This is a genomic window from Psychrobacter sp. APC 3426, from assembly GCF_030408035.1.
In the GTDB taxonomy this organism is placed as follows: Bacteria; Pseudomonadota; Gammaproteobacteria; order Pseudomonadales; family Moraxellaceae; genus Psychrobacter.
Genome location: NZ_JASDCF010000029.1, coordinates 1 through 40,984 on the forward strand (window position 1 = coordinate 1; position 40,984 = coordinate 40,984).

The following is a 40,984-nucleotide window of genomic DNA, read 5'->3' on the forward strand; positions in this document are numbered from 1 at the left end:
CTGACAGCCGCAACTATCAAAAGCAAAAAGTTAAAGTCGCTAAGGTATATGAAAAAATAACCAATATCCGAAAAGACTTTCTACACAAACTCTCATTCACTCTCATCAAAAACCACGATGTGATTGCCATTGAGGACTTGAACGTCAAAGGCATGGTTAAGAATAAAAAGTTAGCTAAAGCCATATCAGACAGCTCATGGTCAGCGTTTACCACCATGCTGGCTTATAAAGCGGACTGGTACGGCAAAACGCTGGTGAAAATAGACCGATGGTATCCATCTTCTAAAACCTGCTCAGGGTGCGCTCATGTGCTGACTAAGGCTGAGCTACCATTACAGGTGAGGACATGGAATTGCCCAAGTTGCTTGCAGGACAATGATAGAGACATCAACGCCAGTATCAATATCCTAAACGAAGGATTGAAGTTGGCAACAATCAAAACCGTCGGTGCGACGGGGTTAGCTTAGTCCATTTGCCTAACCGCTGATACAAAACATCGTATCAAGTATGGGTATTACCTAAGAAACCGCCACCTCTTTAGGTGGTCGGTAGTTCATATAATTACAGTTCGTAGTACTTCCTGTATAGAAAATTTCGCTAAACTGAAAATTGGCATTAACAGAGAGACTGCACAATGCTCGTTTTTTTAACAGAAAGCCGTTATATGCTCACAGCGGGATATGGCACTATGGTTCACTTATAAACAAGCCCATAGCTTTTATCGTTCATGCGATTTTTAGCAGTGAGAATCAGGTCAATAATTTAGCAACAAGAATGTGCCTAAAATTGGGTTATTAGGGCGCGATTGAATGATCGAGCATAGATCGATCAGCACACGTTTTGTGAGTGATAAAGTTTTTAGATAAAAATACCAATTATAAGAATTTAACGATAACTATATTAGGAGCGTTACATGTTTCAATTAACGAAAATCAGCAAAGCAGTCGCTGCCATTGGTCTGTCTACGGCTGTTTTTATGAGCCAAAGCATTGCTGCAACTAATGATGGTGCAAATATTGCAAGCAACGCCACGACCAACGCTGTCAATAAAGATAACGCTAGCAATGCCAAAGATACTAGCCCAGTAACTAATGGTGTCAGCCAAAAAATTGCAGGTAATAGTAAAGCTGCCACATCCTTGAATAAGTTTTTACCGACTATTAAATATACCACCGACAATTTGCCAACAGTGGCACAAAAGATAAATACTGCCACTTGGCAAGAAGGTACTAACATCGACCGCAACATCGGCACTAAACTGCAAGCGCTACTAAACTGGCATCACAGTGGCGTCGGTGCCGTTGATGGCTATTGGGGCAAAAATACCCGTAAAGCAATGCAAGCCTTTCAAAAAGCAAATGGTCTGAGTGTTACTGATAACCTAAACAATGAAACATGGCAGGCGCTGACCAAAAATGAGAAGTTGATGGCGCAGCCAGTACTGGTCAGCTATCAACTGACTGATGCTGATATCGATGTAAAAACCATCAACATCCCCGCTGGCGCAGAAGCGAAAGCTGAACTGGATGGCATGTACTATGAGAGCCTAACCGAAGCACTGGCAGAAAAGTTCCACATCAGTGAAAAATATCTCAAAGCGCTAAATCCCAACGCCAGTTTTAGTGCTGGCGAGACAATCACGGTCTATAATCCTGGCAACCCTAATACCAAACCTGTCAGCCGCGTGGTTGCAGATAAAAGCACGCAAACGTTGTACGCTTATGATAGTAACAATAACTTGATTGCCAGTTATCCGACGACAGTGGGCAGTACAGCAACACCATCCCCAACAGGCACGCATACCGTAGAGGTAAAGGTACATGAGCCCAACTATACCTACAGCGGCAGTGATGGTAGTAAGTCTATTATCCCACCAGGTCCTAATAATCCAGTTGGTTCTGTATGGATAGGTCTAAGCAAGCCGTCTTATGGCATTCATGGTTCACCTGATCCTGAACGTATCAGTCGTCAGGCATCAGCAGGTTGCGTGCGTCTCACTAACTGGGATGCACTGGCACTGTTAGGTGTTATCGAAAATGGTGCCACCGTCGAGTTCAAATAGATTGTTGGGTTAAATGGCTAATTGACATATTGTCACTTGAGGTATTGTTAGTTGAAATAGAAGGCTTAGTTTTACCAAAGTGGTTATAAAAGAAAGCTAAAAAGCTAGAAGTTACAATTGCAAAAAACAAAACCTGAAAGCCAAACAAAAAAACACCGCTAATATTAGCGGTGTTTTTTCTGGTAGCTGTTTTATAGGATAAATACGTCTAAAAACAACCACTGTATAGGAGTGATAAACTAACGTGGAATAAGCAGTTCACGATATGCAACTGAAACATTGATAGGCAATAATGAGCAGGTTAGCATTTTCATTATTATTATCAGTTAAACCACCCAAGCATTCATATAAATGCTTTTATAACCATCTCAGCGAATAACGGCTTATTAATAAGTCATCGCTTAGGTTTTACCACGGTAAGTGATGCGACCTTTTGACAGGTCATAAGGCGTCATCTCAACCTTAACTTTATCACCCGTTAGGATACGGATGTAATGCTTACGCATCTTACCAGAGATGTGCGCAATGATTTCATGTCCGTTTTCTAAACGAACTTTGAACAAAGTATTAGGAAGGGTATCAATGACTTCGCCTTCAAATTCAATAATATCGTCTTTTGCCATAATTTATATCAATCAATTAAAAATAAGCCCATATTATACGTAACTTAGGGGATTAAAGCAATACAGAACCCCGTTTTTGCTTGACAGTCTGTAACTGATATGTATGCCAGAATATATTGACTTAATCAGGCAGATTTAGCCAAATAGGGGTTAACGGCGCCTTTGGCAGTAATTGTTGAAAGTGCTGAGGATAGTAGGCATTGATGAAGTATAGGCCATCGCCAGAAGCCGTTGGCGGTGCAATGGTACGGTCTTTTTTGGCTAAGATATTCAAAAAATCACTTGGCTGTAACTCATGCCGACCAATGGCATATAAAGTGCCCATCAAATTGCGCACCATATGATGCAAAAAGCCATCCGCTTGAATATCAAAAACAATAAACTGACCATGAGCAAAAAGCCTAGCATGACTGACTGAGCGTATAGGTTGGTTGGACTGACAGGCTGCGGCACGGTAGCTACTAAAATCATGGGTACCAACAATGTCAGCCGCCGCCAGTTGCATCTCGGCTAAGTCAAGCGGCTCATAGATGTGAGTCACTTGGTGATTTAAGATAGCAGGGCGCTGTGCTTGGTTGAGCGTGATATACCGATAACGACGGGCAATAGCACCAAAACGTGCGTGGAAATCAGCTGGCATCGGTTGAATCCAGCGTAGGGCAATATCATCAGGCAAGAGACTATTGACACCGCGCAGCCAATTATGAGTAGGGCGATAGGCGTGGGTGGTGAAATGAGCAATCATATTGCTGGCATGGACGCTGGCATCCGTACGCCCAGCTGCGACAACCTCAACCGTCTCATTAGCAACCTTACCAATAGCGGTCTCTAAGGCTTCTTGTACACCCAGTACTTCTCGCTGTCGCTGCCAGCCATGATAATGCGTACCCAAAAACTCAATCGCAATGGCTAAGGTGTAGGTTGGGGGAGTTCCAACTTCAATATTATTGATCTCGGACTTGGACATGTTAATCTCAGACATGGGTGGTATTCGGCATTCTCGTATTGGGTATTTTACTATTGGCGCTGATAGCGTAGATATATTGAAGAATAGTCTAACGTTTTTTGATGGTCGTACCAGCCTGACTGACATTATTGAGCCAACGCTGACGGCGTCTTGCTGGACTGTCATAACGAAGCAGTAACCATAACAGCCGTGCGTAGATAGCTGGAATCGTCAAACGTCCGCCACTGATTACGTGATGGTCGTATTGCCAACTACCCGCAGCATAGCTATCGCTGACACCACCAAATGGAGACTGGCTAGCACAGACCACTATATGACCTTTTTGATAGGCAAGCTCTAATGACTCTGCTAGCGTTTCTGAATAAGGGACATTCCCTGCGCCAAATCCCAACAATATAATGCCGCACGGTGGTTGCGATAATAATGCCAGTAGCTGGTTGCTCATCACCTCAGTGTCATTTGGTAAGCAGTATAGTGCATGAATACGTGCCTGTTCAGCAAGAACAGTAATATTGCCAACCACTTCTTGTTGGTCATCTAGCCAATGTTGACGACGAATATCTGGTAGGTCTCTTACATAACTATTGGCAGGATAAGCCGCTCGCGAATGACCTGTAAAGGCCATAAGGTCATGACTGTGAATTTTTTGCACCGTTTGCGCAGGCCAAGATTCACCGCCAAAACCAATTTTTACGCCTGATTCACCAGCTGCCGCCAGTTTTAATGAATCGGTGAGGTTATCCCATGCGTCGCTGTGTGCGTCAATGTTATAGGCGTGCAGCATTTCACTGTCTAACAAGGGACGCATACTGCCGGTGACGACCACACAGATATCACTCCCAGCAAATGCTTCTGCTAAAAATGCACCCAAATAACTTAACGTGTCAGTACCAGTGATGAGCACAAAACGCCTGTTGCCTTGTGCGTAAGCTGCGAGCAAGAGCTGATAAAAATGTACAAAGTCTAGAGGAGTAAGCTGGCTGCTGTCTTTAATCAATGTGTTATCATGCCACGCTATCTTGGGCAAATGATCAGCATTGTCTTGCTCAGTGAGTAGCTGCTGTAAGGTCGGTAAAAAAACGTCTGCCGATAATGGTGCCAATGGTCGCCCGTAGCTACCAAAAGTACCTCCAGCGTAAATGAGTGTTATAGGGTCGTTTGATGTATTTTTCATAGCGGAGGCAGGCATAATATCAGCACAATAAAAGAGTAATAAGAAAGGAGAGGATAATTAATGATAGATAGTATAAAGGGTAAATGCAAAAAAAATCAGCAAGTATTCAGAGGATTATAGAATACTTGCTGATTAGAAAAGGAGATGCCTTTTATGCAGTGCGATCTAGCAGGATTTGTGCTTGGCTTTGTTGTTCGCTAGTACCCTGAGTCATCACCTCATTTAATAAGCGTTTGGCGCTGTCATATTCGCCCAATTGCAAATATTGACCTGCCAAATCCAGTGTGACCTGATTGCTATCTAACGATTTTACAAAGTCAAAGTCTGCTGCAAAACGCGATGAAAAGTCTTCTGCTGATTCAGTACTTTCGTCAGTGATATCCTTAGTCTCAGTGTCCACTGGCGCAGCGGTGTTAACTGGTTCAGAAGCATCAGATAAAGAGTCAAAATCAAAATCATCGTCGATAAGAGTGTTATCATCGAACAGTAACGGGCTGGCAGGTGCTGTACTAGATGCGACTGTTGGCGCCTCCTCGATAGTGCTATCAGCAATGGATTGTTCTTCAAAGTCGATATCTTCAAGGACAAAGTTATCAATATCGTTATTCGTGTCAGAAGCAGTTTCTTCAACAGCAAGCTCTTCGAGAGCAGGTTCTTCACTTTCCAATACCATCTCTAGATCATTTGCTTCATCTAGGCTGTCTGCTTTAACTAGGTTGTCTGATTCTTCAAGGCTATCTAAAGATAAAGTAAAGTCATCATCGTTGTTATCAACATCGACTGCCTGTTCGGTATAGATACTCTCGCTAGTAGTGCTGGCTACATCTGCATCTACATCAGTTGCTAAGTCGTCAAAATCTAAAACAAAACCTTCGTCTTCTAATGTTATCTCTGCATTAGCATTGTGAGCGGTATCTGCAGCGACAGGAGATTCGACTGGATTGGTGTCTTCTGTCGTTGCATCAAAGTCAAAATCGAAATCGCTTAAATCGGTATCTTCAACGGTTGCTGGATTGTCATTGGTCGTTATAGATAGACTTTCATCATCAGCGATATCCAGTGTCGTGACGGGTGTCGCACTAGATAAGGTAATATCATCAGACTCATTTAGATCATCTTCTAAATCGCTTAGCGTCAAGTCAAAGTCGTTATTACTGTTGTCCGCAGTGGTATCCGCTTGCGCATAATCATCTGAGAAGGTTGCGTTTTCGGTAGGTGTACTCAAAGGGGCATGGTTGCTAATAACATCACTGTCAGACAAATTATTTGTGCCGTTGGCTTTATTAACAGGTAAGTCGAAATCTATGCTTTCAAAGTTGGTTTTTTCATGTATAGATGCTTCTGGCTCAACTAACTGGTTTTGTTCCTCAAAAAACAATGTCTTTAACTCATCAGCCAATGCGATGCTTTTTGGGTCGTTTTGAGTTTTGATAGAATCATAAACCTTATTGAAGTTCTCTGACTCATTGATGGTCGCGTATATGCTTAGCAACTTAAGGGATAACGGACCATCATTAGGTTTTTCACGTAGACCACGGTTAATTGTTTCAATCGCTTTGTCATATCGTTGTTGGTCCATAAAACGCTGAGCGATGGTAATAGGGTCAAACTTAGTTTCGCCCGTCACGCTGTCTTGGAGGGAGCCACCAGTTCTTGGCATTGGTGTTGGCGTCGTTGCATTTCTACCTGACTTCACATAAGGTTGAGCCGAAGGTTTCTGCGCTTTATTCTTACGCATAACCAAAACGGCGATTAGTAATACAATCACCAAGCCGGCGACGATGTATAGCATATTATTCATTGTAACTCCCACGCCTACGATCACAGCACACTGCACTGATCTGTCAGGCAATTATTGATTGCGTAGTTTTTTGAGACGAGCTTGCAGCTCTGCCAATTTTTGATTTTGTAATTGAAGCTTTCTAGTATAGCTGTCGAGTGCACTGCTTGTCTTGGATAGGCGCTTAGCTTGTGACGCTGTTCCTTGTCTTGATGCCTTTAAGGTGGCTAGTATATCTGTGCTGAGACCATTACCTGTTTTTGCTGCTGATTTCGCCTGAGTGCCATCTGCACTGCCATCACTGCCAGGTGCCAGTACTGAAAACTGTGCTTTTGGTAGCGTTTGAGTTTTTGTGATGACTGGCTTTTCGATGCGTTGAGCTGCTTTTGCTACCTCGGATTTCTGCTTAGGTGTTTTAGACTCTGCCTTTCTGGGTGCAGTCTTTTCTATGATAGGGGTATTCGCTCTGCGGCTTCTTTGTTTTTGTGCGCTGATAGCTGTCTCTAGGTTTTTCTGTGAAGGTAGGACGTCATAATTAGGCAAGTTAAGCTTGGCATCAGCTTTTAAGTGATTGGCATCTTTATTAATAAAAGCGTCAGGGTTCTGAGCTTGAATCTGCTTCATCACCGTCGGAACGTCTAAATTGTTTTCTTGTGCGATTTGCTGCGCAATAACCCATAAACTATCGTTACGTTGTACCTGATATTGAGACACCGTTGTGCGACTCGTGTTGGTGCTTGTTGTAGGAGAGGTAGCAGGTGCAACTGTATTCGCTGGTATGTTACTGCCTACCGCTTGCGTGACGATACTGCTATCGTTAGTGTTCTTTGTATCGCCTGCTATGTCGCTATCTGTTGTTTGTTGCGTTTTTTGTACAATGGGAGCAGCAGCAACCAAACCATTTGCGTCAGTATTTTTCTTATTACTTGGCTGTATTTGACGAGTGACTTGGATATTTAAGATATCAAGCTGTTGGTCGGTGATTGCTGCAGGCGCCTTACTGCTATCCGCTACAAGTGTTTTATTATAGGCAGCAGATTTATCACTGGCAGTATTCGCTTCAACAAGGTCAGCCGCGCTCAAAGTGTTGTCAGTTGTAGTGTCAAGTGAAGTGCTATTGCTACTTGCACCTAAGCGACCAGTGTCTAAGCGGCTTGCTGTACTAAGGGTGCTTTTATTGTTTGAGCCATCGTTAGCATTTTCGATAGTGTTTTTTATATCAAAGCTATTGCCCAAACGCCCATTATCTAGGCGACTAGGGGTATACACCAGATTGTTATTTGAGGATACAGGGGCAGGAGCGACCGTTACTGGCAAGTTTGCGGACGTACTAGGCGCCTGAATCTTTGCTTGCATGCTAGGCGCTGGCTGTTTAACTGCTAATAAAGTACTCGTTGGCTCAGAGCCTGAGTGTTTTGGTGCTGATATCAGTGGTGGCGGTGCCCCTTTTCTGACAGTTAGCGGTTTGGCATTACTGGTGGACACAGTTGGTAAGTTGGGCTTTTTGGCGCCAGTGACGATGTTTTTGGTCGTATCAATAGGCTGACTGGCATCGAGTGGCATCAATAATGTTTTAGGGACTACATTTTGTTGACCATTATCATTGATGTTTAAAACCAAGTCTGCAAAAGGCTTGGAAACAGGCTTTGAGGTGGTGATATATACCTGACCGCTGGTCGCTGATGTCGGCTTAAAACGCACGGTCATCGAGTCAGTTGGTGTCAATCCCATTTGCTGATAGATAATCGGGTTTGCCAAACTGGCTGAAAAATCAGCGGCTCTAATATCAGTCACAGCAATACTGGCAGCTAATGGCTCATGCTGGGCAGATGTCACCACCGTCTTGCCAATCGTGACAGCTTGTGCAGAAGAGACTAGGGCTGCGTAGCTGATAGAACAAAGCAATGCCACCGATACCGCGCGATGTACGTGGCTCAAACGATGAGATAAATGACAAGACATATGCAGCCCTTAGAATATAAGTTATCTTTGCTGTTATAACAAAATCTGCTTTAGTTTACCAGTTTATTTCACAACTGTTATGACCAATGCATAGAATGTTTGTCTAATGTTTAATTGGCTTGCTTATCCAGCAACATTGCATCGCCGTAGCTGAAGAAACGATACTGCTCATTGATGGCATGGTGGTAAGCACTCTCTATACACGCTTTCCCAGAAAAAGCCGACACTAGCATTAATAGTGTTGATTTAGGCAAATGAAAATTGGTCAATAATTTATCGATGACACCAAATTTAAATCCTGGGTAGATGAATATATCAGTATCGCCTGACCAGCTTGATAAAGTTTGCCCATTAACGGCTGTCTTTTGATAAGCGGTTTCTAGGACGCGGGTAACGGTTGTGCCAATAGCGATGACCTGCTTACCATTTGCATGAGTCTCATTAATAAGGTCTGCCGTTGTTTGCGGTAAATGCGCATATTCGCTGTGCATGGTGTGATTTAGCAAGTTGTCGGTCTTGACAGGGGCAAAGGTACCAGCGCCCACATGCAAAGTCACAAAAGCTGTATTAATGCCTTTTTCTGCAAGCTTATTAAGCACTGAATCATCGAAGTGTAAGCTTGCGGTAGGTGCTGCCACACTAGCGAGTTTGCTTGGGTCATGAAAGACAGTTTGATAACGGGTGTTGTCGGTCTCATCTGCATGACGTTCAAAATAGGGCGGAATGGGCAGTTCACCATACAGCTCTAAATGAGGGAGAATGGGTGCATCAAAGGATAAGATAAACAGGTTATCTTGACGACCAATCATCACAGCATTCATATGACCATCAGCGAGCGACAAACGTTGCCCCAACTTAAGCGCTTTGCTCGCCTTAACATGACAGAGGGCAATATGCTCTTGGTTCACTGTTTGATTATCTGTCGTTTGTAACTGTAGAGCCTCTACATCCAAGTCTGCGATACCCACCAAACGCTCAATCAGGACTTCAATCTTACCGCCCGTATCTTTTTGCCCAAACAGGCGCGCTTTCATAACCTTGGTGTCATTAAAGACAATCAAATCTCCTGCATTTAGTAAGTCTGGCAATTCAGAGAACAAGCGGTCTTCTATCAGAGGGCTATTACTTTGAGTATTACTCTGATTATGACTTTGCTCATTAGCTGGTAAATAAAGTAGCTTTGATGCAGAGCGCTGCGCCAATGGATAGCGTGCTATTAGGCTGTCAGGTAAATCGTAGTCATAATCATCAACACTCAGATAGTCTGCGCTATTTTTTTTATTAATGTCAATCATAGAACTATCTATAGGATTTGCAGCTTGAGAGTGGGTCATAATCAGTCTTTAAATAGGGATGGGTTTTGAGGTAATTGTAGCAGAAATGACACGATGAGCGCATGGCTTAATAGATGACCGTAGTGCATAAAGTTTAATAATGTTAGGTAAAAAGTGATACTAGAAATAGCCTAAGCATTATTTTGCGAATGCCATTATATATAGTAAGTGAAAAGTAATATCGATACATCACGTGCTGCTGATATCAATTTTTCTTGCTTGCTGTGCCTGCGCAGACAGAGGCTACAAAAAATTGATATCAGCAATACCGTAGCGTTTTTAGGATATTTTGACTATAGGCAAGTTTTCGAAAAAATATCATTCATGGCAGTGAGAGATGCTAAACACTCAACCATGGCACTAATAGAGAATGTTTGTGCATTTTCAAAACGTACTGCATTACCACTCAAACAAATTTAACTGAGGCAGTTGTTGAGTAGCAGGGGTTAATGAAGAGAATGTGACGCCGACTAGGCGAATAGGCAGAGTGCGAGGAATGTCCATAAATAGCCTGTCTAACCAGTAATGTGCAGATTCAGCACTATCAAAAGCAGTCGATAACGTATGCGAGCGAGTAATTTGGGTAAAGTCTGCATACTTCACTTTTAAGGTAATGGTATAGGCAATGAGCTGTTTTTTTTGCAATTGATTGAATGCATCCTCATTTTGCTCATAGATTTGTAGCTTTAGCATATTGTCATCACTTAGATTGTCCCTAAAAGTGGTCTCCGAGCCGACAGATTTATGGGTGCGCTCAGATTTGACGGCACGCTCATCACGACCATGTGCAATATCATGATAAAACTGTCCGCGCTTGCCAAATTCCTGTACCAATGTCGCAGCGGGCATGCGACGCAGGTCAGCGCCATTACTGACACCCATGGCATGCAGACGCTTAGCAGTTGCCTTACCAATGCCATGAAAACGCTCAATTGGTAGCGTGCTGATGAATGCATCGGCATCAGCAGGCGTGATAATCGCTGTGCCATTGGGTTTGTTAATATCAGAGGCAATCTTGGCCAGCATTTTATTAAATGAGACGCCAGCCGAAGCGGTGAGCCCGGTGTGTTCCAAAATCTGTGCCCGTAGCCAGTTAGCCATTAATGTCGCTGAGCCTTTATGATTTTTTAGACCAGTGACATCAAGATATGCTTCATCTAACGATAAAGGCTCAACATGGGGTGTTAAACGATACATAAGCTGGCGGATATCGCCGCTTACCGCGCGATACACCTCAAAACGTGGTCGTACGAATATCACTTCTGGACAACGTTTGCGTGCTTCATAGCAAGACATTGCTGAACGTACACCAAATTTTCGCACTTCATAACTTGCTGCGGCAACCACACCACGACCACTGGGATCACCGCCGACAACTAGGGGTTTGCCACGCAGCTCAGGGAAGTCACGCTGTTCAACACTGGCGTAAAAAGCATCCATATCTATATGAATGATTTTACGAGGAGAGGGATTAATAGAGGCTGTCATGATGTTTATTTTACCTCAGTTATTCAAGTCGTTTCAGTACCAGTTCTATGCTTATTATTTGAGGCTTAAATCATGATATTTAACGAACTTAATTCTCATTATCAGCCTAAAGTTTTTTACTATGACGTACATTTAAGCAATAAAAAACAAGTATTATTTATTTAAACTGTGTTATTTATTAAGGATAACTAATTTATATAGCCGTTTATCCTAAAAAAATTACCGTTAGTCATGAATGTTATTTTTTCATGTTACTGTTTTCATTCTAACGTCTTACACTAGAGTATTGACAGAAATAAACGACTGTTGAAGGGATAAGCAACGTCTTAAGAGCCTGTTTTTCAAACAAAAAAAGACGTTGTTTATAGCTCAAGCCATGCTTGGATGTAGAGCGTTGGTAAAATTCGCCATTTAAAAGAAGTTGTTGCAATGGTGTATGAAGACTAAGGAGCTAATGATGAATAACGGTTTAAAAGGGAGTGATTTAACACGAGCGATGCTAGCCCGAGGTGATAAAAAAGTCTGGTGTGCAGTTTGTGATGAAAGTGATGAGCATGCAATGATGGATCATTGTGGTAATGATTTTACCGCGTATATTGTGGCATATCGAAAGGGGTACTTTTACTGTAGTGCTGGCACGCCATGGGCGTATGCTGTACCAATAAAGATATCGGCAGTCATGCCCTATGAGATAGAGATGTAAGCAAAAAGAGCGACATTAAAGATATAATTAAGCGCACAAAAAAACCTCCAAATTAGGAGGCTTGATTGTTACTAAATAATGGTACCGGTGGTCGGACTTGAACCGACACGCTTTTAAAGGCAACGGATTTTGAATCCGTCATGTCTACCAATTCCATCACACCGGCGTGTTAGGTGATAAAGTTTGTTCAAGAGAAGTTGAACTTTATCGAATTGGGCTACAGGGTTAACTCTGTATAGGCTGCGTATTATAGCAGCCTATTCTTAGCCGTCAAGAATTATTTAATATAAATTTTCTGTTTTATGAGTAAATACTAAAATGTTGTGATTTACTCTAATGCCACCTATCCCACGAAAGCACGTTCAACCGCATAATCCGCTTGCACACCCATACGTGGTGACACAGTAAGACCAAAGCCGTCTAATATCTCTGAAACCTCTGCGTTAAATGGCATGCTACCACACAGCATCACACGATCGTCGTCTTTGTTCATCGGTGGTAACCCGATATCTTCAAACAGTTTACCTGATTTCATTAAGTCGGTGACGCGTCCCGTGTTTCTAAACTCTTCACGCGTGACCGTTGGATAGTAAATGAACTTTTCGCGGTACCATTCACCAAATATTTCATCATTTGGTAGCTCGTTTTCGAACATATCACGATACGCCAAATCATCTACATGACGGACCCCATGTACCAAAATAATTTTGTCAAAGCGCTCATACACTTCAGGGTCACGTGACAAGGCTAAGAACGGCGCAAGTCCAGTACCAGTCGATAGCATGTATAGATGTTTACCTGGCAGTAAATCGTCTAATACCAACGTACCTGTTGGTTTTTTACTAACCAATAGCTCGTCACCAACTTTGATATGCTGTAAGCGTGAGGTCAATGGGCCGTCTTGTACTTTGATAGAAAAGAATTCTAAATGCTCTTCGTAATTGGGACTAGCAATTGAGTAAGCACGTAACAGCGGTCTGCCATCGACAGCGAGACCAATCATCGCAAACTCACCATTACGGAAGCGTAAGCCATCGTCACGAGTGGTTTTGATGCTAAATAGAGAATCATTCCAATGATGAACCTCTGTGACCGTTTCGGTGCGAAGTTTTGACATAAAGTCCTCGTTAATAAGTTGTTTTTAGTACGTGTCTTGTTACGTTAATCGGTTTGAAACTATTTAAATAGGTATGGAATAAAAGTTTTCAATGATATAAACGATGAGTTTGGTTTTATCAAACCATAAAGTTGTTATAGTTATAGAGCATGCTTAAATTCTGCCGCTTGATTCAAAACTTCGTAAATAATGCCTACCTACTCACAGAATTAAGGGATGATATTCTAACACTGTATGCCATATTATAAATGAGCAGTGATGCCTGCAGCGTCTAAATGGAGTATGAAAAGGCACGAAATCTAAAGGCTCTCATCAAATTTCTCGCTCATAATACCAAACTTTAAAATAAAAATCAGTCTGGCAGCGATTATGTGGCATGATAAAATAGAATATCGTTAGTAAATAATTTCGTATCTTAACGTATGCCTTTTTATCAAAGCTGATTTATCGCTCTCTCAATGATATTTTAAGCTGTTCTATAGTCCTCTTGGAGAAGTTGTATGTCGGGTGTCAATGTGTCAGAAGACGATTCTATAAAGGACTGTGCGTCAGGAGACTATCACCATGCGCCAATTATTGGCTATCATCGCGCGCCGCTGTCACAGAAATTTGGAGCGCCAAGACAACCAAACCTGGTGGCACTGACTAGCGTGATTGAAATGCTAGCGCCTTACGATACACCAGCGGCATTTGTAGGATTAGAAGCGTTTAGTCATATTTGGCTTAGCTGGCAGTTTCATCATAACTATATAAATAAAAACGGCCATGCAAATAAAGCCAGTCATGCAAGTAAAAACGGCCATATCAATAAAGTGGATAGCAGTTTTCGCGCGCAAGTACGACCACCACGGCTAGGCGGTAATGAGAAGATAGGGGTGTTTGCCAGTCGCAGTATGTATCGACCTTCAGGTTTAGGGCTGTCTGTGGTTAAACTTGAACGGGTCGAGGTAGTAGAAGGTCGCGTATTACTTATCATTAGCGGTGCTGATATGATTGATGGTACGCCAATTATCGATATCAAACCCTATGTGGCTTATAGCGATGCTGTTGATGATGCAGAGAGTGGCTTTGCGCCAACTGCACCAACACTGTTGGATGTGACAATGACTGAATCTGCTCATGAGCAGTTTATGACTTTGATTAATGTAGAGCAGGTTAATATAAAGCAATCTGATAACGCTAATAATAAAAATAATGACACAAATAGTGGTACGGAAAATGCTGCATTACTTTTTATAGATTCAATGAATTCAATGAATTCAGTGAGTTCAACAAATTCAATAAATCCGCTAAACTCAAGAGATGGCCTAGTCCACAAGGTGCAAAAGCAATTGCTGGAATCTGATATCGACTCTATAAAAGCCTTAATCGCGCAAGATCCACGTCCAGCCTATCGCCGTACGGAGATAAGTACACTTTTTGTCATGCGCTATAAGTCTGTGGATGTGAGTTTTCAGTTGATAGAATCAGGGCAGCTACAAATAATGGCAGTTGTAGAAGTGAATGAGACCTTGTAGGGTGCTTTTTAAGCACCACTTACCGATAATAAAAGAAGAAAAATATGTCCGCTCAGCAGTATTCGATAGTAATTGATTTACGTTGGTGTCTTGATGAATTATTGGCAGATAGGGTGATTGACCAGCGTGGCTATAATTTGGTGATTACCAGTCGCCGTGATAAGGCGCAGCATCCGCTACTGACGATTAGTGAATTTGGTTTGCCAAATGGTCATGCGCTTGATAATAAGCCTGAGAATAAATTAACGCTTGCATGGCTCAATCAATGGCTGGCAGCCAAAGCAGATATGCCAATCGTGCGTATTGATCCGTTAAAGGTTGATGTGCCGGCAGTGACGCAGCTGATGTCTTTTGAGTATGCGCGCTCGCAGCATATTTTGCCGATTGAGGTCACGTTAGATGAGGTGGTCATCGGTACCGATCAGCCGTTTTATACGGATTGGCACTCAAATATCGAAAAAATCATCAAATCTAAAAGCTATCGTACGGTTTATATTAATCCTGAGCAGATTAATCGCTATCGGCAAGAGTTCTATCAAGTCACGCAAGCGATTGCCGGGGCAAATAGTATCCATAAGCGTGCGGCAGCTGATGTGACCAATGTCGAAGCCTTATTACAACTGGGCGACAATACCAATCCAGATGCCAACGATCAACATATCGTCAAAGTCGTCGATTGGTTACTGCAGTATGCCTTTGAGCAGCGCGCGAGTGATATTCATTTAGAGCCACGCCGTGAGACGGGCAAAGTACGCTTTCGAATTGATGGCGTGCTGCATACTGTTTATGAGATGCCACTGGCAATTATAGTAGCGGTGACCGCACGTATTAAAATTTTAGGACGTCTTAACGTCGCAGAAAAGCGCAAACCGCAAGATGGTCGCTTAAAAACACGTACCCATAATGGGATGGAAACCGAGCTACGTCTTTCTACCATGCCGACTGCTTTTGGCGAAAAGCTGGTCATGCGCGTATTTGACCCAGAAGTACTGGTGCGCTCGTTTGCTCAGCTTGGTTTGTCGGGTAAGCAGCTTGAGACTTGGCATGAGCTGACAGCACATCCAAACGGCATTATTTTGGTCACCGGTCCGACGGGCTCTGGTAAAACCACCACCTTATACAGTACGCTCAAGCAGCTAGCGACGGAGCAGGTCAACGTCTGTACTATCGAAGATCCTATCGAGATGATTGAGCCAGCTTTTAACCAAATGCAGGTCAATGCAGGGGTGGATTTGCACTTCGCTGATGGTATTCGCTCTTTGATGCGTCAAGACCCAGACATCATTATGGTTGGTGAGATTCGTGATGCTGAAACCGCCAATATGGCTGTGCAGGCATCCCTGACCGGACACTTGGTACTCTCGACGTTGCATACCAATGATGCACCCAGTTCAATCACTCGCTTACATGATTTAGGAATTCAGCCGTTTTTGACTTCGGCAACTATATTGGGCGTGATGGCACAGCGCTTGTTACGTACATTATGCCCACATTGCAAGCAAGCAGTTGATGTCACGTCAGATAGCGAGATAGCTATCCAGTGGCAGGAGTTGGTACAGCCTTGGCGCGCTGCGGTGCCAGCACAAATTTATACGGCGCAGGGCTGTGAGCACTGTCGCCATACAGGTTATCAAGGCCGTGTCGGTCTGTACGAGATCATGCCATTGTCGAATGAGCTCAAAAAGCTGGTCGCCGCTGATGCCAATTTGGATACGCTAAAACAACAAGCGTACCGCGAAGGCGTGCAACCACTGCGCCTATCTGGGGCAAAGCGTATCAGTGAAGGGGTAACGACTATAGAAGAGGTGATGCGCGTGGTGCCACTTAATTAGCTACCTTGGTTTGAGCTATCTTTAGCGCTCCCAGCGTACATTTTGGCGAATGATTTTTGCAGGTGTACCCGCAACCATACAGTTTGGCGTCTCAATGGGTTTGTTGACAAAAGCGCCTGCTGCAATGATACAACCGCTAGCGATAGTGACGTTTTTAGAAACGGTTACATTGGCGGCAATCCAGATGTGATCTCCTAAGACAACATCAGCATGAGCATTATTCAGTCTTACATTAGAGTCTATATCGTAGACCTTGTGGACGTCAGTCGCCCGAATTTCGATGCCGCGCGATATCATGCAAGCTTTACCGATGGTCACGCTCTTATCGCGTGCTAAAATATAGCAATCTATGGCAGTGGTACGCTCACCGATATGAATGTGCAAATGATTGCCAACGATTAATAATTGACCAGAAAATTTTACATGCTCTGCGATAGTTATTTGGTTGTGACTGCCATTGATATCGATTTTTAAGGTGTTAAATTGTCCATGTTCACCAATGGTGATTTGATTATCATGACCTTTACGAATGGTAATAACTGAATGACCAATAATACGCGTATCTTTAGCAATATCGATGTGATTATCATGTCCGTTGTCCTGCAATAAGAACCGTTGCTTGTACAAATACTTAGGTAGCAGAGTCTTTATAATAGGTGGTAGGGTAACGGTTTTTTTATGATTCATAATGATAGGACTTGTGATGAATGAATAAAGGATGCGACGTTTTTGCTAGTGATACGCCATTATTAGGGTAACGCTTTAGTGTGGTGTTTGCCATATCTATAGCTTTAATAAAGCTAATTTGAATATCATTAATAGCTAACCTGATAGTTTACTGTTAAACACCCCTTGAAAACAGTGCTGATTGGAGCAATAAATGTTCAACAGATCCACACTTATTGATTTTTATTAACGAGATTGTTTATGTTTACTGATACTCATTGCCATTTAAACCGGTTAGATTTAACGAAGTATGACGGTCAGTTGTCCGGTGCAATTGCCGCCATGAAAGAAGCCAATGTCACGCGTGCGATGGCGATTATGTGTGATTTCGCTGAATATGATGAAATTGCCAATATCGTCAGTACCTACGGTGATGAGACGCTGAACCTAGGCATGAGCGTGGGTATCCATCCTTGTGAAGATATTGGCGTATTGCAATCAGCGACGGTCGAGCGTTTGATAGAGACCGCCGATGCTGAGCATGTCTGGGCAATAGGCGAGACGGGGCTGGACTATTACTGGTCAACAGAAAATAAAAAAGAGCAACAAGCCAGCCTTGCACGCCATATTCATGCCAGCCAACGCTTGAAGAAACCGCTAGTCGTACATATGCGTGATGCCAAAGAGGATACTATCGATATTTTAAAGGCAGAAGGTGCTGAACACGGCATTATTCATTGCTTTACCGAAGATTGGGAAACGGCAAAACGTGCACTGGATTTAGGGTTTTATATCTCGTTCTCAGGTATTGTGAGTTTTAAGAGTGCGCAAATGATTCAAGATGCGGCAAAGAATATGCCCAAAGACAGAATATTGATCGAGACTGATAGCCCGTATCTCGCACCTGTACCCAAACGTGGCAGACCTAATGAGCCTGCATATGTCCCCTATGTAGCAAGTTATCTTGCCGATATGTATGGCTGTAGTAGCAATGACGTTGGTGCACTGACTGCAAAAAACTTTGAAAATCTACTGGCACAGTATCACTAAAATGGTTATGCTATGACCACTCAGTCATTTATTAGACAGTCTGATGGTTCTATGTGGTAAATATTTTTAATATTAAGCATAACCATATGATTATCAATGGCTATTTAGCAAACATGAGCATATTCATTTATTATGGTCTTTGAGCAGTCTTTGTATTACCTCATACTTTTGCTGCCAATTACGCATGTAAACGATGGTCATATGCATGATATTGTCAGTTTTTAGGAGAGATTATGAGTCGTCAGCATCAGTTCAAAGCGCGAGAAGAAAATATCTTGGCGATGGCAGAGCAACTGTTACTTGAGTCAGGCGATGGTGATATCACATTGGACAGTTTGGCCGACCAGCTTGATTTGGCCAAAGGTACGTTGTATAAACATTTCTCCAGTAAAGATGAGCTCTACCTGCGCATAATTATCCGTTACGAAGAACAGCTGTTTGAGATTAATCGTATTGACGACTGTCCATCGGCAGGTGTTGCACGTATGATTTTTCAGCAATTGTTTAACCCGCAAAAAGCCATGCTCCTTAACCAAATCGAAGAGCGTCTGGCCGCATCAGTGACAGGTCTGAATCGCTTATTCGGTGAGCTATATGACATTCGTCGTCAGCGTATGAAGCGCTTGATTGATATTATCAGTGCGTATTTACAAGAGCAACATAGTAGCTTAAGTACGCGCGATTATTTGTCCTCGATTTGGGCGATGGGTCAGGGCGGAGCAGGATTATTAAACTCAAGCTTTTATCAGCGCTATCTAGGTCGCCGTGATACGCTGCGTTATGCCTTTGTGCAGCAAATGCTTGAGTTGCCAAGCCATTATCCAGCTGCTGATGACGAGGTAATGGATGAGGATATGCAAGAATTGGTGGAGCAAATTGATACTGAATCAGAAGAGCACCGTAATACCAATTACTAGATTCCTATTATATTTTTAATGTATTGAGTTATTTTTTATAAAATCCGTGTTGTTATATTCTGTATGGCAGCACGTTAAACTTTATCTTATGCAATGTGTGTAGATTCACCTTTTCATAATCAGGCATATCTATCGTTTTATGTCTATCATATTTACACCACCCAATGTAGCGTCATTTTTTAATAGGGTGACGCCATTCTAGATGACTTCTGTATGTCAAAACCGACTTCCTCAACTTCCTCAATAGCAGCTCCTCACGCGCACAGCCACATCAGGCAAGCGGGCTTCACCCTTGTCGAAATAGTAGTGGTTGTCGTTATTCTATCCATATTTGCTGGCATGATGAGCTTATCAGTGGGAAGTAGTGAGTCTCGTAAAAACCGTGCATTTTATGAGCATTTAACGGACTCGCTGAGCTATGTACGACTGTTGTCAGCTGAGCGTATGCAGCCGATGGGTTTGAGTTTGCAGGCCGATAAGCAAGGCCAAGTGGCGCCCATTATTGTTACCTTATCAAATCCATATATCGCCTATCAAAAAGCGACCGTCTTATCTGATGGTGGAGATAGCACACCTAAAAACTCGATGGAGTTGTCAGCAGATTTGATGAGTATGTCAGGTGATGCTTCAGATAGAATACCCACACCGCGCTGGGAGGTTGAGCCAGAAGTCAGCTTACCTGAATTGCCCAATGGCGTCAGTCTAAGGATTCAGAGTTTATCGTCTAATAAAACATCAAATACTGAGCAAGGGTACACATTACAGCCTTGGTTTACAGAGCAGAATGTGCCGCAAGTATTGTGGTTTGGTACTGGGCAAGCAGCGCCTGTGACCATTGAGGTACTTCATAATTCACGTTTAGTGGGAGAGGTCATTACCATTATGCCTGATGGTAGTATGTCGATAGGGCAAGGGCTATAGCTGATGAGCGATAAGAATAAAGTACTGTCTCATGACAAAAAAAACAAAGCCATGTTATCCCATCATGAAAATGGCTTTACGCTGATTGAGGTGATGGTTGCCTTGGCTATTTTGGCGGTGGTTGCTGTCGCCGCTAGCCGTGCTAGTAGTGCATATTTGAGCTCCGTAGATGTGCTGCGCACCCGCACGCTGGCTCATTTCGTGGCGCAAAATGCCGCGGCTGATTTGCGTATCCAAGAGACGTGGCTGACGGCCAATCGCACTCAAACCATCAATACTCAAGGTCGTGATTGGCAAGTTGTGATGACGGTCAGTGATGCTGTTACGCCCGCATTAACACAAGTGAACATCGCAGTTGCACCTATCGTAGATGGTCAGACGCGCACAGCAGTGACCGACATTGATGTGATAGTAAGTAATAGTGAGCAAGATATTGGCAGTTTGGATTTGGCCAATTTAAATCCAAGCGGGGGTAAACGGTGAAACAACAGCGCGGCTTTACCTTACTTGAGCTGATGGTGGCGATGGCGATATTTGCGATGCTTGCGGTTGCTGGCTGGCAAGTGTTTGATGGCGTGAACCGAGCCCGTGAGCGCGCACAGTTTCATGCGGATAACTTAGCAGTATTGCAGTATGCCTACCTGCAGCTACAGCAAGATATGGGGCAAGTCATTCCTTATCAGGCACCTGTTACGCAAGATAATAGTGTCTCAACGAACGCTACTAGCAATGACAGTAATCAAGCCAATATTATAGAGCCTGAGCCTTTTATGAGCCTAGATGATGAGCATGTCAGTTTTATACGCTTTGCCGACCCTGATCCGCGCTATCAAAATAGTGCCAGTCTGCAGCGCGTGGAATATATATTTGCAGATGAGCGTCTCATTCGCCGCCAATATACCAGTATTGATGGTGGGCGTGATAGCATCAGCTTAGATAGTGTCTTGCTTGATGGCATCACAGCAGGCAGTTGGCATGCATATCTACCAGAACTGAGCACTAAGTTTCCTGATGAAAATAGCAGCGGTAATAACGATAATAATAGCACCAATAGAATGTCTGGACAGGCAGCCAATATAGCCAGCATAGAGTCTGCAGCAATGTTAATTCCAAAAGGGGTTGCTATCAACTTTACCTATCAAGATATGCCAATTACTTGGCAATGGGCACTGGCGCCACAACCAATATCAAGTAGTGGTAAAAACAAGCCTAATCGTAGCAATGGTGGCATCGAAAACGGTAATAGTAATAATAGTGGCGGGGCTAATAATGGTGGTATAGAGAACAGTAATCCAAAAGGTAGCATATAACATGCGTTGTTTGATTAGTGATAGAGGCTGCTGATGCCAACCATGCCGATAAAGTCAGACTCTCAACGTGGGGTCGCGCTGCTGACGATTCTATTATTGGTGGTCAGTATTACCGTGGTTGCAGGAGCGATGCTTGCCAGTCAAAAGATTGCCATTAGGCGTAGCGGCTTGTTATTTAATCAAAACCAGCTATTACAGGATATAAATACGGGTCAGCAGTTGGCAGTGATGATGCTTCGCGCTGATGCGACACTCAATGATACAGACAGTGAGCAAGATATCTGGGCGCAACCAATACCGCCTTATCCTTTAGCCAATCATAGCATTAGCATCGAATTACGTGATGAAGCGAGTCGTTTTAATATTAATAACCTCTATCATGAAGGAGAGGTCGATAGCGCCGCGCTAGCGGTATTTCAGAGGCTTTTAACCCAGCTGAACTTAGAGCCTGACATTGCTATTGCTGTACTCGATTATCAAGACACAGACAGTGATGTCTACCAAGATGGCGGTGATGAGAGTGTGGTTTACTCGCAGCAAATGAACGGTGCAGCAGAGAGCACACTACCAAACCAGCCTTTGGTCAGTATTGAACAGCTGCAAGGTGTTCGAGGTATCGATGCTGAGGTGATAGCCACACTGCGCCCTTATATCAGTGCTATTCCATACTATGTTCCCATCAATATTAATACCGCCAGCCCAGTTTTGCTGGCGGCCTTAATGGATGGTGCTAATAGTGAACAGATGGAAGGACTGATCAATATGCGCGCGAACCAAGCGTTGGCCTCTATCGATGAGATATGGCCGTTGCCAACGTTAAGTGGTTTAAATACGGAGCAGCGTGAGGTGTTGGCGCCATTGTTAGCCGTTGATAGCTCTGCCTTTATGGCGCTTATCACGGCTACCGATAGTAGTGGTAGCACAGACAGCACTCAAGCAAAACAGCGCTTTGCAACCATATTACTTAGCAAAGCCGCTATTGATGATGGCGTGATACAAGATGGCACTACTGCTAACCATGACAATAATAAGCAAGCCAAAGAAATAACGGTGGTGACACAGCGATTATGGGCTTTTCGACCTGCTTTCTAGCAAGCGCTATACTTTGTTAGTCATAACGATGTTGCCAGTGATAGTGTTGTAAACCGCTTACTGGTTAATCTTGTAAACGTGTCTCCTCGGTAGACTTCCAATTGTAAGCGCCATAAAACAGCATTTGTGCCTGGCGAGTACAGTTATGTAGCATCAACTGTTTTTTCTCTTCAATTTCATTTAAGTCGATTTCATCATCATGGTCTTCGGTATAGGTCAGCTCTAACCAGTCAATAATCCAAGAAAAGAACATATTTACCCCAGCTTCAGACAGTAGACGACGGTCATAGGCATTGATATGAGTAAATGCAGGTTGCAGTGCCAAATCTTCCGCCAAGCTTTGGGCATGATTTTTGACGAGCTCATGAATGGCTTTACGCACCGCTTCAGAACCACCATAGCGTTCACTGACCAAAAATTGCCAGTAATAGGGTTGATCGCTCACCATGTATAAAAACAGCTGAATACTCTTAGCGATTTGACGATCAAAGCTACGTTTGCGGCCAATCTGCAGGCTATCGCTCAGAATAGCGAGCGTCCCGCCTAGCTCTTCAACCACTAGGGCTCGACCAAGTGCTTCCATATCATCAAAATGCCGATAAAAAGCAGTCGGCACAACGCCCACCTCACGAGTCACCTGTCTGAGGCTAATAGAGCTGAAAGACTGTCCTGTCATACATAAATCAAGCACTGCATTAAAAAAGGCGTGCCGAGTTTGAAGTTTCTTTTGTTCGCGACTGCTCATAATATTTCAAAGTTATCCAATAGGTGTTTATCATACTCATTTCAGCGCACAAATACGACTAAAATACGAAACAATTGTAAACTGACTAAACCATGGTACCCCAATGACCTTGTAATTCTTGCGCCAGTCTATAGGCTTCATGGTCATTCATACCAGTAACAAAATCCAAAATATTTAAGATATTGTGATAAATATTATCTGATAATACCCGGCGATGCTCATCGAGATGTGGTTGTAATAATCTGAGCAAACGTTGCTGTTCAAAAGACATTGACTGAGATGCAGAGGTTGTCTCGTTCCCTGTCCACGCCAATGGCATAAAAGCATCTAACAGGCGATGCAAGCATTGGTTGGCCATCAGCTCCATCCTAACCTTGCTTGGATGGTTAAATATTTGCTCGCGCGCTAACTGCTTGGCTTGGTTGATACCATTCTGCACATTTGCCTCACAATGTGCAAATAGACTGCCATCGAGGGTTCCAGCCAACATCGTATCGCTATTAGCGACAAAGGCATCGGTGACAGTATTGACCAAACGCATCATCGCACGTGCACGCAATGATGCCAGACTCTGCCGAGCAGAGAGCTGTGTGGGTAATGCAATGCTACTAGGTCGCTCGCCAATCAATTCGTAAAATATAGCGGCCACATCAACATAGGTTAGCATATTCAGATTGATACCATCTTCTAAATCTATCAATGCATAGCAAATATCGTCCGCTGCTTCTAAAAGATACGCCAATGGGTGGCGGGCAAAACCATCATGTTGTGACGAGCGAGGCAAATGTAAACACGCTGCTAGTTCTTCTAATTGTGCCGCTTCACTATAGAAGCAGCCAAATTTTTGTACTTTGGTCGAAATGCCGCCTGAATGTATGCTTTGATAGGTACTGTTGCTATGTGTCGCTAACCAAGGGTATTTCATAAAGGCACCGAGGGTTGCACAGGTCAAGCGCATGCCGCCCTTATCAGGATGGTGTTCATTACGCGCTAGCAGTCGAAATCCTTGAGCATTGCCTTCATAAGCCAGTAAATCCAACTGCTCGTTACTACTCAAACCCTGCAAGACAGGTTGACGGTCAGGATGCATAAACCAATCACGAATGGCATACTCACCTGCATGACCAAAAGGCGGATTGCCAATATCATGGGCGAGGCAGGCTGCTTGAACAATGACGCCAACATCGGCTGGCGATACCCCTGCTGGTAGCCCATTACCAAGTTTCTCATGCAGCTTTTCGGCTGCCATCATGCCTAATGAGCGTCCAATACAGGAGACTTCAAGCGAATGGGTCAGACGCGTATGAATGCCCAATTGATTGGTTAATGGATGCACTTGCGTCTTTTGATTAAGCTGGCGAAAAGAGTGTGAAAATACCAGCCTGTCATAGTCCTTATGAAAAGAAGTCCGTGCGCTGTCCTGAACAGGCGCTTTCTTAGTACTGCCCAAACGCTGAGCGTTGAATAGTTTTGCCCAACGTATACTAGGATTAAGTGTTTGTTTACCATAAGAACTCATAGTTTATAGTCCGTTATTTTATTATTGCTTTAGTGGGGTTGGTTATTCTAATATTGTTCCCTTTATTATAATAAAAAAAGCCAGCTTTGAAGCTGGCTTTTGGTTGTTCTCTACTAAGACTGTGTAAGCAAGTAATTCGATATTTAACGGTTAGAGTTAAACGTTAAAACGGAAATGCATGACATCACCATCTTGCACGATATAGGTTTTGCCTTCTAGACGTGATTTACCAGCTGCTGCTGCGCCTTTTTCACCGTTGTATTCAATAAAGTCATCATAAGCGATTACTTCAGCGCGAATAAAGCCGCGCTCAAAGTCGGTATGAATCACGCCAGCGGCTTGCGGCGCTGTTGCACCAACAGCGACAGTCCATGCGCGTACTTCTTTAACGCCAGCGGTGAAGTAAGTCTGCATGTCAAGCAAGTCATAACCACCGCGAATCACTTGATCTAGACCCGCTTCTTCCATGTTCATCTCGGCCAAAAAGTCTTTCTTATCATCTTCATCAAGCTGTGCGATTTCAGATTCGATTTGGTTGCATAGAGCGATGACGATAGAGTCTTCGCCAGTGGCGTAGTTACGCACTGCATCAAGGTATGGGTTATTTTCAAAACCGTCTTCAGAAACGTTGGCAATATACATGGTTGGTTTTAGCGTAATAAGACCATAACTTCTGATGAGTTTTTGTTCGTCTTTGTCTAAATTGGCACCACGAGCCGCTTTACCTTCTGCTAATAAAGGCTCGATTTTTTTGAAAATATCGAGCATGGCCTGAGCGTCTTTATCGCCGCCTTTGGCTTTTTTGCTTAAGTTCGTAATAGCACGCTCAACCGCTTCTAAGTCGGCCAATGCCAATTCTGTATTGATGGTTTCGATGTCATCGATAGGGCTGACGCGGCCATCAACGTGTACGACGTTGTCATCGTCAAAGCAGCGCACGACGTGAGCAATTGCATCAGTTTCACGAATATTGGCTAAGAACTGGTTGCCCATGCCTTCACCTTTTGACGCGCCTGCGACTAGACCGGCGATATCAACAAACTCCATGGTCGTCGGTAGTACGCGCTCAGGATTGACGATATCAGCCAGTTTCTTTAGGCGTGGATCTGGCACAGGAACGATACCGGTATTGGGGTCTTTGGTACAAAATGGAAAGTTTTCAGCGGCGATACCCGCTTTGGTCAACGCATTAAACAAGGTGGATTTACCCACGTTTGGTAGGCCGACGATGCCGCAATTAAAACCCATAACATTCTCTCAATGTATTAATAAAATCGGTTGGTACTTAGTCAATATAAGACTTGATATTTAGTCAGTATAAAGCTTAACTAAGTAGTAAATCAAAATTGGGCACATTGTAGCAAATTTACCTGAATAGGGGTGAGGTTGTTGTGCGCTATGCTAAGATTTTGTTCGAGACTGTGCTATTTATCGCTGTCAATTTTGCTCTTTTATTGATTGTGCTAAGCTGTGCTGTAAGATACTTATCTGGATTATAATCGTATCGTCGATGCGTACTCATAATTCACTCAGCCAAAACGATAAGTTACATCGTAGATATGTTTAGCATAAACGCCCTGTATAGATACGGGCGGCTAAAATAAAATGGAAGGCAAAACCCTATAATGACTACCACAATCTTTGACACACAAAGCTATAACTATCCTCAGAACTTCATGGAAATTAAGCCTAAGCTTGCGCGTCTTGAAAAGGCGATTAAAAAGCTAGAAGCAAACTTAATCGATGCTGATGACGATGCCAATATTAAGCTGCTGAAGCAAAGATTGAGTGGTGAATTAGGGTTGAAAGCAGACTACGCTAGCGAGCTAAACCCTGACCAATTGCTAGCAGCTACTACTATTGATGGCAAGGTATTGGTCATCGCTGGTGCTGGCTCTGGCAAGACCAAGACCTTGACTTACCGTACCAGTTATTTGTTAGAGAATGGGGTGACGCCGAAAAGCATCTTGCTACTGACCTTTACCCGTAAAGCGGCGAATGAGATAAAAAGTCGCGCCAAAGTTTTATTGGCTGATACGTTATCAGACGATGACTTGGCAAAAGACACCCTACCGACCAGTAAAGCGTTAGACGATATTACTAGTGGAACCTTTCACTCATTCTGCAATATGCTATTGCGTCAGTATTCAGGGCTGCTTGGTATCAATCCGCGATTTACTATCTTGGACACAGGCGATAGCGAGGATGCCATCGATTTAATTCATAAAGAAAAAAAGTATCCTGCGCAGACCAAAAGCCAAGCATTTCCTCGTAAAAAGACCTTGCAAAATATCATCTCCACATCTAGAAACAGACGCATTCATATCCGCGACTTAATCGAAAGTAATTATCCTGATATCGCTGTACACATTCCCATTATTGAGCAGTTGGCAATTGACTTTCATGAGTATAAGCGCGCCAATCATCTTTACGACTTCGACGACATCATTAGCCAAGTCGTGCGCCATTTAAAGACCAATGATACCTTTCGCCAAATGCTACAAAATCAATATCGTTACATCATGGTCGATGAATATCAAGACACCAATATCCCGCAAAAACAGCTGATAGATTTGATTTGTGAGCCTGAATCGGTATCGCTGATGGTGGTCGGTGATGACAATCAAAGTATTTATGCTTTTCGCGGCGCAAACTACGAAAATATTCTACTGTTCGGTGAGACTTATCCTGACGCCAAGCTCATCAAGCTGGAGCAAAACTATCGCAGTACGCCTGCTGTTTTAAATTATATCAATGCCTTGTCCGCGCAAATCACCTTGGGCTATCAAAAGCAGCTTTACTCTAGCGTATCGATAGAGGGGTGTAAGCCCGTCTTTAGCCGCCTGAGTGATGAAACTCGCGAGGCCAAATATATCGCTGATAAAATCATAGAGCTAAAACCAGATCACGATTACAATGATTTTGCGGTACTGTGCCGCACGTCCTTTCAGTCCAACTATGTACAGCTAGAGTTTATGGAGCGTGGCATTCCATTTATCGTGGTAGGTGGTATTAAGTTTATTGAGAGACGGCATATTAAAGATGTCTTGGCCTTTGTCAAAATACTCTATAACCCAAATGACACCATTGCGTGGCATCGCATTCTAACTTTGTTCCAAGGAGTAGGGGTAGTCACCGCGACCAGGTTAACCCAAGCGATTAATGGCGATAATAATTCTTTTGAGCCATTACTCACGGCAAAGTTTGCCAAAAAAAGTGAGCAACTTGAGCCTTTGTATCATACTCTGACAAAGGCCAGTCAGGCAGAATCAGTCGAGAGTATTATTGAGCATGTTTTAGAGTTTTATGTTCCTATTCTAAAGATGCTAGAGGAAAACTGGCGTGAGCGCAATGAAGACTTTCGTGTGCTAAAAAACTTAGCAACAGAGTACAGCAGCCTTGATAATTTCTTAGAAAATCTGGCGCTAGATCCGCCCAATGACTCAGTGGCAACGACCAATCAGCCAGAAGAGGATGACAAAGATAAAGTGACGATTTCCACCATTCATAGTGCCAAAGGACTAGAGTGGCCAGTGGTGTTTGTCAATTCATTGGTCGATGGGATTACACCGCACCATCGCTCTTTGTCTGATTTTGAGGAGTTAGAAGAGGAGCGTAAACTGTTCTATGTGGCTTGTAGCCGCGCCAAGACTAGACTGTATCTGACTGCGCCAGATTATTTCTCCAGTTATTCAGGATATTTTGACAAGCCATCACGGTTTATCACAGAATTGTCTGCAGATGAAGTTGAGGTTAAGCGCTCTAGAAAGTCCTTAGAGATGCTGGCGAGTGATGATCCGGTGTGGTGGTGATTGAATAAAAGTTCGCTGCTTAAGTCGTTAGGTTGTCAGGATTTAGGGTTTTCGACAATCCATAACAGGCCAGTTATTTGCTATTTTATCATTAAAGACTCTTATCATTCCTATTGAAAATAGCTTCCTTGTAAATGCATGACCAAAGGTGTTGAGTGTCGAAAATATTTTTTCGATAAGGGTTTAAAATACGGTTTAATACGTTACTATTACACCCTTATCTTTTATACCCTCATATTCGACACTCTGTATTAATACCAAAAGAAAAGGACAGGTTATGCGCTATGAAGTTATCGTTATCGGTGCTGGTATGGTTGGCACCTCAATTGCGTGGCATCTACAAAAAAACAACTCGCAAGTATTGCTTTTAGACAAAAAACTACCAGGGTCAGAGACCTCTTATGGTAACGCTGGATTGATTCAGCGTGAAGCGATTCATACCCATCCTTTTCCTCGTCAGCTGACTGAGATGATCAGAGTGTTGCCGAACCAAGGGACCGATATTCGCTATCGTATTCCAGCTATCCTGCGTTATCACCAAGCGTTATTACAGTATTGGAAGTATTCTGCGCCAGCGACTGTTAAGCAGATCGAATCAGAATGGCAGACCTTAATTGAACATTGCACCAGTGAGCATCAAACCATGATTTCAGCATCTGGTGCTGATGAGCTGATTACTCGTGATGGCTGGTTACAACTTCATCGCTCTGAAGAAACGTTTAAAGAAGCCATTGCTTCTGCTATCGATGCTCGTGAGCAAGGTGTTGAGCATAATGTATTAAACCTTGAAGAATTAAAAGCGATGGAGCCAAGCGCTAACTTTGAAGGTTTTGTTGGTGCGATTCATTGGCTAAACTCATGGCAAGTATCAAACCCAAGCGCCTTGGTAAAAGCCTATGCGAAAAACTTCCAAGATATGCAGGGTACGATTAAAGAGAGCGATGTAAAAGAAATCGTGCAAGATGGTGAAGGCTGGAAAATCATTACTGATAAAGATACCTATTATAGTGATAAATTGGTCATCGCTGCGGGCCCTTGGTCGAACGATTTGATTAAACCGCTCGGTTACAACCTGCCACTGTTCCCAATGCGCGGCTACCATCAGCACTTTAAGGTGACAGATAAAAATAATATCAATCACAGTATGTTTGATATGGATAAAGGCTTTGTCATGGGGCCAATGCAGCAGGGTATCCGCATTACCACTGGTGCTGAGATGACCACGATGAATGCGCCAAAGAATTTTGGACAATTAAAAACCGTACTAAAATTTGCTCGTAAAATCCTACCATTAGAAGATGCGGTAGAGAGTGAGGCATGGGCAGGCTCACGCCCTTGTATGCCTGATATGAAGCCGGTCATTGGTCCTGCGCACAAGCATGAAAAATTATGGTTTGCCTTTGGTCATAGTCATCAGGGTTTCACATTAGGGCCGATGACAGGACGTATCGTTGAAGAAATGATTCATGATAAGCCAGTATTGGTCGACGTGGCGCCATTTAGTGCTCAGCGGTTTTCTAACTAAACCATTGCTTTCATTGAGTTATGAATGATTCAAATGTCACATAATTATATTAATTAAGGATTAAATACGATGAAAAAGCTACATAGCAATCAACGTATGAGTAAAATTGTTGTCCATAACCAGACTGTTTATTTATGCGGTCAAGTGGGCAACAGCGATGACGACATCAAAGCGCAAACCCTGACTTGTTTAGAGAAAATACAGACACTATTAGAAGAGGTGGGCAGTGACAAATCAAAGCTACTATCAGTGACGGTTTGGATAAAAGATATGGCAGACTTTGCTGCAATGAACGAGGTGTGGGATAAGTGGTTTGAAGGTGTGCAGCCACCCGCTCGTGCTTGTGGTGAGTCCGCATTGGCACGCCCTGAGTTGTTGGTTGAGATGATTGCCATCGCTGCTGAATAGTATATTATTAATCATAAAGCCAAAGGGACATGATATCGATATCATGTCCTTTTTTTGTTGGTTTTCATAGGTTTGTATTCACTTGTATAAGTACACAGAATATTAGATAAGAGACAATCCTGCTGTGTTTTTTCTAAGTTTATGTTGTCAAAAACCTTTTTTCTTTTCTTTGGTTTATAAGTGCTTGCTCACGCCCCATATAATAAAAACCATTTAGAAAAAAAGAGCGCCATGATTTTTATAAGTAATAGCATTAGCATAAGCGATAGTGACGTAGAGATTAGCGCTATTCGTGCACAAGGGGCAGGCGGGCAAAACGTCAATAAAGTCTCATCTGCAATTCATCTGCGTTTCGATATCAACGCATCTGGTCTGAGCGACACACACAAGCAGCGCTTGCTTGACAGTAAAGACACTCGCATCACTAAAGACGGGGTATTTGTACTAAAAGCGCAGCAGTATCGCACGCAAGAACGTAATAAGATTGATGCTTTTGAGCGCCTTAGAGCCTTTATTCTGTCATCCACTCAAGTCAGCAAAGCTCGACGACCGACCAAGCCGAGCAGAAGTGCTAAGCGCAAACGCGTCGATCAAAAAACGCAGCGCGGCAAAACCAAGGCATTGCGCGGCAAGGTTGATTTTTAAAGGGTTTTTATCTTAAGCATTCCTAACGTCCCGTCCATACCGCATGGCGCTTTTCGATAAAGGCGTCAATGCCTTCGCTGACATCGTCTGCCATCATATTACAAGTCATTACTTTACCAGCATGTTCATAAGCATCCGCTAAGTCCATGTCCAATTGTTTGTAGAACATATCCTTGCCCGTTTTGACGGCGACAGAGGATTTGGCGGTAATGGCATCGATTAAAGATTGCAACGTTGCATCCAACTGATCCGCTGGCGCGACACGATTAATCAGTCCTTGCTGCAAGGCCGTATTTGCATCGATAAACTCACCGGTGATCAGCATCTCAAAAGCTTGCTTGCGAGATAGGTTGCGGCTGACGGCAACGGCAGGGGTTGAACAAAACAGTCCGACATTTATACCAGAAGTCGCAAACTTAGCGTCATCAGAGGCCACTGCTAAGTCGCAGGCTGCGACCAGCTGACAGCCTGCGGCGGTAGCGATGCCCTGTACTTTGGCGATCACTACTTGCGGCATCTGATTGATGGTCAGCATCATCTGACTACACTGCTTGAATAATGCGCTGTGGAATGCTTCGTCTGAGTTTGCACGCATCTCTTTTAGGTTGTGACCTGCACAAAATGCCTTGCCATTCGCCGCAATGACGACCACACGTATACTACTATCTTGGGCGATGTTGTCCAGCTCTGCTTGCATAGCGGATAACATATCGACCGATAGCGCGTTGAATTGTTTGGGACGATTTAAAGTAAGAGTGACGACGCCGCTTGCATCTTTACTGTCTTCTCTGATGACTAATGGTTCGCTGGTGTCAGTAGTAGGGGCGTCTGTGTTTGTAGTATTCATTTATCATCCTTGATATAGTTGATTCACTCTAGAAACGATACAGTGCTGCTGGGGTAAATTTTGTACAGCCTCTGTCGGTGCAGACACAGCAAGCAAGTAAAATTTATACCAGTAGCACGTGACTATCAATAATGTATCGTAATAATGTATCGATTTTATTTAGTATTGACTATAGTTGGTGTTCTGTTCATTCACTTAAATGATAGCATGGCATGCAAGTTATACAATAGAGTGCTGATATTGAAATTGCACATATGAAAATAGCGCACTCATATTATGAGTGCGCTATTGGTATCTTTATTAAGAATAAATCGACATGTAGAGATAAGTCCGATTTTTTTTAACTTTTAACATAAACCGTTACTTTACTCTTAAGCGCTATATCTAATACGCGCCTTCGCTATAAATAAGCTCATAGCTGTGGCTGTATATTTCAACGATATTGCCAAACGGGTCTTCCATATAAATCATACGGTAAGGTTTTTCGCCGGGGTAGTAATAACGCGGTTTTTCCATACGCTTTTTGCCGCCTGCTGCGACAATGCGTTCAGCAAGTTCTTCCACATTTGGATCTTGAACACAGAAGTGAAAAATACCTGTCTTCCAGTATTCAAAGTTGTTTTCAGGGTTTTCTTGATTTTTGAATTGAAAGATTTCAACACCGATACGGTCACCAGTTGAGAGATGAGCGATACGGAAACTGCCCCAACCTGAGCCAAAGACTTCCGTACACATCTCACCAATCGGGCTGTCATCTTCAACAATTTCGGTCGGCTCCATGATGGTGTACCAACCCATCACTTCAGTATAGAATTTTACTGCTGCTTCTAGGTCAGGGACGGAAAGGCCAATGTGCGAAAAGCTTCTTGGATAGACGTTATTCATGGTTTGTACTCCTGTTTTGATATGGGAGTAGTTTACAAAGCTATATCCATTACGTAAAATTATCATTTATTATAAAGATAAGTATGTATCGTAATGATGAATATCACGTGGCTACGTACGTTCTGTACGCTTGTTGAAGTAGGGCATTTTACCCGCACTGCCGAGCGCCTACATATGACCCAGTCAGGCGTGAGTCAGCATGTACGCAAGCTTGAAAGTCAGTTAGATGTTGACTTACTCATCCGTCAAGGTAAACAGTTTTCATTGACGGATGCAGGCGAGGAGCTGTATAGGGAAGCGGGTGATATCTTGCAGCGCTTAGCAAATCTAGAACAGCGTATCTGTGACGACCCCGCCTATACAGGGCTAGTGAGACTCATGTCTCCTGGCAGCGTGGGCCTAAAGTTATATCCAAAGCTTTTGAGCTTACAGCAACAGTATCCGCAGTTGGTGATTGACTATCGCTTTGCGCCAAATAGCGATATAGAGCGAGCGCTTGTGAATCATGACATTGATATTGGGTTTATGACGGATATCTCAGATGACGAGGGAATAAGTTGCCAGTCAATAGCTCAAGAAGCGCTTATACTAGTGACGCCTGCGATGACTAATGAGCTAAGCTGGGAGACACTCATAGCGCTTGGGTTTATCGATCATCCTGACGGTACTCATCATGCCAGCATGCTGCTGAGTGCCAATTACGCTGAGTTCCAGCATATTAATGACTTTAAGAAAAAAGGGTTTTCTAATCAAATTGGTTTGATTTTAGAGCCTGTCAGTAGGGGTCTAGGCTTTACCGTTTTACCAGCGCATTCAGTTGCAGCGTACGCAAACCCTGAGCTTATTAGCAGTCATCGTTTGCCAATACCAGTGAGTGAAACACTATATCTTGCCTTATGGCGCCAGCAAGCCCTACCTAATAGAATGCACACTGTTATTAACGAGGTAAAAAAGTGGTTGTAAGACTTGATATTGATCCATCAATTCACTTGAGTGCTAATTCTCTACCCCATGCTTTGCCCAAGTTTAATGGCAGCGGCAACATTGAGTGCAGTCGTCTCAATATTCTCATAAGCATTGTTTAGTACCTTATCAAGGGTGTCCAGCTTTTGAACACTGGGCATGACGACGTCAAACCCAGTGGCCTGAATAGGATTTAAGGTATCAACGCTACCGCAAATAGCGATTATAGGCTTATCATTTGCTTTTGCCATCATGCTAATACCGCCAGCGACTTTACCCATTGCACTTTGCGCATCAAGCTTGCCTTCACCAGTAATGACCAAATCAGCGCTAGCAATATGCTCTTCTAGACTGACAGTCTCAGCCACGGTATCAAAGCCTGATTTAAGGTTAGCTTCGCAAAATGTCATTAAGGCATAGCCAAGACCGCCTGCTGCTCCTGCGCCTGCCATATTTTGGTAATCCTGATAGCCGTGCTGTCCAGATATCATCGCAAAGTGATTTAATGCCTTATCCAATAGTGCGACTTGCTCGGGACTGGCGCCTTTTTGTGGTCCAAAGATAGCACTGGCTCCTGATAATCCGCATAATGGATTGGTCACATCGCAAGCGACTTCAAAGACCGTGTTGCGCAGCTTTGGATGAAGGGTTGAGCCGTCTATCTGCTTTAAGTTGGCCAGTTCGTTACCGCCTTGCGCTAAAGGCTTGCCATAATGGTCATAGAAACTCATTCCTAAGGCCATGAGCAGACCGAGTCCTGCATCGTTAGTGGCACTGCCGCCCAGACCGATAATGATGCGTTTGACGCCTTCATCTAAAGCATCAGCGATAAGTTCGCCAACACCGTAGCTGCTAGTAATGAGTGGATTTCTTTCTTCATTTGTTAATAAGTACAAACCGCAGGCTTGAGCAATTTCAATCACGGCTGTCTTATCTTCTAACAACAGATATTTGGCAGTGATGGGTCGCATAAGTGGATCATTGACCACCATGTTTTTCCAGCGTCCACCAAGTGCGTAGGATAACACTGCTGATGTGCCTTCACCGCCATCTGCCATGGGCAATAAACTATAGTCGGCATCAGGAAAAACCTGATTAAATCCAGATTGGATAGCGCGGCACACCTCGATTGCTTCTAGGCTTTCTTTAAACGAGTCAGGGGCGATTAAAATTTTCATGAAGTGCTCTTGGAGTTATGCAAGTTTGGGTCGTGCAATTAGTCTAATCATATCATTATAAATGGGATAATCTGCTACCATAGTGCCCTGTTCCATTTATAACCTTTAGGATGATAGCCTTGACCACTTTTACCGCACCAGCTATTGCCAATACAGAAAATAATAACCTACGTCATCAGCTGCAACAGATTATAGATCTAAGGACCAAGCCACTTGGTGCACTTGGTCGCTTAGAGACGCTAGCACTGCAATTGGGGATGATTCAAGGGACGCTTACGCCGCAGATTGATCAGCCACAGATTCGTGTATTTGCTGCCGATCATGGTTTAACCAAACATGGCACCTCAGCCTATCCGAGTGCCGTCACTGCGCAAATGGTTTATAACTTCTTGCAAGGTGGCGCTGCTATCAATGTCTTGGCGCGTCAGCACAATATCGAGCTAAAAGTAGTCGACGCTGGTGTGGATGCAGACTTTGCCAATTCTCCTTTTAAAGACCATCCACAATTGCTTGATTATAAAGTTCGTCATGGTAGCCGAGACGCGCTAACAGAACCTGCCATGACCGAAGCAGAATGCTTAGCTGCGCTAAAGAATGGTATGAAAGTGGTTGAGAACTTAACGGGTAATTTGCTTATCGTCGGTGAGATGGGCATTGGCAACACATCAGCGGCGAGTCTTTTGCTGGCACGATTAGGTGATGTGCCGATTGCTGATTGTATTGGTCGTGGTACGGGGCTTGATGATGCAGGGCTACAGCATAAGACGGATATTTTAACACAAGTATTGCAGCGTCATAGTGAGGCACAGTCTCCACTGGACGTGCTTGCGGCACTGGGCGGGCTTGAGATAGCCATGATGGCAGGTGCGCTGATTCAGGCCGCTAGCGAACGCCGTATTTTATTAATCGATGGCTTTATTGCGAGTAGCGCTTTATTGGTTGCGGAGCGCCTATCGCCCGGTGTCGCTCAATATGCTATTTTCGCCCATCATTCAGTCGAGCCAGGACATGCGCATTTATTAAAACTACTAAACGCTGAGCCATTACTCGATATGGGTATGCGTTTGGGCGAGGGTAGCGGCGCAGCGCTTGCTTATCCACTATTGCAGTCAGCTTGTGCCATTATCAATGAGATGGCAAGCTTTAGTGACGCGGGTATTAGTGAGCAAAACAGTTAATGTCACAATTATCAAAAAAACCATCAAAGCAAGAATCAAAACAGTCATTAAATCAGCCAGAGCCGTCACAGCAGTCATCGTCTAAACTAAGTGTTGGGCAGTTTATAAAGCATGAATGGATATTATTACTGGTCGCCGTTCAGTTTCTGACCCGACTGCCAGTCCCGCCATTCAAAAACTACAATCCGCAATGGCTACATCAGAGCAGCCGTCATTTTCCCGCAGTCGGTTTGCTGGTTGGGCTACTTTGCGCTGGCGTGTTTTGGCTTGCCAGTGTTTTATTTACGCCCCTCGTTGCTGCAGTCCTGAGTACGGCTTTTGGGATTAAGCTCACAGGTGCTTTTCACGAAGATGGTCTTGCGGATAGTTGCGATGGTTTGGGTGGCGGTCTGACTCGCGAGCGCACGCTGACTATTATGAAAGATTCACGCCTAGGGACATATGGCGTGTTAGGTTTAGTGTCAGCATTACTCTTAAAGATTTCCTTGTTAGCCACCATGCCGTTATCAGTGGCGATCGTCGCGCTGATTATTGGGCATACTGCGTCGCGTTTGCTATGTATTAGCCTGCTTGCGCTGCTGCCGTATGGCGGTGAGATAGAACATGCCAAGGCCAAACCGATGGCGCAGCAGCTGACACCGTTACAAGGATTGTTCAGTAGCGGTTGGTTGCTGGTGGCAGGCGTTTTAGTGGTACTGATATTTCCTAATGTCATACAGCAGATTAGCGTTGGTCAGTGGTTATTGGCTTTGGTGTTGGCGCTAGTTGCGACTGATTATATGCGACGCTTATTACGTAGGCGTCTGAATGGCTATACGGGTGATGGACTAGGGGCGACACAACAGCTGAGTGAAGTTGCCATTTATGCAGGTTTGGCAGCGGCCATACCTTTTTTATAATTCAAAAGAAATCTTTAGAAAAGGCTAATTAATCAATGACTCTTTATATCTGGCGTCATCCTAAGCCCATCGCAGCTGAGGGTATCTGTATCGGTCAGAAGGATATCGGAGTAGATAGGCGTAAATTAAAGCGTCTTGCCAATCAGATCGAGCGATTTACCCGTTTGCATCAATTACCTAAAGTCATTTGGGTAAGCCCATTACAACGCTCCCTAAAAGTCGGACAGATACTGGCACAACGTGGCTTTCAATGTCGAGTTGCGCCTGAGCTTGCTGAGGTTTATTTTGGCGAATGGGATGGTCGCCCTTGGGAGCAAATCGCTAAGCAAGAGATTGATGACTGGTGTGATAACTTTGCGCACTTTGCCCCTGATAAAGGGGAAAGTCTGCAGCAGTTATTTGACCGTGTTGAGGGGTGGCTGAATAAGGTTTTGGCTGAACAAAACAACACCCCAATACTAGCAATTGGTCATGCGGGCTGGATCAATGCTGCCAAGATGATTGATGCTGGGCAAGATGTACCGCAGACAGCAGCTGATTGGCCCTCTTCAGTTGCATATGGGGAACGTAGTCAACTGCCTCTACATAAAAAACTGGCCGTTCATAATGGCCAGTGATGTTGAATACAAGATTAGATAACGTAGCGATATAAAATCAAATAAAGTTATAAAGTGAATATGACTACAATGAAGTTATCGCGCTAACACATTGTCACACTCAAAACTTACGCTATCTTATCAAACCAAGCCTTATTATTTTTGGCAGTTGAAGAGTCAAAGCTGACATAGATACCTTGATCATCTAGTGTTGCATACCAATGGTCATCATTACTGCCAGTTAACAGCTGAAAATATTTGTTATTCACTATTCTGCCTACGGTGTAAACTTCACCTTCTGCATAAAAATCATTACCTTGGATGCATAATAATTTGTCATTAGTATTTATCATATTATGTAGCCTTATCAGTAAATTAGATAGAGCTAGAATAGCAACTGGATTATTAAAAATAAAGAGAACTTTATAGGTAGTATTTTTGCGCTAAGTATATGCTTTTTAAGTTATTTGTTACAGATAGTTACTAGAGTATATCATTGTAAGCTTGAGTAGGTATAAAGGTTAAACAGACCGTTTTAAGTCTGAATTTTGGGCATAAAAAAAGCCAGCGACATAATGTCACTGGCTTTTTTAGAGAGAGCGTAAACGCTCTAAAGATTACTCTTCAGAGTAGTCTTCGTTCTCATCTTCAAATTCTTCTTCAGCAGAATCTTCGTTATCACCATCTTCAGAAAGAATGGTAACTAAGATACTAGCAGTAACGTCATGGTGTAGTTGAATATCAACATTGTATTCACCAATTTGACGTAAAGTGCCTTCAGGTAGCTTGATTTCAGCACGGTCTACTTCTAGACCTGAGTTAGTCAATGCTTCAGCGATATCGCGAGTACCGATAGAGCCAAATAGCTTGCCTTCGTCACCTGATTTAGCACGCATGATAACATTAACGTCAGTTAGTGCATCAGCACGCTCTTGAGCAACAGCTACTTCTTTTGCTTCTTCAGCTTCAAGCTCAGCACGACGTGCTTCGAACTTTTCAATGTTAGCTTTAGTAGCAGGTAGTGCTTTGCCCAAAGGGATAAGAAAGTTACGACCGTAACCTGGTTTCACATCGACAGTTTCACCGAGTTTACCAAGGTTGACGATACGCTGTAACAAAATAATTTGCATGAGTCATTCCTAGTTAATTAACGGTTAACCCTGATGGTTATCAGTGTATGGAAGTAGCGATAAATAACGAGCTTGCTTGATAGCAGTTGCTAGTTGACGCTGATATTTAGTAGACGTACCGGTAATGCGGCTTGGTACGATTTTACCATTATCACTGATGTACTGTTTTAGCAATTCAACATCTTTATAATCGATGTGAGTGATGCCTTCAGCAGTGAAACGGCAGAATTTGCGACGGCGATAGAAACGTGCCATGAGTATTCTCCTTTAATTAGTCTTCACTGTTGTCGTTGTCGTCGTTTTCACGATTGTCTGGACGACGAGTAGTTGCTTTGCGTGCGCGTTTTTCATCGGCATTCTTGGCTAACTGCGACTCTTCAGTGACAGCTTCGTCACGGCGCATAACTAGACTACGAATGATCGCGTCGTTATAGCGGAATAATTCTTCAAGTTCAGCCAAAGTTTCACCGTCAGTTTCAATGTTGAAAAGAACGTAGTGAGCTTTGTGAATCTTGTTGATTGGGTAAGCCAGTTGACGACGGCCCCAATCTTCTAAACGATGGATAACACCGTTGTTGTCTTGAACTAACTTGATGTAGCGCTCAACCATGCCGACCACTTGGTCGCTTTGGTCTGGGTGTACAAGTAACACCAGTTCGTAATGTCGCATTGTGACTCCTTACGGATTAGTAGCTATCAACCCTATGTTAATAGCAAGGAGATTTATAAGGTAAGCTCAAATCTATCGTTTATGATAAAAAACAATAAGGGATAAGCTTAGGATATAAAGCGCCGTATTATAACAGTAGTCAGACATTAACACAAAGGTTAATCGCTGAGATCCTGCCAATAAACTATAAAAGCAATGATTTATTTTCTCACAATAAAAAAGCAACGATAACACGCTGCTTTTTTATCAAAAATCTAAGACGTATGATGTACCACTAAAGTTATAAGTTATTTTATTTTTGGCTCTTTCACTAACTGACTGCTATCTGCTTTTACGACTAAAGTCTTAGCTAACTTGTCGTGCCAACCGATGTTTTCAGGACTTTTTGATGCCATATAGTAATGAATAGCGACAATCACAAAGCCCAAAAAGCTGGTAAACGAGAACAGCAAATTGTAGATAATAAACAGTAGTAGCGTACGCATACCGATGAGCTTGGTAAATGATGGCAGACGGTGCGTGGTTTGATCAACAACACGAATACCAGTAATAAGCTTGCCCAGTGATTGACCACGTAACGCGATAAACACCAGTTGCAACGCAAACAGACCAAATACCATCACTTGTGACATCATCAATGTGCTACTAGGAAGACTTTCCATTAGCGTCATAGAGTACTGGTAAGCGGCGTCTATATCTTGGATGTTTTGGAACTTAGTATAGTCCACATCCATTTTGGTCAATGCCATCACTAATGGGAAAATTGCCAATAGATAGAGTAAGCCATTAAGCGCTGTTGCCAATACTCGCGACATAATAGGCGCTAGGACGACATTGCCGACGACCTTATCTTTACCAGAGGCAGTCTTGTTTATCGCAGACTTATTTAATGACACGTTATTATGCGGCGTTTGATGACGATTGGTGGTCATGTCCGCTTTTGCATTGTTACCCGTATCCTTTGGACGCTCAGGCTTGCCATACAATCTATCTAATGATACTGATTTACCGTCTTGAACATTGCTGGCTTTATCTTCAGGGAAGACAGTGACATTGTTAATGATAGAGTCATTAACCTCAGGGCTGCTGACATTCGTAGGGCGGTAAACCGTTTGGTTATTGGTTAAGGTGCCGACACGCTGCCATTGCTCCAAGCCTTCATGCCACATCAAGTCATCTAGTAATACTTCACCAGATGCCAACATAATATTGAGCTGCTCCAAATTGTATGGACCAGCTTGTACGTTATTTCGAGCAAGAAAAATTTGCATAATTGCCTGCATAGTTAGTCATATCTTAAGTCATTATAGCTACTCTATAATATTAGGGTCTATTTAACATTTTTGGTGGTGTTCTAAAAAGTATGCTGGCATCAGACGTAGCCATAATTGACATAAAAGAACACCAGATCGAATACTTTAAAGTGATTATCAAGCTTTTTTGAGAAGCAACAAGTCTTTCTAACCGCC

At 43.3% G+C, this 40,984-nt stretch carries 39 protein-coding genes, 1 tRNA gene and 1 pseudogene; 19 read left to right on the forward strand and 22 right to left on the reverse strand.

Translation table 11 applies throughout. The features are described 5' to 3' along the window. Positions 1-467, forward strand: a 467-nt coding sequence (locus tag QL919_RS12005; protein ID WP_290189726.1) for an RNA-guided endonuclease TnpB family protein, incomplete at its 5' end; no start/stop codon positions are given. 446 nt (positions 468-913) lie between these two features. Further along, a complete protein-coding gene (locus tag QL919_RS12010; protein ID WP_290189727.1) occupies positions 914-2,062 on the forward strand; it encodes a L,D-transpeptidase family protein in 1,149 nt (382 codons plus the stop codon). A 401-nt stretch (positions 2,063-2,463) separates the two neighbouring features. Here QL919_RS12010 and infA read toward each other — a convergent pair whose 3' ends face one another. The 7 genes from infA to dinB form a co-directional block, all read right to left on the reverse strand. Beyond that, positions 2,464-2,685: a translation initiation factor IF-1 gene (gene infA / locus QL919_RS12015; protein ID WP_227674517.1), complete on the reverse strand. Its 222-nt coding sequence runs from the start codon at positions 2,683-2,685 to the stop codon at positions 2,464-2,466. A gap of 121 nt (positions 2,686-2,806) precedes the next feature. Next, positions 2,807-3,652, reverse strand: a complete 846-nt coding sequence (gene truA / locus QL919_RS12020; RefSeq protein ID WP_290189728.1) for a tRNA pseudouridine(38-40) synthase TruA — start codon at positions 3,650-3,652, stop codon at positions 2,807-2,809. An 88-nt stretch (positions 3,653-3,740) separates the two neighbouring features. Continuing rightward, the gene (locus tag QL919_RS12025; RefSeq protein WP_290189729.1) at positions 3,741-4,826 is read right to left on the reverse strand and encodes an asparaginase; all 1,086 of its coding nucleotides are present in this window, start codon (positions 4,824-4,826) and stop codon (positions 3,741-3,743) included. A 151-nt stretch (positions 4,827-4,977) separates the two neighbouring features. Continuing rightward, positions 4,978-6,627, reverse strand: coding sequence for a FimV/HubP family polar landmark protein (locus QL919_RS12030; RefSeq protein WP_290189730.1), 1,650 nt, complete (start codon positions 6,625-6,627; stop codon positions 4,978-4,980). A 51-nt stretch (positions 6,628-6,678) separates the two neighbouring features. Further along, the gene (locus tag QL919_RS12035) at positions 6,679-8,568 is read right to left on the reverse strand and encodes a peptigoglycan-binding protein LysM (protein WP_290189731.1); all 1,890 of its coding nucleotides are present in this window, start codon (positions 8,566-8,568) and stop codon (positions 6,679-6,681) included. Between the two features lie 110 nt (positions 8,569-8,678). Beyond that, on the reverse strand, positions 8,679-9,863 hold the full coding sequence (queA, locus tag QL919_RS12040; RefSeq protein ID WP_290189760.1) for a tRNA preQ1(34) S-adenosylmethionine ribosyltransferase-isomerase QueA: 1,185 nt from the start codon (positions 9,861-9,863) through the stop codon (positions 8,679-8,681). Positions 9,864-10,301: 438 nt separating this feature from the next. Further along, the gene (dinB, locus tag QL919_RS12045) at positions 10,302-11,390 is read right to left on the reverse strand and encodes a DNA polymerase IV (protein WP_290189732.1); all 1,089 of its coding nucleotides are present in this window, start codon (positions 11,388-11,390) and stop codon (positions 10,302-10,304) included. Positions 11,391-11,847: 457 nt separating this feature from the next. Between dinB and QL919_RS12050 the strand changes: the two genes are divergently transcribed. Then, complete coding sequence (locus QL919_RS12050) at positions 11,848-12,093, forward strand: hypothetical protein (protein WP_290189733.1); 246 nt, start codon at positions 11,848-11,850, stop codon at positions 12,091-12,093. Between the two features lie 79 nt (positions 12,094-12,172). On the opposite strand, the gene QL919_RS12055 is transcribed toward QL919_RS12050, so the two are convergent. Together QL919_RS12055 and QL919_RS12060 are read right to left on the reverse strand one after the other, a co-directional pair. Continuing rightward, a tRNA-Leu gene (locus QL919_RS12055) sits at positions 12,173-12,259 on the reverse strand. Positions 12,260-12,436: 177 nt separating this feature from the next. Then, entirely contained in the window at positions 12,437-13,210 is a 774-nt protein-coding gene (locus QL919_RS12060; protein WP_290189734.1) for a ferredoxin--NADP reductase, read from the reverse strand. A gap of 500 nt (positions 13,211-13,710) precedes the next feature. Here QL919_RS12060 and tsaA point away from each other — a divergent pair, with 500 nt between their 5' ends. After that, positions 13,711-14,727 (forward strand): tRNA (N6-threonylcarbamoyladenosine(37)-N6)-methyltransferase TrmO, encoded by a 1,017-nt coding sequence (gene tsaA, locus QL919_RS12065; protein ID WP_290189735.1) that lies wholly within the window; start codon positions 13,711-13,713, stop codon positions 14,725-14,727. A 44-nt stretch (positions 14,728-14,771) separates the two neighbouring features. Then, positions 14,772-16,559: a GspE/PulE family protein gene (locus QL919_RS12070; protein WP_290189736.1), complete on the forward strand. Its 1,788-nt coding sequence runs from the start codon at positions 14,772-14,774 to the stop codon at positions 16,557-16,559. Positions 16,560-16,580: 21 nt separating this feature from the next. On the opposite strand, the gene QL919_RS12075 is transcribed toward QL919_RS12070, so the two are convergent. Then, positions 16,581-17,246: an acyltransferase gene (locus tag QL919_RS12075; protein ID WP_290189737.1), complete on the reverse strand. Its 666-nt coding sequence runs from the start codon at positions 17,244-17,246 to the stop codon at positions 16,581-16,583. Between the two features lie 240 nt (positions 17,247-17,486). On the opposite strand from QL919_RS12075, the gene QL919_RS12080 reads away from it, so the two are divergent. From QL919_RS12080 to gspK, 6 genes are all read left to right on the forward strand, one after another. Beyond that, positions 17,487-18,275, forward strand: coding sequence for a TatD family hydrolase (locus QL919_RS12080; RefSeq protein WP_290189738.1), 789 nt, complete (start codon positions 17,487-17,489; stop codon positions 18,273-18,275). A gap of 233 nt (positions 18,276-18,508) precedes the next feature. Beyond that, entirely contained in the window at positions 18,509-19,192 is a 684-nt protein-coding gene (locus tag QL919_RS12085) for a TetR/AcrR family transcriptional regulator (protein ID WP_068405549.1), read from the forward strand. Positions 19,193-19,405: 213 nt separating this feature from the next. Continuing rightward, positions 19,406-20,113: a prepilin-type N-terminal cleavage/methylation domain-containing protein gene (locus tag QL919_RS12090; RefSeq protein ID WP_290189739.1), complete on the forward strand. Its 708-nt coding sequence runs from the start codon at positions 19,406-19,408 to the stop codon at positions 20,111-20,113. Positions 20,114-20,116: 3 nt separating this feature from the next. Next, complete coding sequence (gspI, locus tag QL919_RS12095) at positions 20,117-20,596, forward strand: type II secretion system minor pseudopilin GspI (protein ID WP_290189740.1); 480 nt, start codon at positions 20,117-20,119, stop codon at positions 20,594-20,596. Beyond that, positions 20,593-21,423, forward strand: coding sequence for a type II secretion system minor pseudopilin GspJ (gspJ, locus tag QL919_RS12100; protein WP_290189741.1), 831 nt, complete (start codon positions 20,593-20,595; stop codon positions 21,421-21,423). Before gspI ends, gspJ begins: the two co-directional genes overlap by 4 nt. A gap of 33 nt (positions 21,424-21,456) precedes the next feature. Continuing rightward, complete coding sequence (gene gspK, locus QL919_RS12105) at positions 21,457-22,515, forward strand: type II secretion system minor pseudopilin GspK (RefSeq protein WP_290189742.1); 1,059 nt, start codon at positions 21,457-21,459, stop codon at positions 22,513-22,515. A 64-nt stretch (positions 22,516-22,579) separates the two neighbouring features. Here gspK and QL919_RS12110 read toward each other — a convergent pair whose 3' ends face one another. The 3 genes from QL919_RS12110 to ychF form a co-directional block, all read right to left on the reverse strand. After that, positions 22,580-23,260, reverse strand: coding sequence for a TetR family transcriptional regulator (locus QL919_RS12110; protein ID WP_290189743.1), 681 nt, complete (start codon positions 23,258-23,260; stop codon positions 22,580-22,582). Between the two features lie 85 nt (positions 23,261-23,345). Beyond that, positions 23,346-24,779 carry a deoxyguanosinetriphosphate triphosphohydrolase gene (locus tag QL919_RS12115; protein ID WP_290189744.1) on the reverse strand — a complete coding sequence of 478 codons (1,434 nt, stop codon included), beginning with the start codon at positions 24,777-24,779 and terminating at the stop codon, positions 23,346-23,348. Between the two features lie 156 nt (positions 24,780-24,935). After that, entirely contained in the window at positions 24,936-26,027 is a 1,092-nt protein-coding gene (gene ychF / locus QL919_RS12120; RefSeq protein WP_290189745.1) for a redox-regulated ATPase YchF, read from the reverse strand. 377 nt (positions 26,028-26,404) lie between these two features. On the opposite strand from ychF, the gene QL919_RS12125 reads away from it, so the two are divergent. The 4 genes from QL919_RS12125 to arfB all read left to right on the forward strand — a co-directional run bounded on the left by QL919_RS12125 (position 26,405) and on the right by arfB (position 31,169). Further along, on the forward strand, positions 26,405-28,591 hold the full coding sequence (locus QL919_RS12125) for an ATP-dependent helicase (protein ID WP_290189746.1): 2,187 nt from the start codon (positions 26,405-26,407) through the stop codon (positions 28,589-28,591). A gap of 277 nt (positions 28,592-28,868) precedes the next feature. Next, the gene (locus tag QL919_RS12130) at positions 28,869-30,116 is read left to right on the forward strand and encodes an FAD-dependent oxidoreductase (protein WP_290189747.1); all 1,248 of its coding nucleotides are present in this window, start codon (positions 28,869-28,871) and stop codon (positions 30,114-30,116) included. A gap of 69 nt (positions 30,117-30,185) precedes the next feature. Next, the gene (locus QL919_RS12135) at positions 30,186-30,524 is read left to right on the forward strand and encodes a RidA family protein (protein ID WP_290189748.1); all 339 of its coding nucleotides are present in this window, start codon (positions 30,186-30,188) and stop codon (positions 30,522-30,524) included. Positions 30,525-30,755: 231 nt separating this feature from the next. Beyond that, the gene (gene arfB, locus QL919_RS12140; protein WP_290189749.1) at positions 30,756-31,169 is read left to right on the forward strand and encodes an alternative ribosome rescue aminoacyl-tRNA hydrolase ArfB; all 414 of its coding nucleotides are present in this window, start codon (positions 30,756-30,758) and stop codon (positions 31,167-31,169) included. 22 nt (positions 31,170-31,191) lie between these two features. Here the strand turns inward: arfB and QL919_RS12145 are convergent, their stop codons facing one another. Together QL919_RS12145 and QL919_RS12150 are read right to left on the reverse strand one after the other, a co-directional pair. Then, on the reverse strand, positions 31,192-32,016 hold the full coding sequence (locus QL919_RS12145; RefSeq protein ID WP_290189750.1) for an enoyl-CoA hydratase: 825 nt from the start codon (positions 32,014-32,016) through the stop codon (positions 31,192-31,194). Positions 32,017-32,400: 384 nt separating this feature from the next. Continuing rightward, positions 32,401-32,901, reverse strand: a complete 501-nt coding sequence (locus tag QL919_RS12150) for a lactoylglutathione lyase family protein (RefSeq protein WP_290189751.1) — start codon at positions 32,899-32,901, stop codon at positions 32,401-32,403. Between the two features lie 93 nt (positions 32,902-32,994). Here QL919_RS12150 and QL919_RS12155 point away from each other — a divergent pair, with 93 nt between their 5' ends. Beyond that, positions 32,995-33,864 carry a LysR family transcriptional regulator gene (locus QL919_RS12155; protein ID WP_290189752.1) on the forward strand — a complete coding sequence of 290 codons (870 nt, stop codon included), beginning with the start codon at positions 32,995-32,997 and terminating at the stop codon, positions 33,862-33,864. 41 nt (positions 33,865-33,905) lie between these two features. Here QL919_RS12155 and QL919_RS12160 read toward each other — a convergent pair whose 3' ends face one another. Further along, positions 33,906-35,042 carry a glycerate kinase gene (locus QL919_RS12160; RefSeq protein ID WP_290189753.1) on the reverse strand — a complete coding sequence of 379 codons (1,137 nt, stop codon included), beginning with the start codon at positions 35,040-35,042 and terminating at the stop codon, positions 33,906-33,908. 110 nt (positions 35,043-35,152) lie between these two features. On the opposite strand from QL919_RS12160, the gene cobT reads away from it, so the two are divergent. The 3 genes from cobT to QL919_RS12175 are packed head-to-tail and all read left to right on the forward strand — an operon-like array spanning position 35,153 to position 37,736. After that, entirely contained in the window at positions 35,153-36,220 is a 1,068-nt protein-coding gene (gene cobT / locus QL919_RS12165; protein ID WP_290189754.1) for a nicotinate-nucleotide--dimethylbenzimidazole phosphoribosyltransferase, read from the forward strand. Continuing rightward, positions 36,220-37,119, forward strand: a complete 900-nt coding sequence (cobS, locus tag QL919_RS12170; RefSeq protein ID WP_290189755.1) for an adenosylcobinamide-GDP ribazoletransferase — start codon at positions 36,220-36,222, stop codon at positions 37,117-37,119. The genes cobT and cobS overlap by 1 nt, the downstream gene beginning before the upstream one ends. Before the next feature lie 35 nt (positions 37,120-37,154). Further along, complete coding sequence (locus tag QL919_RS12175; RefSeq protein WP_290189756.1) at positions 37,155-37,736, forward strand: histidine phosphatase family protein; 582 nt, start codon at positions 37,155-37,157, stop codon at positions 37,734-37,736. Positions 37,737-37,843: 107 nt separating this feature from the next. Here the strand turns inward: QL919_RS12175 and QL919_RS12180 are convergent, their stop codons facing one another. The 6 genes and pseudogenes from QL919_RS12180 to QL919_RS12205 all read right to left on the reverse strand — a co-directional run. Continuing rightward, positions 37,844-38,068, reverse strand: coding sequence for a hypothetical protein (locus tag QL919_RS12180; RefSeq protein WP_290189757.1), 225 nt, complete (start codon positions 38,066-38,068; stop codon positions 37,844-37,846). A 264-nt stretch (positions 38,069-38,332) separates the two neighbouring features. After that, positions 38,333-38,845, reverse strand: a complete 513-nt coding sequence (gene rplI, locus QL919_RS12185; RefSeq protein WP_290189758.1) for a 50S ribosomal protein L9 — start codon at positions 38,843-38,845, stop codon at positions 38,333-38,335. Between the two features lie 24 nt (positions 38,846-38,869). Continuing rightward, positions 38,870-39,100: a 30S ribosomal protein S18 gene (gene rpsR, locus QL919_RS12190; RefSeq protein ID WP_010198808.1), complete on the reverse strand. Its 231-nt coding sequence runs from the start codon at positions 39,098-39,100 to the stop codon at positions 38,870-38,872. Positions 39,101-39,116: 16 nt separating this feature from the next. After that, positions 39,117-39,515: a 30S ribosomal protein S6 gene (gene rpsF / locus QL919_RS12195; RefSeq protein WP_192522940.1), complete on the reverse strand. Its 399-nt coding sequence runs from the start codon at positions 39,513-39,515 to the stop codon at positions 39,117-39,119. Positions 39,516-39,802: 287 nt separating this feature from the next. Beyond that, positions 39,803-40,786, reverse strand: a complete 984-nt coding sequence (locus tag QL919_RS12200) for an RDD family protein (protein WP_290189759.1) — start codon at positions 40,784-40,786, stop codon at positions 39,803-39,805. Between the two features lie 101 nt (positions 40,787-40,887). Further along, positions 40,888-40,984 (reverse strand): annotated as a pseudogene (locus QL919_RS12205) (IS1 family transposase); the annotation flags it as partial.

Bases quoted from the DNA above. Each gene is read 5' to 3' on its own strand.
- ychF (WP_290189745.1), bottom strand. From the start codon at position 26,027: ATGGGTTTTAATTGCGGCATCGTCGGCCTACCAAACGTGGGTAAATCC.
- QL919_RS12090 (WP_290189739.1), top strand. From the start codon at position 19,406: ATGTCAAAACCGACTTCCTCAACTTCCTCAATAGCAGCTCCTCACGCG.
- arfB (WP_290189749.1), top strand. From the start codon at position 30,756: ATGATTTTTATAAGTAATAGCATTAGCATAAGCGATAGTGACGTAGAG.
- QL919_RS12135 (WP_290189748.1), top strand. From the start codon at position 30,186: ATGAAAAAGCTACATAGCAATCAACGTATGAGTAAAATTGTTGTCCAT.
- rplI (WP_290189758.1), bottom strand. From the start codon at position 38,845: ATGCAAATTATTTTGTTACAGCGTATCGTCAACCTTGGTAAACTCGGT.
- infA (WP_227674517.1), bottom strand. From the start codon at position 2,685: ATGGCAAAAGACGATATTATTGAATTTGAAGGCGAAGTCATTGATACC.
- QL919_RS12125 (WP_290189746.1), top strand. From the start codon at position 26,405: ATGACTACCACAATCTTTGACACACAAAGCTATAACTATCCTCAGAAC.
- QL919_RS12030 (WP_290189730.1), bottom strand. From the start codon at position 6,627: ATGAATAATATGCTATACATCGTCGCCGGCTTGGTGATTGTATTACTA.
- gspK (WP_290189742.1), top strand. From the start codon at position 21,457: ATGCCAACCATGCCGATAAAGTCAGACTCTCAACGTGGGGTCGCGCTG.
- QL919_RS12035 (WP_290189731.1), bottom strand. From the start codon at position 8,568: ATGTCTTGTCATTTATCTCATCGTTTGAGCCACGTACATCGCGCGGTA.
- QL919_RS12085 (WP_068405549.1), top strand. From the start codon at position 18,509: ATGAGTCGTCAGCATCAGTTCAAAGCGCGAGAAGAAAATATCTTGGCG.
- QL919_RS12150 (WP_290189751.1), bottom strand. From the start codon at position 32,901: ATGAATAACGTCTATCCAAGAAGCTTTTCGCACATTGGCCTTTCCGTC.
- queA (WP_290189760.1), bottom strand. From the start codon at position 9,863: ATGATTGACATTAATAAAAAAAATAGCGCAGACTATCTGAGTGTTGAT.
- QL919_RS12110 (WP_290189743.1), bottom strand. From the start codon at position 23,260: ATGAGCAGTCGCGAACAAAAGAAACTTCAAACTCGGCACGCCTTTTTT.
- dinB (WP_290189732.1), bottom strand. From the start codon at position 11,390: ATGACAGCCTCTATTAATCCCTCTCCTCGTAAAATCATTCATATAGAT.
- QL919_RS12070 (WP_290189736.1), top strand. From the start codon at position 14,772: ATGTCCGCTCAGCAGTATTCGATAGTAATTGATTTACGTTGGTGTCTT.
- QL919_RS12180 (WP_290189757.1), bottom strand. From the start codon at position 38,068: ATGATAAATACTAATGACAAATTATTATGCATCCAAGGTAATGATTTT.
- QL919_RS12050 (WP_290189733.1), top strand. From the start codon at position 11,848: ATGAATAACGGTTTAAAAGGGAGTGATTTAACACGAGCGATGCTAGCC.
- cobS (WP_290189755.1), top strand. From the start codon at position 36,220: ATGTCACAATTATCAAAAAAACCATCAAAGCAAGAATCAAAACAGTCA.
- QL919_RS12080 (WP_290189738.1), top strand. From the start codon at position 17,487: ATGTTTACTGATACTCATTGCCATTTAAACCGGTTAGATTTAACGAAG.
- rpsR (WP_010198808.1), bottom strand. From the start codon at position 39,100: ATGGCACGTTTCTATCGCCGTCGCAAATTCTGCCGTTTCACTGCTGAA.
- rpsF (WP_192522940.1), bottom strand. From the start codon at position 39,515: ATGCGACATTACGAACTGGTGTTACTTGTACACCCAGACCAAAGCGAC.
- QL919_RS12010 (WP_290189727.1), top strand. From the start codon at position 914: ATGTTTCAATTAACGAAAATCAGCAAAGCAGTCGCTGCCATTGGTCTG.
- QL919_RS12115 (WP_290189744.1), bottom strand. From the start codon at position 24,779: ATGAGTTCTTATGGTAAACAAACACTTAATCCTAGTATACGTTGGGCA.
- QL919_RS12175 (WP_290189756.1), top strand. From the start codon at position 37,155: ATGACTCTTTATATCTGGCGTCATCCTAAGCCCATCGCAGCTGAGGGT.
- QL919_RS12060 (WP_290189734.1), bottom strand. From the start codon at position 13,210: ATGTCAAAACTTCGCACCGAAACGGTCACAGAGGTTCATCATTGGAAT.
- QL919_RS12075 (WP_290189737.1), bottom strand. From the start codon at position 17,246: ATGAATCATAAAAAAACCGTTACCCTACCACCTATTATAAAGACTCTG.
- truA (WP_290189728.1), bottom strand. From the start codon at position 3,652: ATGTCCAAGTCCGAGATCAATAATATTGAAGTTGGAACTCCCCCAACC.
- QL919_RS12130 (WP_290189747.1), top strand. From the start codon at position 28,869: ATGCGCTATGAAGTTATCGTTATCGGTGCTGGTATGGTTGGCACCTCA.
- QL919_RS12155 (WP_290189752.1), top strand. From the start codon at position 32,995: ATGATGAATATCACGTGGCTACGTACGTTCTGTACGCTTGTTGAAGTA.
- QL919_RS12200 (WP_290189759.1), bottom strand. From the start codon at position 40,786: ATGCAAATTTTTCTTGCTCGAAATAACGTACAAGCTGGTCCATACAAT.
- tsaA (WP_290189735.1), top strand. From the start codon at position 13,711: ATGTCGGGTGTCAATGTGTCAGAAGACGATTCTATAAAGGACTGTGCG.
- QL919_RS12160 (WP_290189753.1), bottom strand. From the start codon at position 35,042: ATGAAAATTTTAATCGCCCCTGACTCGTTTAAAGAAAGCCTAGAAGCA.
- gspI (WP_290189740.1), top strand. From the start codon at position 20,117: ATGAGCGATAAGAATAAAGTACTGTCTCATGACAAAAAAAACAAAGCC.
- QL919_RS12145 (WP_290189750.1), bottom strand. From the start codon at position 32,016: ATGAATACTACAAACACAGACGCCCCTACTACTGACACCAGCGAACCA.
- QL919_RS12025 (WP_290189729.1), bottom strand. From the start codon at position 4,826: ATGAAAAATACATCAAACGACCCTATAACACTCATTTACGCTGGAGGT.
- cobT (WP_290189754.1), top strand. From the start codon at position 35,153: ATGATAGCCTTGACCACTTTTACCGCACCAGCTATTGCCAATACAGAA.